The following is a 56,320-nucleotide window of genomic DNA, read 5'->3' on the forward strand; positions in this document are numbered from 1 at the left end:
CCACTGGAGCAGGGCTGGGGCGATCTGTCTCCTGCCGCGACGGCGGTCCTGCTGACGCTGGTCGATCAGGAGAGTGCACTGTGGCTGGATAGCCGAGTGGACAGTGAAACCGTCCGCAGCAATCTGCGTTTTCACACCGGCGTGCCGATTGTTGAAGATCGTCATGCACCGTTTGCCTTAACCCATGCAGCGTCAAATCCGGATCCTGCGCAGTTTGCGCCGGGCGACAATATGTCACCGGAAAAAGCACCACGCTGATCATTGAAGTGCCTTCGCTCAACGGCGGGTTAACGCTGCGTCTGTCCGGTCCTGGCCTGCGTGAATCGCGCGCCATCGCCCCACAGCTGCCGGAAGCGATTTTGACCTATCTGCGCGAGCGTCCACATCCGTTCCCGCTGGGCGTGGATCTGATTTTCACCTGCGGTGAAGCGATGATGGCCTTGCCTCGCACCACCGACGTGGAGGTGTGCTGATGTACGTTGCGGTTAAAGGGGGCGAGAAGGCGATAGCCAGCGCCCATGAGCTACAGGCTGATTTGCGCCGTGGCGACCGCGATGTCGCAGAACTCGGTTGCGATCAGGTTGCGCAACAGTTGGGTTTGGCGGTGGATCGCGTGATGACCGAAGGCGGCATCTACGACCCGCAGCTCGCGGCACTCGCCATTAAACAGGCCAGCGGCGACCTGGTGGAAGCGATCTTCCTGCTGCGCGCCTATCGCACCACGCTTCCCCGTCTGGCCGACAGCCTGGCGCTGGATACCGATGAAATGCGCATCGAACGTCGTATCTCGGCGGTTTATAAAGATCTACCGGGCGGCCAGGTTCTGGGTCCCACCTACGATTACAGCCATCGCCTGCTGGATTTCACCCTGCTGGCCAATGGCGAAACGCCGGCGGCACCGCGTGACGACCAGGCGTTGCCCGAGCGCTGTCCGCACGTGTTCAGCATGATGACCAAAGAAGGTCTGGCGGCACGCGAAGAGGATGATGGCAGCGAGCCGTGCGATATCACCCGCGAGCCGCCGGGATATCCCGCGACGCGCGCTGCCCGCCTGCAACAGCTGGTGCGCGGTGATGAAGGTTTTCTGCTGGCACTGGGTTATTCCACGCAGCGTGGTTACGGTCGCAACCATCCGTTTGCTGGCGAGATCCGCACCGGCTATCTCAGCGTGTCAATTTGCCCGGAAGAACTGGGATTTGAGATTGAGATCGGCGAGATCCTGCTGACCGAATGTGAAATGGTCAACGGTTTCACCACGCAAACCGAGGGCGCACCGCACTTTACTCGCGGTTACGGGCTGGTGTTTGGTCGCACGGAGCGTAAAGCGATGGCGATGGCGCTGGTGGATCGTGCCCTGCAAGCCCCGGACTACGATGAACGAATTGCCGGTCCGGCGCAGGACGAAGAGTTTGTGCTGTCGCATGCCGACAACGTGGAAGCGGCGGGCTTTGTTTCGCATCTGAAACTGCCGCACTACGTCGATTTCCAGGCGGAGCTGGAGTTGCTGAAACGCCTGCGTGAACAGGTTCAGGAGCAAAACGATGAGTGAGTTAACCGGCTATAACAACGGCTATCTGGATGAGCAGACCAAGCGCACCATTCGCCGCGCGATCCTTAAAGCGGTCGCGATTCTAGGTTATCAGGTGCCGTTTGCCGGACGTGAAATGCCGATGCCTTATGGCTGGGGCACCGGCGGCATTCAGATCACTGCCAGCATCATTGGTGACAGCGATGTGCTGAAGGTGATTGACCAGGGCGCGGATGACACCACTAACGCGGTATCCATCCGTCGCTTCTTCCAGCGTGTCAGCGGGGCGGCGACCACTGAAGCCACCAAAGACGCCACGCTGATCCAGACGCGCCACCGCATTCCAGAAACGCCATTGCAGGAAGATCAGGTGCTGATTTTCCAGGTGCCGATTCCTGAACCGCTGCGCTTTATCGAGCCGCGTGAAACCGAAACCCGCACCATGCACGCGCTGGAAGAGTACGGCATCATGCAGGTGAAGCTGTATGAAGATATTGCCCGCTACGGCCATATCGCCACCACCTATGCCTATCCGGTGAAGGTCAACGATCGCTATGTGATGGATCCGTCGCCGATTCCAAAGTTCGACAACCCGAAAATGCACATGATGCCCGCGCTACAGCTATTTGGTGCCGGGCGTGAAAAACGCATCTATGCGCTGCCGCCGTATACCAAAGTCGAAAGCCTCGACTTCGACGATCACCCGTTCACCGTTCAGAGCTGGGATGAGCCCTGTGCACTGTGCGGTTCGCGCCACAGCTACCTCGATGAGGTGGTGATGGATGATGCCGGTACGCGCATGTTTGTTTGCTCCGATACCGATTTTTGCCACCAGCAGCAGGAACAACAGCATGCACAGTGAACAGCCGCTGCTTGCGGTCAACAATCTGACGCACCTTTATGCGCCAGGCAAAGGTTTTGAAGATGTTAGTTTTGAACTCTATCCGGGTGAAGTGCTGGGCATTGTTGGTGAATCGGGTTCCGGTAAAACCACTTTGCTGCGCAGCCTGTCGGCGCGTTTGGCACCGCAGCAGGGCAACATTCTTTATCGCGCTCAGGACCTTTATCAGCTGAGTGAAAGCGACCGCCGCCGTTTGCTGCGTACCGAGTGGGGCGTGGTGCATCAGCACCCGCTGGATGGATTACGTCCGCAGGTGACGGCGGGCGGCAATATCGGCGAGCGTTTGATGGCCGTCGGGCAGCGTCATTACGGTGACATCCGTAAAGAAGCGATGCGCTGGTTGCAGGATGTCGAAATCCCCGCCAATCGCATCGACGATTTTCCCACCACCTTCTCCGGCGGCATGCAGCAGCGTTTGCAGATTGCGCGCAACCTGGTGACGCAACCGACGCTGGTGTTTATGGATGAGCCGACCGGCGGTCTGGATGTGTCGGTGCAGGCGCGACTGCTGGATCTGCTGCGCACGCTGGTGCGTGAACTCAATCTGGCGGTGGTGATCGTCACCCACGATCTCGGCGTGGCGCGCTTGCTGGCGCACCGTCTGCTGGTGATGAAGCAGGGCCGAGTGGTGGAGAGCGGTCTGACCGACCGGGTGCTGGACGATCCGCACCATCCATACACGCAGCTGCTGGTTTCATCGGTGCTGGCTTAATTTCATCAGGACATCAACATGCAACCTTTATTGCGCGTAGAGAAACTCAGTAAAACTTTCGTGCTGCACAACCAGAGCAGCGCCGAGCTGCCGGTACTGCAGGATGCCAAACTTGAAGTGTGCGCCGGTGAGTGCGTGGTGCTGCATGGCCGTTCCGGCAGTGGCAAATCCACCCTGTTGCGTGCGCTGTACGGCAACTACCAGGCCAACAGCGGCCATATCTGGCTGCAACATCAGGGCGCATGGATCGACATGGCGCAGGCCCCTGCGCGACAGATCCTGGCGATTCGCCGCGAAACCGTCGGCTGGGTGAGCCAGTTTCTGCGGGTGATCCCCCGCGTGCCAACGCTGGAAATCGTCATGCAGCCGCTGCTGGAACGCGGCGTGGATCGTGCTTTTTGCGAGAAGCGCGCCAAAGATCTGCTAACACGGCTGAATGTGCCGGAGCGTTTATGGTCACTCGCGCCATCCACTTTCTCCGGCGGAGAACAGCAGCGCGTCAACATCGCGCGCGGCTTTATCGCCGACTACCCGGTGCTGCTGCTGGATGAACCTACCGCTTCCCTCGACAGCGCCAACAGCGCAGCGGTGGTCGAATTGATTGAACAGGCACGCACTCGAGGTGCCGCCATTGTCGGTATTTTCCATGACGAAGCGGTGCGCGAGCGCGTGGCCGATCGCCTGCACGTCATGCAGCCGGTTAAAACAGGAGCAGAAGCATGATCGTCAATAACGTCCGTTTGGTGCTGGAACATGAGGTTGTCACCGGTTCGCTGGAGATTCGTGAGGGTCGCATTGCCAGCTTCAGTGACAGTACCAGTCAATTAGCGGGCGCACTGGATGGCGAAAACGCCTTCCTGCTGCCTGGGTTGGTCGAGCTGCATACCGACAACCTCGACAAGTTCTTCACGCCGCGTCCGAAAGTGGATTGGCCCGCGCATTCGGCAATGAGCAGCCACGATGCGTTGATGGTCGCCAGCGGCATTACCACGGTGCTGGATGCGATTGGTGTCGGCGATGTGCGCGACGGTGGTCATCGCATCGAGAACCTGAGCAAGATGATCAACGCCATTCAGGACAGTAACCGCAAAGGCATCAACCGTGTCGATCACCATCTGCACCTGCGCTGTGAGTTGCCCCATAACACCACGCTGCCGCTGTTTGAAAAGCTGATGAGTACGCCGGAGCTGTCGCTGGTATCCCTGATGGATCATTCACCTGGCCAGCGTCAATACGCCTCGCTGGAGATGTATCGCACCTACTATCAGGGCAAATATTCGCTGAATGATGAGCAGATGGATCTGTTTGAGCGTGAGCAACTGGCGCTGGCCGCTGAGTTCTCAACGCCCAACCGTAATGCCATCTCCAGCTTGTGCCGTTCGCGCGGTATTCCCATTGCCAGCCACGATGATGCCACGGCGGGCCATGTCGCGGAATCGCATGAGGTGGGCAGCACCATTGCTGAGTTCCCTACCACGCTGGAGGCGGCACGCGCCTCGCGCGAGTGCGGCATGCAGGTGTTGATGGGCGCGCCGAATATTGTGCGTGGCGGTTCGCATTCCGGCAACGTGGCCGCCTGGGAGCTGGCCAGCCATGGCCTGCTGGACATTCTGTCATCGGATTACTATCCGGCGAGCCTGCTTGATGCGGTGTTCCGCTTAGTGGCGGATGAACGCAACAGCCTGACGTTGCCACAAGCTGCCGCGCTGGTGACCCGTAATCCGGCTCGCGCTATCGGCTTGCACGATCGCGGGGTGATTGGCGAAGGCATGCGTGCCGATCTGGTGCTGGCGCATACCGAGCATGGACATCCACACATTCGCCACGTCTGGTCGCAGGGCAGGCTGGTGTTCTGATGGCGCGCCTGATCTGGCTAACCGGGCCTTCGGGCTCGGGTAAAGACAGTCTGCTGAATGCGCTGCGCGAAGCCCCGCCGGATAACCTGGTGATCGCCCATCGCTACATTACGCGCCCGGCCGATGCCGGAGGTGAAAACCATGTGGCACTGAGCGAGGCCGAATTTCGGCGGCGCCAGACACTGGGATTGTTTTCCATCAGCTGGCAGGCACACGGCCTGTATTACGGGCTGGGCGAAGAGATCGATCACTGGCTGGCGCGCGGGTTGAATGTGCTGGTCAACGGTTCACGTCTGCATCTGCCGATTGTTGAGCAACATTACGGCGCGCAACTGTTGCCGCTGGTGCTGCAAGTCTCGCCTGCGGTGCTGGAGGCGCGCTTACGGCAGCGTGGACGTGAAAGTGAAGCAGAGATCGGTAAACGGCTGGCGCGGGCGGCAGAACCTCTGCCAGCGCATTGTCATCCGCTCAATAACGATGGCGCACTCAGCGATACGCTTAACGGGTTGCGCCAACTGCTGGAGCATCCGCCATGAAACTCACTTTTCTCGGGACCGGCGGCGTGCAGTCTGCGCCGCTGTTTGGTTGTGACTGCCACGCCTGTGAACGTGCACGGCGTGAACCGCGCTACGCTCGGGCCGCAACCAGCGCCCTGATTGATACCGGCAGCGAACGTATTCTTTTGGATGCCGGACGCCACGACCTGCATCAGCGCTTCCGCCCTGGCGAGCTGAGCCGCATTTTGCTCACCCATTTTCATATGGACCATGTGGCAGGACTCTTCAGTTTACGTTGGGGATTGGGTGAACCGATTCCAGTGTGGGCGCCACCGGATGAGAAGGGCTGCGACGATCTGTTTAAGCATCCTGGCATACTGGATTTCCGTTCCGCCCTCACGCCTTTCGTCCCGCACAGCTTCGGCGCGTTGCAGGTGACACCTTTGCCGCTACAGCACTCAAAAATCACGTACGGTTACTTGTTCGACTGGCAAGGCACGCGGCTCGCCTGGCTGTGCGATACCTGCGGATTACCCCCGGAAACAGCAGATTTTCTTGACGGTCAACCGCTGGATCAGCTGGTGATTGACTGCAACGATCCCCCGCGAGAAAGCGTGCGCAATCATAACGATGTGACGCGCGCATTGCAGATTATTGAACAGCTGGCACCGCGCCAGGCGTGGCTTATTCACCTCAGTCATGAGATGGACGGCTGGTTACTCCATAATCGCTTACCTGACAATGTGCTGGCGGCCACTGACGGCCAGACCATCACGGTCGGTTCCTCACACGCTGTCACTGTTTAATCATTTTACTGTCATCAAGTCTTCATCGGATTTGCCCGTAATAACGGGCAATCAAGACCTCAGAGAGATGGAGTGCAACATGGCACAGGCATTACTGAAAACCGTTATCGACAATCCTTACGTTCCGCACGCCGGGCAAGGCAACAAGGTGTTGTCGGTACAGGGACTGTGCAAGGCGTACGGCGAAAACCGCGTACTGGATAATGTCAGCTTCGATCTGCATGCGGGCGAGCTGGTGGCCGTGATTGGTCGCTCAGGCGCAGGCAAATCGACACTGTTACATATGCTGAACGGCACCATCAGCGCTTCACAGGGCGCGATTCTTAGCAACCGTGCGGGTGAAGCGGATCGCGATGTGGTGACGCTTAACAGCCGCCAGATGCGCGAGTGGCGCAGCGAATGCGGCATGATTTTCCAGGACTTCTGCCTGGTACCGCGTCTCGATGTGCTGACCAACGTACTGCTGGGTCGTTTGAGCCAAACCTCGACGCTGAAATCCTTCTTCAAAGTGTTCTCCGAAGTGGACCGCGCACGTGCCATTGAGCTGCTGCAGTGGATGAACATGCTGCCGCAGGCGCTGCAGCGTGCGGAGAACCTGTCAGGCGGACAGATGCAGCGCGTGGCGATTTGCCGTGCGTTGATGCAAAACCCGCGCATTCTGCTGGCGGACGAGCCAGTGGCTTCACTCGATCCTAAAAACACCAAGCGCATCATGGATGTGCTGCGTCAGGTCAGCGAGCAGGGCATTAGCGTGATGGTGAACCTGCACTCGATTGAACTGGTGAAACAGTACTGCACCCGCGTGATCGGCATTCAGCGCGGCAAAGTGCTGTTTGACGGAAATCCTTCTCAGTTGACCGACGGCCTGCTGCACGAGCTGTATGGCGACGAAATTAACCAGCTCCACTAACTCCCACGGCAAGAGAAAAACGACGAATGAAACTGACCTCTTTAGCTTTATTGACTGTTGCAATGACTTTTGGCGTTAACGCAGCGGATGCACCAAAAGAATTGAATCTGGGGATTTTGGGTGGACAGAACGCCACTCAGCAGATCGGCGATAACCAGTGCGTAAAAGATTTCTTCGACAAAGAACTGAATGTCGATACCAAAATGCGTAACTCGTCTGACTACTCAGGCGTAATTCAGGGCCTGCTGGGTAACAAAATTGATATGGTGCTGAGCATGTCTCCAGCATCTTACGCTTCCGTCTATCTGCAGAACCCGAAAGCGGTTGATGTGGTCGGCATCGTGGTGGATGACAAAGACGGTTCGCAGGGCTACCACTCTGTGGTGATCGTGAAAGCCGACAGCCCGTACAAAAAGCTGGAAGACCTGAAAGGCAAATCCTTCGGTATGGCCGATCCAGATTCAACTTCTGGCTTCCTGATGCCAAACCAGGCGTTCAAGAAAGAGTTCGGCGGCACGGTTGACGACAAGTACAACAACACCTTCTCCAGCGTGACCTTCTCAGGCGGCCACGAGCAGGACGTCCTTGGCGTGCTGAACGGTCAGTTTGAAGGTGCAGTCACCTGGACCTCAATGATCGGTGATTACGACAAGGGTTACACCTCTGGCGCGTTCACCCGCATGATGCGTATGGACCAGCCTGATCTGATGAAGAAAATTCGTATCATCTGGCAGTCTCCGCTGATCCCTAACGGCCCGATTCTGGTGAGCAACAACCTGCCCGCTGACTTCAAACAGAAGCTGATGGCCGCGATCAAGAAACTGGATAAAGAAGACCACAGCTGCTTTGTTAAAGCGGTGGGCGGTGCCCAGCACATCGGTCCGGCAACCGTGGCTGATTATCAGAACATCATCGATATGAAACGCGATCTGATGAAAGGTTCACGCGGTTAATTTAACCTGCGAGGCAGGTGTGCTGGAAAAGCGTACCTGCCTGATGAACTTGCAGAAAACTGTAGCGGCGCGATTCATCGCGCGATTTTGACCAGCAGATGAGCGGGTATTAGTGCGCGATGAATCGCGCCGCTACAGAGTTGTGCCACGCAATATTGCCTCCAAAACAGGACATCCCCCTTGACCGATTTCGAACACTACTACCAACGCATCCGCCGCCAGCAAAAGCGCGACACTGTGCTGTGGTCGCTGCTGTTGGTGGCGCTCTATCTCGCTGCGGGCAAGATGGCGGAATTCAACCTGCTCACCGTTTGGCAATCGCTGCCACACTTTTTCGACTACATCGGCGAAACCATGCCGGTGTTGCATCTGTCGGTGCTGTTTTCCGATGTGAAAACCGAAGGCTCGCTGGCTTACTGGGGCTATCGTTTGCACTTCCAGTTGCCGTTGATCTGGGAAACGCTGCAGCTGGCGCTGTCATCCACCATTGTGGCGGTGATGGTAGCCGGCGTGCTGGCGTTCTTCGCCGCCGACAATACTCAAACGCCGCGCAGCCTGCGACTCGCCATCCGCGCCTTTGTGGCTTTCCTGCGTACCATGCCAGAACTGGCGTGGGCGGTAATGTTTGTGATGGCATTCGGGCATTGGGGCGATTCCCGGTTTTCTGGCGCTGGCGCTGCACACCGTGGGCAGCCTGACCAAACTGTTTTATGAATCGATTGAGAGTGCATCGGACAAACCGGTGCGCGGTCTGGCGGCCTGTGGAGCCAGCAAGCTGCAGCGCATGCGCTTTGCCTTCTGGCCGCAGGTCAAACCGACGTTTCTCTCTTACAGCTTTATGCGCCTTGAAGTGAACTTCCGCTCTTCCACCATTCTCGGTCTGGTGGGGGCAGGTGGCATTGGCCAGGAGCTAATGACCAATATCAAACTGGATCGCTATGATCAGGTCAGCATGACGCTGTTGTTGATTATCGTGGTGGTGTCGCTGCTGGATACGCTCTCCGGCTGGTTGCGTCGTCACGTGGTGGAAGGGGAAATGAAATGATCGCATTAGCACCGGATGTGGCGAAACTGAAGCAGGAACATCCTGCACTCTTCTCCGCACAAAACCGTTATCTGCGCCGGGTGGCTATAGTGGCGCTCGCCGTGGTGCTCTATTACCTGTTCTTCTTTGAATTTTTTGGCATTGAGTGGAGCCGTTTTCTCATTGGCTGCCAGCAACTCGGTCGTTACTTCCTGCGCATGTTTGTCTGGCAGGACTTTATGAATTGGCCGTTTGCTTACTACTTCTCTCAGATCGGTATCACGCTGGCGATTGTCTTCGTCGGCACCCTGACGGCCTCAGCCATCGCGCTGCCGGTGTCATTTCTTGCTGCACGTAACGTCATGCACGATCCGATTGCACGCCCGATTTCCCTGGTGGTGCGTCGGCTGCTTGATGTTATGCGCGGGGTTGATATGGCGATTTGGGGGCTGATCTTTGTGCGTGCAGTGGGCATGGGACCGCTGGCCGGGGTGCTGGCTATTGTTGTGCAGGACGTCGGTTTGCTCGGCAAACTGTATGCGGAAGGACACGAGGCGGTCGAACGTTCACCGAGCCGTGGCTTGAGTGCGGTAGGCGCGAACAGTCTGCAGAAACACCGTTACGGCATCTTTACGCAATCGTTCCCGACGTTCCTGGCGCTGAGCTTGTATCAGATTGAGTCCAACACCCGCTCTGCAGCGGTGCTCGGTTTCGTGGGTGCGGGCGGTGTTGGTTTGGTTTACGCCGAAAATATGCGCCTGTGGAACTGGGATGTCGTGATGTTCCTGACCATTATTCTGGTGGGCGTGGTGATGATCATGGACGTTATCTCTAGCAAGCTGCGCAAACGCTACATCACGGGGAAACCGTTGCCGCTGTGGCAGCCTGCCGTGCGCGACTGAGCCGTTCGCTGCGTTGCCAGGCGCGCTCCAGCGCCTGGGCTAACTGTAATGGCTGCCAGGCTTTGCCAACCGTTCACACAGCGGCAAAGTGACCTGGCTTTGCCGCAAATCCTGCCCGCTGATCAGCAGCGTGGCCAGTGCAGGCCACTGCTGTTGCGCCTGACGAATCACATCGGCTCCATTGAGGGGACCGGGCAGCATCAAATCACAAATCAGCAGTTCAATATCGGGCGTTGCCTGAGTAACGCCAGGGCGGATTCACCATCGCCGCATTCCAGCGTTAAATAACCGAGTTGATGCAGATGTTCACACAACGTCTGGCGCACGGCCGGTTCATCATCCAGTACCAGCACTAAACGATCGCTGACGATTCCCGGTACGCGCGCGGGCACAACAGGCGCAGGCTGAACCACCTCCGCGGCACGAGGCAGCAACAGACGCACGGTGGTGCCCTGACCGGGCGCGGTTTCCACTTCTATCTGCCCGCCGGATTGCCGCACAAAACCATAAACCATCGACAGACCCAGTCCACTGCCGCTGCCAATCGCTTTGGTGGTAAAAAACGGCTCGAACAACTGTTCACGTACCTCAGCGGACATGCCGCTGCCGTGATCAATCACTTCAATGGTGACGGAATCGCGTTTGCCGTCGGCGGTCTGGGATCGCTGATTCCAGATGCGCAGACGGATTTCACCACTTTGCTTTTCCATCGCATCGCGCGCGTTGACCACCAGGTTCATCAGGGCATTTTCCAGCTGCCCGGCATCAATCCATGCTGGCCAACCTGGGCGCTGCGCGTCCACTACCAGCTGTTGGCCGGGCAGGAGCGAATGCTGCAGCAGCGAATGCAGATTATCCACCAGTTCGACCACCGCAACCGCACGCGGGTAAAGTGCCTGTTTACGCGAGAACGCCAGCAGTCGCTGAGTGAGTTGTGCCGCACGATCGGCAGCCAGCCGCGCGCGTTCAATCCGGCTGGCGAGCGTGCCGGGCGGTAACTGATCCACGGTTAACGCCAGACTGCCGATGATCACCGCTAACAGGTTGTTGAAGTCATGGGCGATGCCGCCAGTCAACTGTCCCACCGCCTTCATCTTTTGGCTGTGCAGCAGCGCCTCTTCCAGCGCCTTACGCGTGGTGCGTTCCAGCACCGTGTTCACCATGCCACGGCGTGGTACCGGGCTAAAGCGCAGTTCCAGCGTGCGACCGTCAGGCAGGCGGATTTCCTGCGCATCGTGCAGGCTGGTGAGCTGCACATCCAGCCGCGCCAGCAAACGTTGATAGTGCAAACCACGATGCAGCTCGCGCGGCGGAATGCCCAATAACTCGGCATATTGGGCATTCCACACCACCAGTTGGCCGCTGTTATCAAACAGCGCAAAACCATCGCGCATCGCCAGGAAGGTCGATTCCAGCTGATTGCTTTTCTCTTTCAGCAGCCGAGAAGTGTGCGCCAGCGAGGCGGTATTGCGTGCAAAGACGTTAAACGCGCGCGCCAAATCACCCAGCTCATCCCGTCTTGCCAGGCCCGGCACGTTAACGCTGTTTTCTCCCTGTGCCAGCCGTGTCATGGCATGGGCAATAGCGGTGAGGCTGGAGCCGAGATTGCGATAAATGTAATAGCCGGCGTAACCGGTGATCAGCAGTGCCAGCAACATAAACAAGCCGATAAAACCGATAATCGAATCCAGTTCCTGATGTGTCGCCGCGCTGCGTGCATCGCTCTGCAGCGCCACCAGTTGCACATAGTGCGTAATGTCGCCATTCAGCATCGCCACCAGCGCTTTGATGCGATAGGTGGCGTAAGCGATCGCGATATCACTCTGCTCCAGCTGTTCTGCCACGGGTTGTAAGCTGCGTGTGGTCTCCACTAGCCGATCGCGCTGCATTGCCAGCGCATCCTGCAAGGGTAAAGCGGACCAGATCGGCAACACCTGTTGCAGTTGCTGTTCGGCGGTTTGCGGGGCGGTGGACTGAATCGCCACTTTTAACAGGGCATCGGTTTGCTGGCGCAGCGGCAGAAAAGAGGTGTCGGTAGCGAGGGTGTTGATGCGATCGAGTAACAGCTGTGCTTGCCACAGGCCGCTCAGCATCACGTTACGCTGTAAATGGCGCTGATGGCCTTCTCGTAACAGCTGATTGATGCTCTGTTCCAGCATCTGGCTGCGTTCACGAATGCGCCCCAGCAATGCCGGTTGCTGCGCGGCCAACGGTGCATGCGCTAACAGTGATAACGATTGCTGTAACGCCTGCTGCGTTTGTTGCAAACGTACTGATTCGCTCTGGTATTCCAGCGCGCCAACCACCTGCGCCAGACGTACCGCAGCGGTGGCCACGTTAGCGGTATCGCGCGCCAGCGCCAGGCTGCCGTTCATATCGGCCAGTGTCTGTGCCTGCGCCTGTTCCTGAATGTGACCGGCGTGGCGAAATCCAAAAATAGCCACCAGGCTCACCGCCAGCGTGACGCTGACCACCAGCAGGTTAAACAGCAGCAGGCGACCTCGTGCGCCGGCGTGCCAGTGCAGACTCTGACTCATTACGGCCACTCCTTACCCCTCAACTCACGGCGAGTATAGAAGCGCGGCTCAGGCGCAATATGACAAATATGAACGGCTGCTGACATTTTCCATTTATCTGGCGTTGCAAAACTCGGCGACAACCTCTGGCAGCAGGAGCCCGGCGATGGCGGCGACACCCCTATTAGAAATGCGCGAAATCACCCGCCGCTTCGGCAGTTTTTACGCGTTGAAAGGCGTTGATCTTACCGTGTGGCCCGGCGAGGTACATGCGCTGATGGGCGAAAACGGTGCGGGAAAAAGTACGCTGATGAAGATTCTGGCCGGTGCCTACACCGCCAGCAGCGGGGAAATTCTTATCGATGGTCAACCCTATGCCATTAAGGGCCCAAAAGAGGCGCTGGCGGCGGGGATCACCCTGATTTATCAGGAAATCAATCTGGCACCGAATCTCACCGTGGCGGAGAACATTTTCCTTGGCAGTGAGATTACGCGTGGCGGGCTGGTGAGACGCCGGCAGATGGCGGAAGAAGCACAGCAGGTGATCAACCGCCTCGGCGCACAGTTCAGCGCCACCGATTTAGTCAGTCGGCTCAGCATTGCCGAACAGCAGCAGGTGGAAATCGCCCGCGCGCTACACCGCAACAGCCGCATATTAGTGATGGATGAACCCACCGCCGCGCTTTCCAACCGCGAAACCGAACAGCTGTTTGCGCTGATTAAACGGCTGCGCAGCGAAGGCATGGCGATCATTTACATCAGCCATCGCATGGCGGAAGTGTATGAGCTTTCCGATCGCGTCAGCGTACTGCGCGATGGGCAGTATGTCGGCAGCCTGACGCGAGACCAGCTCAATGCCAGTGAACTGGTGCGCATGATGGTCGGGCGTCCGCTCAGCGATTTGTTCAATAAAGACCGCAACATCCCGCTTGGCGAGATCCGCCTCGCGGTGAATCACCTGACGGATAACCGCAAGGTGCATCCCAGCAGTCTGGCCGTGCGTGCCGGTGAGATTGTTGGATTAGCCGGATTGGTGGGTGCCGGACGCAGTGAACTGGCGCAGCTGATTTTTGGCGTGCATCAACCCAAAGGCGGGGAGATCTGGATCGACGGCGAAAAGGTGAAGATTCACTCCCCGCGTGATGCCATTGCGCGTGGCATTGGCTTCCTCACCGAGAACCGTAAAGAGCAGGGACTGTTTCTTGAGATGGCGGCACAAGAAAACATTGTGATGGCGACGCTGGAGCGTGACGCCAGCTACGGCCTGCTCAATCGACGTAAAGGACAGAAGATTGCCGGCGATGCCATCGAATCCCTCAACATCCGCGTGCCGCGTGCCCAGGTGCGAGCGGGCGGCTTGTCAGGGGGAAATCAACAGAAGCTGTTGATCTCACGTTGGGTGGCGATTGCACCGCGCATTCTGCTGCTGGACGAACCGACGCGCGGCGTCGACGTCGGTGCCAAGAGCGAAATCTACCGCATGATGCAACAGATGGCACAGCAGGGCGTGGCGATCTTAATGATCTCCAGCGAGTTGCCTGAAGTGGTCGGCATGAGCGATCGCGTTTACGTGATGCGCGAGGGCAGCATTGCCGGTGAGTTAAGCGGTGAACACATTAGCCAGGAAAACATTATGACACTGGCCACCGGCGCACAGCCGGTTCAGGCCTAAGGAGACCGACATGACCAGTGAAAGCGCTCGCACTAAAAGCCCTACGCTCAAACGCGCCTTAATGAGCGATCTGCTGCAAACGGTCGGTATTCTGCCGATTTTAATCCTTATCGTGGCGGTGTTTGGCTTTGTTGCCCCGAACTTCTTTACCGAAGGAAATCTACTGAATATCACGCGTCAGGCATCAATCAACATTGTACTGGCAGCGGGTATGACCTTCGTGATCCTCACCGGCGGGATCGATCTGTCAGTGGGATCGATGTTGGGTACCACGGCGGTGGTGGCGATGGTGGTGTCGCTAGACCCGGCCTTTGCCAGCTTAACCATTCCGGCGGCGCTGGGTGCGGGTCTGATCATGGGGCTGTTCAACGGCATTCTGGTGGCCGGGGCAGGATTGCCACCGTTCATCGTCACGCTAGGGACCTATACCGCACTGCGCGGTGCAGCGTATCTGCTGGCAGATGGCACCACGGTGATTAATTCCGATATCAATTTTGAGTGGATCGGCAATGGCTATCTCGGGTCGGTGCCTTGGTTGATCATCATTGCGTTTGCGGTGATTGCTTTGTGCTGGTTCATTCTGCGCCGCACCACCCTGGGTGTGCACATTTATGCCGTAGGCGGCAACGTGCAGGCAGCACGTCTCACCGGGATCAAGGTCGGTATGGTGCTGGTGTTTGTCTATGGCATGAGCGGCATGTTGTCGGGGTTAGGGGGACTGATGAGCGCCTCACGCCTGTACAGCGCCAACGGCAACCTCGGGGTCGGCTATGAACTGGATGCGATTGCGGCGGTGATATTGGGCGGTACCAGTTTTGTCGGTGGTATAGGCACCATTACCGGCACGCTGATCGGTGCACTGATTATCGCCACACTGAACAACGGCATGACGCTGATGGGCGTTTCCTATTTCTGGCAACTGGTGATTAAAGGCGGGGTGATCATTATCGCCGTGCTGATCGATAAGTACCGTACGCGTCATCACGTGGGTTAAGGGGCTATTTTACTTGCCATTTTACCCCCGGGCAGTGCGCGCAATCCTCACGTACTTCAGTACGCTCCGGTTGCTGTGCGCTGGCCGTCGGCAAACTGGCTGCGACAATAACGCCCCTCAACTCGGTTAATTGAGAACAGGCTGTCACACAACGGCGATCTGCTGGATCGCCAACATAACCAAAAAGCAGGAGAACATCGACTATGCGTTTTAATCCGATTCTGACCGGACTGCTGGCGGCGACGTTGTTGAGTGCGCCACTGGTGCAGGCAAAAGAACTCAAATCCATTGGTGTCACCGTCGGCGATCTTGCCAACCCGTTCTTTGTGCAAATCACCAAAGGTGCGGAGCTTAAGGCGCGTGAACTGGCGGGCGACAAAGTCAACGTGACGCTGGTGTCCAGCGGCTACGATCTGGGTCAGCAGGTGGCGCAGATTGATAACTTTATCGCCGCCAAAGTGGACATGATCATCCTTAATGCCGCGGACTCCAAAGGCATCGCGCCTGCGGTGAAACGTGCGCGTGATGCAGGGATCGTGGTGGTCGCGGTTGACGTGGCGGCCGATGGCGCCAACGCCACCATAACGTCCGATAACACCGCTGCCGGTGCCATGGCTTGTAAATACATTGCCGATCGTCTGAAAGAGAAAGGCAACGTGGTGATCATCAATGGACCGCCCGTTTCGGCAGTACAAAACCGGGTGGAAGGCTGCATGACTGAACTGAAATCCCATCCGGATATCAAGCTGCTCTCCTATAACCAGAACGCGAAAGGCAGTCGTGATGGAGGTCTGGAAGTGATGACCGGTCTGCTGTCAGCCAATCCAAAAATTGATGCGGTGTTTGCGATTAACGATCCGACGGCGATCGGTGCCGATTTGGCCGCCAAGCAAGCTCAGCGCAGCGAGTTCTTTATTGTCGGCGTCGATGGATCGCCAGACGGTGAAGAAGCGCTGAAGCGTAAAGGTTCTCTGTTTGTTGCCACCCCAGCGCAAGACCCGCAGGTGATGGCGGCGAAAGCCGTGGAGATTGGCTATGACATTCTGCAGGGCAAACCGGCACCGGATAAACCGGTGCTGATCCCGGTCACGATGATCGATCGTAATACCGTCAGCAGCTACAAGGGTTGGACGGTGAAATAACGCGCCGTGGGGGCGGCCTCAAGGCCGCTCGTCAAACCGGGCACGCCAATGTTCGCCCTGACAGGTAGAGGGAATCATGCATCGATCCGAAGTGAACGCCATCCTGCAACTGACTCGCGAATTTTTTATGCGTCAGGATGTGCACCTGCCGCCCTGGGCCGACTACGGTCTCAACCAGTGGCGCGCGCTGGACAAAAGCCGCGCCAACGAATTGCTGGCGCTGCATCTGGGCTGGGATGTCACCAGCTTTGGCGCGGAGGATTTTCAGCAAACCGGATTAACGCTGTTTACCCTGCGCAACGGTTCGCGCGGCGGTCAGCCGTGGGGCAAGCCCTACGCCGAAAAAATCATGCACGTGCGCGATGGGCAGGTCACGCCTATGCACTATCACCCGCAGAAGATGGAGGACATCATCAATCGCGGCGGCGGTAATCTGATCGTGACGCTGCATAACCGTGAAGGCAATCAGCTCGGTGATGCGCCGGTGAACGTGACGCTGGATGGCATCCAGCAAACGCACGCGGCGGGATCGCAGTTGCGCCTTTCACCCGGCGAAAGCGTCACCTTATCGCCAGGCATCTGGCACAGCTTTTGGGGCGAAGAGGGCTATGGCGATGTGCTGGTGGGTGAAGTCTCCATGCCCAACGACGACGAGCATGACAACGTGTTTCTCACCCCGCTGGCGCGCTTCAATCCGATTGATGAGGATGAAGAGCCGCGCTGGCTGTTGTGTAACGAATATCACCGCTGGCTGGCATAACAGGAGTTCACTATGGCACTGATTTCTCTGGCGCAGGGTTTGGCCCACGCGCAGCAGCACCAATATGCACTGGGCGCATTCAACGTGCTGGATACCCACTTTCTGCGCGCCCTGTTTCAGGCAGCAGAACAACAGCGCTCACCGTTTATCATCAATATCGCCGAGGTGCATTTTAAGTATGTCAGCCTCGACCATCTCATTGCGGCCGTGCGCACCGAAGCGGCGCTGCATGATATTCCGGTCGTGCTGAATCTCGATCACGGTCTGCATTTTGATGCGGTGATGCAGGCGATCCGCCTGGGTTTCACCTCCGTGATGTTTGATGGCTCCACGCTAAGCTACGACGAAAATGTGCGTCAGACGCGTGAAGTGGTGAAGATGTGCCACGCGATTGGCGTATCGGTGGAAGCTGAGCTTGGCGCGGTGGGCGGCGATGAAGGTGGGGCGCTGTTTGGTGAAGCAGATAGCAACAAGTTCACCGATCCAGTGCTGGCGGCCGAATTTGTCCAATCCACCGGCATTGATTGCCTGGCGGTTGCTATTGGCAACGCGCACGGCAAATATAAAGGTGAACCTAAACTCGACTTCGAACGACTGGCGGCGATCCGTGCGGCAACCGGCATTCCCTTAGTACTGCATGGCGGTTCCGGTATTAGCGATGCGGATTTTCGTCACGCCATCAGTCTCGGCATTCATAAAATCAATTTTTACACCGGCATGTCGCAGGCGGCGTTGGGCGCCATCGAAACGCAGATTACCCAGCGCGATGCCCGTTATGACTCTTTCGCAGACTGCTAATGGCGGTGGAGCACGATATCGCCAATGTGGTCGCGCAGCAGATGCAGGTCTTTGGCAGCGCCGGGAGGGCCTGAAATGGCGCAACGCAGCGGCATTCTCGGCGCGGGCAGCATGTTAGTGGACCACGTGCAGCGTATTAGCCACTGGCCGGAGCAGGGCTGGCTGGCAGAGATTACTCACAGCGAAAAATGCAGCGGTGGCGCGGCGCTGAACGTGCTGTTCACGCTGGCGCGCATGCGGGTGAATCTGCCACTGGCTGGCGTGGGGATGATTGGTGAAGACAGCGACGGTGACTACATTCTGCAACTGCTGGACGATCACCAGATTGACCGCCAATCCGTACAACGCACGCGCAGCGTGACCACGGCGATGACGCAGGTGATGACCACGCCAGATGGGCAGCGCACCTTCTTTCATGCGCGTGGCGCTAATGCCCAGCTTGATTTGCCGCATTTTGCTGAGGTTGCCACCGAACACCGTATTTTTCATCTCGGCTATTTGCTGCTGCTGGACAGCCTGGACCTGCCTGACAAGGCATACGGCACGCGCAGTGCTCGCTTGCTGGCTGAGATGCAGCAGCGTGGCTACCTCACGTCGCTGGATTTGGTGTCTCGTGCGGGCGAGTATCGTCCGCTGGTGATGCCGGCTTTACGCTGGCTCGACTATTTGGTGATAAACGAGTTGGAAGCGCAGTCGCTCACCGGGGTGACCTTGCGCAGCGAGTCTGGACTGGCGGCACCCGCCGCGTTTGCGCAAGCCGCCGCGTGGTTAATGGCGCAGGGAGTTCGCCAGCGCGTGGTGATTCACGCGCCAGAAGGGGCGTGGGGGCAAGAGCGTGCGGACGAAGGGCACTGGCAACCTGCTTGGTGTTTGGCACCGGAGGAAATTGTCGGCAGCGTAGGAGCGGGTGATGCATTTTGTGCTGGGGTGTTATATGCCAGCCATGAAGGCTGGTCGCTGTTGGATACGCTGAAGCTGGCACATACCTGCGCCTGTTTTAATCTGCATGCGGCCAATGCGCTGGACGGCACGCGGCCGTTAGCCGAGATGCAGCGCTGGATGGATCAGGCAATCTGCGTTTCACGAGCTGCTGAAGCGGGGCGCATCACATCCGCAGAAAAAACATAACCGAGGCCGCGGATGGTACGGATCAGGCTTGGCTGATGTGGATTGGTTTCGATTTTCCGTCGCAGACGCATAATCAGCACATCAATGGTGCGATCAAAAACTTCCAGGCTTTCACTGTGCGTCAGTTCCAGCAGTTGATCGCGCGTCAGCACTTTGCGCGCATGGCCCACCAAAGCCCGCAAGAGTGTGTATTCGCCTTGCGTTAACGGAACGCTTTCGCGCTGCGGATTAAACAGCTGGCAACGCGCATCATCCAATCGCCAGCCATTGAATTGCCAGCCGTCGTCCTGGTAAAGCTCAGGCTGGGCCAGACGGCCACAGCGACGCAGTGCCGCTCGCGCTCGCGCCACCACCACGCGTGGGTTGAACGGTTTCGCGATGTAATCATCGGCACCCATTTCCAATCCCACCACCATATCCGCTTCAGAACCCATGCCCGTGAGCATAATCACCAACAGGTCAGGACGCTGTCTCTGCATCTGTTGCAGCACCATCAGGCCGTTGGTGTCCGGCAACATCATATCCAGCATCACCAGTGAGATTTCAGGATGCTGGCAGAGCAGCGCGAGGGCATCTTTCCCCTGGTGACAGCTGTAAACGGTAAACACGTGTTCACTTAATACATCGTGCAGCAATTCACACACGGCACGATCATCATCAACGACTAAAATCGCGGGCTTCATTGCGCTGTCTCTTAGGTTACGGAAGGGTTAAAAAGCAGTGTAACCCGATGTTTTTAAGCTGCTGCCTGAAGCAGCAGAAACGTGAGCGCCATCGCCAGTCAGAGTGTGAAACCGTGCGGTGCCGCAATATTTTCAGCCGTCACGTCGATGTAGGGAAAACGATTGCGCAACGATGGTGCAATGCACCATAATCGCGCCTCGTTCTGGTTCAGAATTATCTTAATCATCAGCGCAAACGTAAACGTAAACGATTGCGTACGGTGATGGCATAGCTATTGCTATATGGACAGGGGAAAGCGGAAGGCGCTCTTGCCTTACGTCCGGCTGTAATCGCTTTCATCAAAAAAATAAATAGTGTTTCAACCACATTGGCAAGAGAGAACGCGCATCCGTGCCGTCTCCGCTCATGAGAGATGATGATGTTAGAAAAACTCTTCAAACTGAAAGCGCACAATACAACCGTGCGCACGGAAATCATTGCAGGTATCACCACCTTCCTGGCGATGGCCTACATCCTGTTTGTTAACCCGAGTATTCTCGGCGCAACCGGTATGGATAAAGGCGCGGTGTTTGTCGCGACCTGTCTGGCGGCGGCTATCGGCTGTGTGCTGATGGGCCTGATCGCCAACTACCCGATCGCGCTGGCGCCGGGTATGGGTCTGAACGCCTTCTTTACTTATACCGTGGTGCTGCACATGGGTTACACCTGGCAGATTGCACTCGGTGCGGTGTTCCTCTCTGCGGTGATTTTCTTTGCGCTGTCGATTTTCAAAATTCGTGAATGGATTATTGCCAGTATTCCGCTGCCGCTGCGCGCGGGCATCGCGGCCGGTATTGGCCTGTTCCTCGCATTGATCGCCCTGGAAGGCGCGGGCATCGTGGTCGATAATCCTGCCACGCTGGTTGGCCTGGGCGATCTCACCAAGCCGGGTCCACTGCTGGCGCTGCTGGGCTTCTTCATTATCGTGGCGCTGGAAGCGCGTCGTGTCACCGGTGCGGTGCTGATCGGCATCCTGATTGTCACCTTTATCTCGATGGGGATTGGTCTGACGCCATTTGGTGGTGTGTTCTCCGCACCACCTTCCATTGCACCGACCTTTATGCAACTGGATATCGCGGGCGCCTTCAACGTGGGTCTGGTGAGTGTGATTTTCGCCTTCCTGTTTGTGGATGTGTTCGATAACACCGGCACGCTGCTGGGTGTGACCAAGCGTGCAGGCCTGGCGGATGAGCAGGGTAACGTGCCGAAAATGGGCCGTGCGCTGATTGCTGACAGTGCAGCTGCGCTGTTTGGTTCACTGCTGGGGACGTCAACCACCACCAGTTATGTTGAATCTGCTGCAGGTGTGAGTGCTGGCGGCCGTACTGGCTTGACGGCGATTGTCGTGGCAGTGCTGTTCCTGCTGAGCCTGTTCTTCGCGCCGTTGGCGGGTAGCGTTCCGATCTACGCCACCGCACCGGCGTTGCTATTTGTGGCGGTGCTGATGGCCTCTGGTTTGGCTGAAATCGACTGGAAAGACATCACCACGGCTGCGCCAGTGACCGTGACGGCGCTGACCATGCCTTTGACTTACTCCATTGCCAACGGTATCGCTTTCGGTTTCATTACCTGGACCGTGGTAAAACTGCTGAGTGGTCGCACCAAAGAGATCAACGCTGCGTTGGTGATCCTCTCGATTCTGTTTGTCATCAAACTGGGCTGGCTGAGCGCTTAAGTTCTGGTTTACGGAAGCCCGCTCGGGCTTCCGTGTTTTCTGTTTCATCCCCCGCAAATATTTTCTGAGCGATGCCTCCCAATCCTTCACGAAGGCTCCTTCTGTTATTTCTCTGCCAGTTTTAGCCTGTGCGGCGTATCGATGCCTACCTGATCTTTTTTGCCGTCAATGGCGGGTTCGTGGAATGTTTAATCGGCTCGAATCTGTTTCACTAAGCGGCAAGGTGAAGAGATAGCCGGGACTATCTGGAGGTTTGTAATGGAATACGCCATGCGTACTGCCCCGTTTCTTCCACCCACTATCTACGTCGTCAGGAATATCGGAGATTCAAAAATGGAAGAGTTAACTCAACGAGTTGGGTTGTTGGAAAAAACCACGCATCAAATTCAACAGGATGTTGCCGTCCTAACCGCGCGATCGGAGAATTTTGCTACCAAGGCCGATATCGGCACTCTGCGTACCGAATTGCTGGGGGAGATGGGGCAGTCGGAAAAGCGTACCGATGGCAAGTTCGAAAAGATGGCGCTGCACTTTGACGATAAATTAGGGAAAATGGCGCTGCATTTTGATGAAAAACTGGGAAAAATGACGCTGCATTTCGATGATAAATTGGGAAAAGTGGCGCTGCATTTCGATGATAAATTGGGAAAAATGGCACTGCACTTTGACGATAAGCTGGACAAAATGGAACTGCGCATCGACGACAAGCTGGAAAAGTTGGAGGTGCGCATCGATGATAAGTTGGACAAAATGGAACTGCGCATCGACGACAAGCTGGACAAAATGGAACAACGCATCGATGTGAAGTTTGAACGCATGGATGAAAAATTCGATAAAAAGTTTGTCAGGATTGATGAGAAGTTTGAAAAGCTCAATGTGAAATTTGAAAAGCTCAATGATCGACTAACCTGGTCCATTATGGTGCCCGCCATATTGGCTGTGCTGGCTTGGTTTGTGAAAGATCTGTTGGTTAAAGTTTGACCTGAAATCCAATGTCATTCCGGCCCCATTGGGACCGGAATGAAGCATTTATCTAAACGGCGGCTCATTAAAGGTGCGCAATTTCCTGGAGTGCAGCTTATCGCCTTCAGCCCGCAGCAGTTCAACCGCGCAGATACCAATCTGCAGATGCTCAGAAATCGCCCCTTCATAGAAGCGATTCGCCTGGCCCGGCAGCTTGATTTCACCGTGCAGAGGTTTATCTGATACGCACAGCAAGGTGCCGTAAGGCACTCGGAAGCGATATCCCTGCGCCGCAATGGTGGCGCTCTCCATATCCACCGCCACTGCGCGGCTCAGATTGAAGCGCAATGCAGAAGCGGAATAACGCAGTTCCCAGTTACGATCATCGGTGGTGACCACCGTACCGGTGCGCAGGCGTTGTTTCACCTCTTCACCCGGCATGCCGCTGACGGCCTTAGTGGCGTCATACAGCGCACGCTGAACTTCGGCAATACTTGGGATAGGGATATCCGGTGGCAGTACGCTATCCAGCACATGATCGTCACGCAGATAAGCATGCGCCAGCACATAATCGCCGATGGTTTGGCTTTCACGCAGGCCGCCGCAGTGGCCAATCATCAACCAGGCGTGGGGGCGAATCACTGCCAGATGGTCGCAGATGGTTTTGGCATTGGAAGGACCTACACCAATATTCACCAGGGTGATGCCACGACGGTTGGGCGAGGTCAAATGCCAGGCAGGCATTTGATGTTTCTTCCACGCAAGGTCGGACATCATGGCTGTAGGATCTTGAGTGTCAGCGGTGATCACCACATCACCGGCACAGGCCAGACTGTCATAAGGCGTAGAGGGATCTTGCACCTGCTCAATCGCCCAGCGCACAAACTCGTCAACGTAACGGGTGTAGTTGGTGAACAACACAAACGGCTGAAAGTGTTCCACAGCGGTGCCAGTGTAGTGGCGAAGGCGCGCGAGCGAAAAATCGGTGCGCAGCGCATCAAAGTGTGAGAGCGGGAAGAGGGCATTGGCATGGAACAGGCCATCTGCGGTTTCATCACCAATCTGCGACAGTTCAGTGGTCGGGAAATGCCGTGCGATGCTGGCGCTCATTGAACGATCCAGCGACAAACCATCAATCACATACGGATAAGGAATCTCTTGCTGCGACGGGCCCACTTCGATCAGCACGTCATACTCTTTTTCCAGCATTTGCAGCTGTTCACTCAGGTAGTGGCGCAACAAGGCCGGGCGCGTAATCGTGGTGCTGTAGCTTCCGGTGTGGGTAAAACGTCCCCATGCCCGGGTGCGGTTTTGCTGTGGCCCTTCGCCCAGCCAGGTGATGCGCAATTCCGGGTACACAAACAGGCCATGTTGCCGCGCGGCTTCGTCTGGCAACGTGCCCTGTGTAGTGAAATCGCGGATTGCATTGCGCATGGCCTCCACTGCGTTGTCAAACAAGCGCTCCAGTTCATCCAATGCCTGCTGGCTGCTCAATCCGTTCCGTTGCGTATTCATAGGTTCTCCTTCAGGAAACGTGGACCGATTTGACCTGAGCATAGCGGATAAACTTCCCCGCACGATGAAGAATCTGTGATCGACCGCATTCTGCACCATCACGGTGCTGGTGCGCGGCGCAACTCTGGCTATGTTTATGATTAGCAGGGATGTCACTTCGCGCCTCATCTGCCCTGGCGCGATGCCACTGCAAAAAGCTGCCACCGACCGTCTTCTTTGGCGAGTTTCTTGCTTGATTCTTAACCGTGGCCCTGCTGGCCACACGCAATGCGCTGCAAAATTTTCAGAAATTGATTTCTCCCAGGCCGTGGTATGGCTCCGTTCCTGACCCGTTGAGGATAGAAAGCATGTCTTTGAAATTCATGAAACACCCAGTGAAGGTGGTACTTGCAGGTTGCCTGAGTGTGGCGTTTTACGCCCAGGCAGATATCAAGATTGGTGTGGCGGGTCCGTTCTCCGGCCCGAATGCGACCTATGGGGCGCAATACTGGAAGGGCGCAAGCCAGGCGGCAGAGGACATCAATGCTGCTGGCGGGATTAACGGTGAAAAAATAGTGCTGGTTCAGGGTGATGATGCCTGTGAACCCAAACAGGCGGTGTCGGTGGCTAACCGCTTGGTCGATCAGGACAAAGTGATGGCTGTGGTCGGTCACTTCTGTTCCTCTTCCACCATGCCCGCCTCGGAAGTGTATGACGAAGCCGGTGTGCTGGCGATTACCCCCGGTTCCACCAATCCGCAAATCACCGAGCGCGGCATGAAAACCATGTTCCGCATGTGTGGCCGTGACGATCAGCAGGGCGCGATTGCTGCCGACTTCATTATCGACAAATTGAAAGCGAAAAAAGTGGCGGTGATCCATGACAAAGACACTTACGGTCAGGGTCTTGCCGATGCGACCAAAGCGGCCCTGGAGAAACGCGGGGTGAAAGAAGTGCTGTATGAAGGGCTGTCTCGCGGTGAGAAAGACTTCAACGCGCTGGTGACCAAAATTGGTGCAGTCAAACCTGACGTGGTTTATTTCGGTGGCTGTCACCCGGAAGCCGGTCCGCTGGTGCGTCAAATGCGTGAGCAGGGCGTGAATGCAGCCTTCTTCTCCGGTGACTGCATCGTGACCGAAGAGATGGTCACGGCAGCGGGTGGTCCTCAGTACACCAAAGGCGTTTACATGACCTTCGGTAATGATCCCCGAAATATTGCTGATGGCAAAGCGGTGATTGAGAAGTTCCGCGCCAGCGGATTCGAACCAGAGGGTTACACCCTCTACGCATACGCATCGGTTCAGGCGATTGCCGCCGCTTACAAAGCTGCAGGCAAAGACAACGCCAAAGCCAGTGACTGGCTGAAAGCTAATAGCGTAGATACCGTAATGGGCAAAAAAGCCTGGGATGGCAAAGGCGATCTGAAAGTCTCGGATTACGTCGTGTATCAGTGGGATGACAAAGGCAAATATCACCAGCTGTAGTTCGACACGCGGCCCCGCACAGCGGGGCCATTCGCGATTGGGCGCGAAGTATGCGCTCCCTTTACGTGCGAGACTGATCTATGGACGCCTTCTTCTTACAGCAACTGATCAACGGCCTGACACTGGGCGCGGTATATGGGTTGATCGCCATTGGCTACACCATGGTTTACGGCATCATCGGCATGATCAACTTCGCCCACGGCGAGGTGTATATGATATCCGCCTATCTGTGCGCGATTGGCTTATCACTGCTGAGCTTCTTCGGTATTCACTCCTTCCCACTGCTGATTTTCGGCACCTTGCTGTTCACCATTATTGTCACTGCCGCATATGGTTGGGCAATCGAACGCATCGCCTATCGTCCCCTGCGTAATTCGACACGTCTGGCACCGTTAATTTCGGCGATTGGCATGTCGCTGATCCTGCAAAACTACGTGCAGCTCAGTCAGGGGCCCAACCAACAGGGGATCCCAACGTTGCTGACCGGCGTGCTGCGCATGGAGATTGATGGCGGTATCGTTCAGATCACCTGGACGAAGGTGTTCATCTTGATTGCCGCATTCTGTGGTATGGCGCTGCTGACCTGGATTATTCAGTACACCAAACTGGGACGCATCTGCCGTGCCGTTCAGCAGGACCGTCGCATGGCATCGATTCTCGGCATCAACACCGATCGTGTGATTTCGCTGGTATTTGTGATCGGCGCTGCAATGGCTGGGCTGGCGGGGGTGCTGGTGACCATGAACTACGGCACCTTTGATTTCTATGCTGGCTTTATCATCGGTATCAAAGCTTTTACCGCAGCGGTGTTAGGTGGCATTGGCTCGCTGCCGGGCGCAATGCTGGGTGGGCTGCTGCTCGGGGTGGCTGAAGCCCAGTTCGCCGGATTGGTGAACTCTGACTACAAAGATGTGTTCTCGTTTTCACTGCTGGTGGTGATTTTAATTTTCCGTCCGCAGGGGCTGCTGGGACGTCCGCTGGTTGCGAAAGTGTGAGGAAGCCACGATGAATGCAATGACGCAAAAAGCGGGCGTGCGAGAGGCATTGCTCGACACGCTGCTGGCCGGGGTGATCGCGCTGGTGGTGTTTGGCCCGATTGTGGGCGTAGTACTGGATGGTTACAGCTTCAAAATTTCGCCGCAGCGTGTCGCCCTGCTAGTGGGGTTGGTGATGGTGGGTCGGCTGCTGATAAGCCTGTTTCTGCATTCAGCATGGGGCCAACGTTATAAACGCAAATTTGAAGGGCAGGATGAAGGAGTTTATGTACGCGAACCTGACTACCGTTCGCGGTTACGCTGGATTCTGCCACTGCTGTTAATCGTCGCGTTCGCCTTTCCCTTTATCTCCAGTAAATACCTTTTAACCGTTGCCATTCTTGGGCTGATTTATGTGCTGCTCGGGTTGGGTCTCAACATTGTGGTGGGGCTGGCAGGGTTGCTTGATCTAGGGTACGTGGCATTTTACGCAATTGGTGCTTACGGGCTGGCGTTGGGCTATGAATACCTTGGCCTGGGTTTCTGGAGCATGTTGCCTATCGCTGCCCTGTTAGCGGCGTTTGCCGGCGCGCTGCTGGGATTTCCGGTGCTGCGCATGCACGGCGATTATCTGGCGATTGTCACGCTGGGCTTTGGTGAAATCATCCGTCTGGTGCTAACCAACTGGGTGTCATTCACCGGTGGACCCAATGGGGTCTCGATACCTTCACCGACTTTTTTTGGCCTTGAATTTGCCCGGCGAGCCAAAGACGGCGGTGTGCCTTACCACGAGTTTTTCCACCTCGATTACAACCCCAACATGAAGTTTATCTTCATCTATGTGGTGCTGGTGTTGGTGGTGTTACTGGTGCTGTTTATCAAACATCGTCTGACGCGTATGCCAATCGGCCGCGCCTGGGAAGCCTTGCGTGAGGATGAAATTGCCTGCCGTGCAATGGGGCTGAATCACGTGTTGGTGAAACTGTCGGCCTTTATGTTGGGCGCTTCGACCGCCGGTATAGCCGGGGTGTTTTTCGCCAGTTATCAAGGCTTTGTCAATCCCACATCCTTCACTTTCTTTGAATCGGCATTGATTCTGGCGATTGTGGTACTCGGCGGAATGGGTTCGACGCTGGGCGTGGTATTAGCGGCTTTTGTGCTGACGGTCGCGCCAGAACTGCTGCGCAGCTTTGCGGAGTATCGTGTATTGCTGTTTGGCATGCTGATGGTGTTGATGATGATCTGGCGGCCGCGTGGATTAGTGCGAACGGCTCGCGTGGGCGTACCGTTGCGAAAAGGAGTGCGCCATGAGTGATGCCATTCTGCAAGTGAATAACCTGATGATGCGCTTTGGCGGTATTAAGGCGCTCAATGATGTCACGCTTTCAGTGGAACGCGGTTCGGTGACCTCGCTGATCGGCCCAAACGGGGCAGGTAAAACCACGGTATTTAACTGCCTGACCGGATTTTATCGCGCAACGGGCGGACGCATTATGCTGAACGCCCATCAGCGCAGCACCGATGTGATTCAGGTGCTGGGGCAGAAAATCCATCCACAGGATTGGCTCAATCCCACGCGATTGGGGTCACGCATTTGGTACAAAATGTTCGGCGGCGCGCATCTGGTGAACCGTGCCGGGCTGGCGCGCACCTTTCAAAATATCCGCTTGTTTCGCGAGATGTCGGTGGTGGAGAACCTGCTGGTGGCTCAGCATATGCAGGTCAATCGCCAATTGCTGGCTGGGGTAATGAATACGCGCGGTTATCGTGAAGCTGAAAACCGGGCACTGGATCGCGCGTTTTACTGGCTGGAGAGCGTGGATTTAGTCTCCAGCGCCAATCGCCTGGCCGGCACGCTCTCTTACGGCCAGCAGCGACGGCTGGAGATTGCACGCGCCATGTGTACGCGACCAGAACTGATCTGTCTTGATGAGCCTGCCGCTGGGCTCAACCCGGTCGAAACCGATGCGCTCAGTCAGATTTTGCATCGATTGCGCGCCGACCACCGTATCAGCGTGCTGCTGATTGAACACGACATGCCGATGGTGATGCGCATCTCCGATCACATCGTGGTGCTGGATCACGGCGATGTGATTGCGCAAGGCACGCCGCAGCAAATCCGGCACGATCCCAAAGTGATTGCCGCCTATCTGGGTGCTGATGAGGAGAGCGACCATGGCTGAACCCATGCTGAGCTTTGAACAGGTGGACGTGTTTTACGGCCCGGTGCAGGCATTAAAACAGGTGTCACTGACGGTCAATCAGGGTGAGACCGTCGCGCTGATTGGTGCCAACGGGGCAGGAAAATCAACGCTGCTGATGTCGATTTTCGGCCAGCCGCGCATTGCCAGCGGTGACATTCTGCTGCGTGGCGAATCGATCAGTCAGCGCAGCACCCATTTTATCGCTGCCAGCGGTATCGCGCAGGCGCCAGAGGGACGGCGCATCTTTCCCGATATGACCGTCGAAGAGAATCTGCTGATGGGCACCATCGCCGTGGGAGAACGTCATGTCAAAGAGGATAAGGAGCGGATGTACCAGCTGTTTCCACGCCTGCTGGAACGACGCAAACAGCGGGCGATGACCCTTTCCGGCGGTGAGCAGCAGATGCTGGCGATTGCGCGTGCGCTGATGAGCCGTCCAAAGCTGCTGTTGCTCGACGAACCCAGCCTCGGGCTTGCACCGATTGTGGTGAAGCAGATTTTTAATATTCTGCGCGAACTGACTCAGCAAGGCATGACGCTGTTTCTGGTGGAACAAAATGCGCGGCATGCGCTGAAGTTAGCCGATCGGGGTTATGTGATGGTGAATGGTGAAATCAAGCTCAGCGGCAGCGGGGCAGAACTCCTAAATAATGAGGAAGTGCGAAGTGCCTATCTCGGTGGTGCAGCGGATCCTGCGGTGGTGGCGACAAAAAGTTTGTAATAATGATTAAATGGTGATGGGAAACACTTTGCATATTTCTCAGTGGCCTATCATCATTATTACTCTTCTTCCTCTCCAAAGTGATTTGGTACTCCCTTGCAAAATCCTGGCGTAGCAGTGATGCGTGCGGTCAGAAATACGGCGTGGTATCCGAAACGCCGCTCTTATCGCACGCTGTTGTGGCGTGAAATTACCCCACTGGCCGTGCCCATCTTTGTCGAAAACCTGTGTGTGATGCTGATGGGCGTCCTCAGTACTTTCCTTGTCAGCTGGCTGGGCAAAGAAGCGATGGCGGGCGTCGGTCTTGCCGACAGCTTCAACATGGTGATTATCTCCTTCTTTGCGGCGATTGATCTCGGTACCACGGTGGTGGTGGCCTTTAGCCTCGCCAAGCGCAACGGCAAACGTGCCCGCGCCGCGACACGACAATCGTTGGGATTGATGACGGTGCTGGCGTTTGTGCTGGTGATCGTGATTGAGATTTGGGGGCATCTGATCATTGATGTCATTGCCGGTAGCGCCGATCCCAAAGTGAAAGAGCTGGCGCTCAGCTATCTGCAAACCTCGGCGTGGAGTTATCCGGCAGCGGCGATAGCATTGATCGGCAGTGGCTCATTGCGTGGTGCGGGAAATACCAAAATTCCCATGCTGATCAACGGTGGCATGAACATCCTCAATATCGTGATCAGTAGCGTACTGATTTATGGCGCGATGGGCTGGGAAGGGATGGGGTTTGTGGGCGCGGGGCTGGGTTTAACCATCTCACGCTATATCGGTGCAGCAGCGGCCATTTATGTGCTCTATCGTGGCATCACTCCGGCTCTAAAAATCACCATCGCCAGTTATTTCCGCCGCTGGGATCGCAACATTCTGATGGAAGTGTTGGGGATTGGCGTGCCCGCCAGTATTGAATCGGTGCTGTTTAACGGCGGTAAATTGCTCACGCAGATTTTCGTTGCCGGTATGGGCACGAATGAAATTGCCGGTAACTTTATCGCTTTCTCAATCGCCACGCTGATAAATCTGCCGGGCAACGCCCTGGGCTCAGCATCGACGATTATTACCGGTAAGCGGCTGGGGAAAAATCAGGTGATGCAGGCGGAGCGGCAGATAAAACATGTGTTCTGGCTGGCGATGATTGGGTTATGTACGCTGGCCTTTATCACGGTGCCGCTGGCCGGCACGCTGGCAAAATTCTACACCCGCGATCCTGAAGTGATTGAAGTGACAAAACATCTTATCTGGCTCAATGCGGCCTTTATGCCAATCTGGACCGCTTCCTGGGTGCTGCCTGCCGGGCTCAAGGGCGCACGTGATGCGCGCTACACCATGTATGTTTCGATGTTCAGCATGTGGGGCGCACGCGTCGTGGCCGGTTATGTTCTCGGTATTATGTTAGGCATGGGAGTCGTGGGCGTGTGGCTCGGCATGTTCCTCGACTGGACAGTGCGCGGTGTGTGCTTCTGGTGGCGTTTAAACAGCGGAACATGGCTTAACAATTATCGCCGGATGATGGCGAAGATTCGGACCTAGCGGATGATATTTGATGCCGGGGCGCGCCGTTCAGGGCGCGTTCCCCAGCGAACATCCATATATGCATTAATTGGGATTCCATCGCACATCTAATCGTTTTGGTTATATAGCAAGGTGCGCTTTACTGTCAGGGTCAACAATTACTGGAGAGCCTGACAATGAAAACGATGCTGTCACAATGGTTCACTCGCTTACTCAGCGCCGAATCCACGCCCGCTGAAGAGCGTGAATTTGATTTGAGTAACCACATTGATCTACTGATCCCCATCAGCCAACTTTATGGCATCGAGTTTCATCCGTCGGTGTACCGCTACTATGAGAGATGAACGCCTTCATCACGCTATTCGGTACAGCTACTGGAATGAGCTGTGCACGCTTCGATAAAAACCCGCTGCCATGTCCAGCGGGTTTTTTTGCCTGAAATTCGCCCACCTCTTACGCGATCTTAAGTCAAACCTTACAAAAACTTCTCTCTGGTGCTGATTGTATTAATTATGTAAGGGCACCGTAAAGAAATGTATTTCCAAGCCGCTCCGCTCATGCAAGAATAAAAAGTAAATGATAACCATTGGCGTTATCATTTGGGTGTTGCATCCACAGGCTGTGGTGATCATGGATTTAAATGCTTTGATTCTGCCGGATGCGATGAGCGCATTAACAACGATAAGAAAACTCCCCCCTTTAAAATGGATAAAAATCGCAACTTGCCGTTTGGCAGCTTTCAATCGCTGACCTTGTTTACCGGGCTCTGTATGGCTATTTCTCCGGCTGCTGCATTGGCCGCTGACAATGCCACCAAAAAATCAGACGATACTTTAGTGGTCAATGCGCAGTCACCTTCGCTGTATGCGCCCAATGCCTCCGCCGATCCCAAATTCAGCCGTCCGCTAGTGGATACTACTCGTACTATGACGGTGATTCCCGACCAGGTCATTAAAGATCAGGGCGTCAATAATCTGACCGATGCGTTGAAAAACGTGCCAGGCGTCGGGGCGTTTTATGCCGGGGAAAATGGCAGTTCCTCCACGGGTGACGCCGTATATATGCGCGGGATGGATACTTCTAACAGTATTTATGTCGATGGTATCCGTGACATCGGCAGCGTGACGCGCGACACCTTTAATACCCAGCAGGTTGAAGTGATCAAAGGGCCATCCGGCACCGATTATGGTCGCAGCGCGCCGTCGGGTTCGATCAACATGATCAGTAAACAGCCGCGACTGGATACGGGCCTGGATGCGTCGGTGAGTGTGGGCAGTGCGTGGATGCGACGTGGCACGCTGGATTATAACCAGGCTATCAATGATAACAGTGCATTCCGCCTCAATCTGATGGGGGAGAAAACCCACGATGCAGCGCGTGATAATGTGCAAAATGAACGCTACGGTATCGCACCCGCGCTCGCTTTCGGCCTTGATACCTCAACGCGCTTGTATCTGAATTATTTGCACGTGCATCAAAATAATACGCCAGATGGTGGCATCCCGACCATTGGCCTGCCTGGATATTCATCACCGACACCGGCGACCGCTGCGCTCAACAATGCCGGAAAAGTCGCCACCAGCAATTACTACGGCACCGATTCGGATTTTGACAAGTCCACCACCGAAAGCGGCACGATTCGCTTCGAACACGATCTCAACGACAGCACTACGATTCGCAACACCACGCGCTGGTCGCGTGTTAAGCAGGAGTATTTGCTGACGGCGGTGATGGGCAGCACCATTACCACCCCAAATCCTGATGATGTCGGCACCTGGACCTGGACGCGTAATGCGAACCTGAAGGATGTTAGTAACCGCATCCTGACTAACCAAACCAACATCACCTCTAAGTTCTATACCGGTTCAGTCGGGCACGATATCAGCGCTGGCGTCGAGTTCACGCGTGAGAATCAGACCAACTATGGTGTCAATGCGCTAACCGCCCCGGCGGTGAACATCTACCATCCTATCAGCAGTATTTCGGTCGGCGGGCTGGATCGTAATGGCGCGAATGCCAATGGCCAAACGGATACCACCGGTATTTATGCTTTCGATACTCTGGCGATCACCCAAAACTTTGAGCTAAATGGCGGCATTCGTCTCGACAGTTATCATACCGAATATGACAGCGCCACAGCCTGTGGTGGCACCGGACGCGGCGCGCTGGCATGCCCTGCGGGCGTTGCTCCGGGTACGCCGCTGACGACAGTCGATACGGCGAAATCGGGCAATTTGGTTAACTGGAAAGCGGGTGCGCTATATCGACTAACCGAGCAGGGCAACGTTTACATCAACTATGCGATTTCCCAGCAGCCGCCGGGTGGCAGCAGCTTTGCGCTGGCAGCGGGGGGGAGCGGAAACAGTGCTAACCGTACTGATTTCAAACCGCAGAAAGCCAAGTCGAGCGAAGTCGGCACCAAATGGCAGGTGCTGGATAAGCGCCTGTTGTTGAATGCCGCACTGTTCCGTACTGATATCGAAAATGAAGTGGATGCCAACGATGATGGCACCTACTCGCAAACCGGAAAAAAAACGTGTTGAAGGCTATGAGCTTTCCGCTACTGGCAACATCACGCCAGATTGGGAAGTGATAGCGGGTTACACCCAGCAGCACGCTTCAGTCAAAGAAGGAGCGGCGGTGGCTCAGGATGGTTCATCCGCCATTGCTTACACACCAAAGCACGCCTTCACCTTGTGGACGCAGTATCAGGCCACCGACGCAATTTCCGTGGGCGGTGGGGCGCGTTACGTTGGCAGCCTGCGTCGCGGCAGCGATGGCGCGGTGGGTACGCCGGACCATACTGAAGGATATTGGGTAGCGGACGCGAAACTGGGCTACAAAGTAAACAATAATCTCGATCTTCAGATGAACGTGTACAACATTTTCGATACCCACTATGTTGCTTCGATCAACAAAAGTGGTTACCGCTATCATCCGGGTGAGCCACGTACTTTCCTGCTGACGGCAAACGTGCATTTCTAAGAATTAACGTGGGGCGTACGCGCCCCACATTTTTGAGAGAACAACGCGATGATGTATCACATTCCTGCGGTGCTGGCTCCAGAAGAGGTGGCGAACTTTAGTGCGCTACTGCAACAGGCTGAATGGATTGACGGGCGAGCGACGGTAGGCAGTCAGGGCGCTACGGTCAAAAATAATCAGCAGATCGATACGAGATCGCCGCTGTATGACCAGTTGCAAGCGGCAGTGATGCAGGCTTTGAACAACAACCCGCTGTTCTTTTCTGCGGCACTGCCACGTTCCATTTCAACACCGCTGTTCAACCGCTATGAGCAGGGTGAAACCTACGGTTTTCACGTGGACGGCGCAGTCCGGCATAACGGCGCTGCTGGCTGGATGCGTACTGACCTCTCCGCCACGCTGTTTCTGTGCGAACCCGAGAGTTATGACGGTGGCGAACTGGTCATTGAAGACACCTATGGCCAGCATCAGGTCAAATTGCCTGCTGGCCATTTGGTGCTGTATCCCTCCAGCAGCTTGCATTGTGTAACACCGGTTACGCGTGGCGGCCGAGTTGCGTCGTTCTTCTGGATCCAGTCGATGGTGCGTGATGATAAGCAGCGTGCAATGTTGTTTGAACTGGACCGCAACATCCAAAGCCTCAAGGCGCGTCACGGTGATAGTGAGGAGCTGCTTTCATTGCTGAATATGTATCACAACCTGCTGCGCGGCTGGACTGAAGTGTAATCTGCTCACCGCGCGATGCGCGGTTTTTCATCTCCTTACAAACCTCACCAACCCTCTGGGGCTAATCCCTTGAAGAAAGGATGCAGATCCTCACTTAGGTAAGGTTCTGGCCTAACCGGCATGCTTAGCGAGAGGGCACGGCCGTTATAATTCAACCGATAATAAAAAGCGAAGCCCGCTGGATCCTCGCTCAAGGTCCCTATGGGTTGATTGTAAAGCCAGACACTTATCTTTCGAGCCATACTTTCATTCCCAGCTCTTTGAGCAATGCATGAAGGTTGATGGCTTTAGCAGCAGAGGGTCTCGCCATCATTCGTTTGAAGGTTGAGATTGAGACGCCTATTTGCATCGCCATCTCTTCATAAGTGATGTTTTGTTGTTTGAGTTTACTCGCCAAAATGTGTGGCAGGGCTGAGAACGCTAACATGCTCATAACCGGTTCCCCTTGAGACTCGGGTTCGCGAATAGCCCCAGCCCCACTTCGCGCATTTAACATCCACTGTTGCACCATTTTCTGTTTGTCAGTCTCAGGAAGATTTTCAAAGAGAATTTTTAAGTTCATCAAGGTTCATTTTTGAACCTTTAGGATGTTATTAGGGCTGCATGCTGCCATCGGCTAGCCAAGAAATGCCAGAAAGGTTCAAAAATGAACCTTTGATCCAATTTCATAACGCATATTCTCGATAGCGTGACGATAGATGTGGCGAGGATATATCAGACTAAATTTTTTGGCGGGGCGCAGTATTTGAAAAGCAAAAAGCCCGCTCAGGTTTCCCTGAGCGGGCTTCTCTAAATATGGCTCCTCTGACTGGACTCGAACCAGTGACATACGGATTAACAGTCCGCCGTTCTACCGACTGAACTACAGAGGAATCGTGTGAACGAGGCGAATATTAATGGCGCTCCCCGAATGTGTCAACAGCTTAAAATACATTTGTATTCAACTGGCTAGCAATAGTACAAAGCGATCGCGAATTAAGCAGATTCCGCAGTCAGACGCGCCATCGGGTCCTGACGATAAAATTGCTGTAAATGGCGATACATCGCTGGGAAGCGCTGCGCCAGTAAATCAGGAGCACTGAAAAAGTACTCCGATAACACCGCAAAACATTCGGCGGGATCGCTGGCGGCATAAGGATCGAGGGTTGCCGCTTGTTCTCCTACCAGTTCAACCTCAGCCTCAATCTCTTCCATCGCCTGTAATAGGTCTTTCTCCCACAGCGCGACATCACGCAATGGAATGGCGGGAATGCCGCTGGTGTAGCCGCTCCCGCGTGCATCGAGTTTGTGCGTGACTTCATGGATGACGAGGTTATAGCCGGAGAGATCGTAGGAGTCCTGAATATCCAGAGCATTTAACACCACGGGGCCTTGCATCCAGCTCTGTCCGGCATGCACTGCGGGCGCATGGTGCACTAATCCGTTGCTATCCTCCCAGCGGTCGTCAACATCGAACGGCTCGGGGTAAATAATGACTTCATGAAAACCATCCAGCCATTCAAGCCCAAGCTTTAAAACAGGCAGGCAAAACAGTAAGGCCAGCCGTGCCAGTTGCAGTTCGTTGAGTTGTAATCCCAGCAGCGGAGAGATTTTTTTCTGTTGCAGGAAGCGCTGGGCGAGCGCGGTAAGGTCGCTGTGCTCTTCAGGCGTTAGCAGCGAAAAGATCGGCTGCGCCAGCGCCTGTTGCCAGGGGAGCGCCGTGACGGTTGCATCTACCTGCGCATTCCATGGCCATTTGAACATCGCGCGACTCACTCTGCAGGGCGGAAGGGATTATCCTGACGCGGCAAGGAGAAAATTACCAGCGCGGAATCAAAGCCGACTATTCAAGCAGTTACTGTAGGGTTTTTCTGTGATTTAGATGGCAAAGCAGGAAAATCACCCTCGCACCGAATGGGCGAGGGTGGAGGATATTATCCTTCGCGTTCGACGCGCTGGAAGGCGATCACCCATACCCATGGGTTCACTTCCCAACTGGTGGCGCCATACTGCTTTTGCCATGCTTTGCGATAGGCTTCTTTCGGCGATTCGGCATTCATGTTCATGGTGAAGAAATTATTCAGGAAGTGCGTATCGGTCTGCACGCCTTCAGCCATGATGTCATCTTCGCTGATGTCCTGAATCTTTTCAGCGTGTACCGACGTGATGGCCAAATCGATACGACTGGCCCAGCGCGGCATATGAATGGCGGTTTGCCAGCCGAACTGCTCGGCGTGCTGCACATCTTCATCCAGCTGACCCAATTCGTTGCTGTCAGCACGATACTGACAAAATGCCGGGCTGCGGAAAGGCAGAGGATCGCGTTCATATTCGGCGAGTTGCTCTTCTGGCACAATCGGGCCGCGCCAGGTTTCACGCACCCACAATCGGTCGCCTGCTTGTCCAAAAGGACAGTGAGAGCTGACATCTGCCATCGACATTAATTTATAGCCGTGCAAATGGTTGGCGCTAACGTCGAACGCATGCACACCTTCGTGATGATCCTGACCCGGACCAAAGGCCTGAGTTTTCATAATGCGCCGGGTTTGCGTTTGCTGGCCAACGAGCAGGGCGCGGACCCGCTGTTCGGAAAAAAGAATCGGCCGTTCTTTCATTACGTACCTCATGTAGTGTTACTCACCCGGAAAACTTCGACGAAACACCCGCATCAGCAGATGAGAGAATTAGCATAATGGGTTTGAATCAATTTGCTTAATAATTTGTCGCCTCAGTATCAGGCTATTGCTGCATATTCCGGTTTTAAAAATGGCTCTTAAGCAAAATGCATGCTGGAAATGCCTTCACAGGCGGTGGAGAGCCAGAAATATCCCCTATACAGTACGTTATAACGGCCAGGATGGGAATCTTTTCAGATTTTCCTGTGGGTGTTTATCGCTTTTACATTCCATTAGTCAGCATTTTTAACTGGAATCATTCAATAGCGTGAATACTGTTGATGGTTAAAATAGATTACGCCTGTTTAACAGAGTTATTTAACTGAAATGACGCTAAGGAAATACCTAAAACGTGATCTCTGCTGGGAAAGCGCCATTAACAGCGCTATAACAAGATCGGGATCGCATTTTCACGCTTTGCACATCCAGGATGGATGTAAAAAAGTGTCACGACCAGGCCGCATGATATCCCCAGGAGCAGCACCCTGATTTGGCGGTGCTTTTATAACAGCAATAAGGAGAAGCACGATGTCACTCACCCGCTGGCAACAACGCTACGAGAACTGGCTGCAGCAGAACTGGCTGCACGATGATAAAGCCCATGATATCGCGCATCTGCGCCGCGTCTGGATGAGCGCGACGCGCATTATGCAGCACACTTCAGCCGATCCGATGGTGGTCCTCACCGCCTGTTACTTCCATGACGTGGTTAACCTGCCCAAAAACCACCCAGAGCGCCATCTGGCCTCCACGTATGCCGCTGAGGAAACGCGTCGTATTCTGCAGCAGGACTTCCCCGATTTCCCGCCAGAGCTGCTGGATGGCGTCGCCCATGCAGTGCAGGCGCACAGCTTCAGCGCGCGCATCACCCCGCTGACGCTGGAAGCAAAAATTGTACAGGATGCCGATCGCCTGGAGTCTTTAGGTGCTATCGGCCTCGCACGCGTTTTCTACACGGCAGGTGCCTTGGGACGGCCGCTGTTTGACAGCGAAGATCCATTAGGAAAAGAACGCGAATTAGACGATGTGAAATGGACGCTGGACCATTTCCAGAAGAAGCTTTTACGCTTGCCGGAAACCATGCAAACCGAAGCGGGGCGCCTGCTAGCGGAACATAATGCGGATTTCCTCGTGCATTATATGGGCAAGTTATGCGCGGAATTGCAGGGTAATTTAACCAGCATTGATGAGTCCGTTTTAAGGGATTTCAGCCCTATACACTCGTAATATTAAATTTTTATGACAGTCTGTTAACTTTCATCTTCTTCCGCTACGTTGTTGTAAATCAAAAGGGAGTATGAAGATGACTGAGACCGTTAACTTAACTATTAAAATTGACCCGGCACTGAAAGAGCACATCAAACAGTTGGCCGCCGATAACCAAATCTCCATGAGTCAGGAGATCGTTAACCGCCTGCAGGCCAGTTTACATGCTGTTGAGCAACCGGCCGTAGACAGTCTGAATACTGAAGAAGCGGTGGCAGAACAGCTTTCCGTGACAGAACTGAAGCAGGTACGTGCGCTGCTGAAGAAAGGCAAAAAGAAGAAGTAAGCGAATAGCAAAAACCCGTCAAAATTGACGGGTTTTTTATTTCAGCAATCTAAGCGGCGTTGACGCGGAATTGCTGCGCCCGTTGTGCGAGCCGATCGGACAGTTCGCGTAATTGGCTGGCGGAATTGACCTGATGGGCATTCAGCGTTTCGTTTTGCTGCAGTTGATGGCTCATCTCTACCACTTCATGCGCAATTTTGCTGACGCGATGGCTTTGTGCGGTGGTGTTTTGCTGCAATTCATCCAACTGTGTCACCACGCCCGACACCGCCCCGCTGATCTGCGTGAACAACACTTCCAGAGCCTTCACTTTGTCAAAGCCATCATTCACATGCTGCTGAGTGTGCTGAATCAAACCATCAATCTGGCGCGTTGATTCACCACTTTTTTGCGAGAGCAGTCCCATCTCTTTTGCCACGACTGAGAAACTGCGGCCGTAAGATCCGGCGTGAGCCGATTCAATCGCGGCATTAAGCGAAAGTAAACGCGTCTGCATTGACAGGCTATCGAGCATTCCCACAATTCCGGCGATGTCGCCCGAAGCGGCAACGATCTGCTGCATTTTGAGCTCCATGCTATCGACTTCCACGGCGCAGTTTCGCATCAGAACATCGGCTGACTGGGCTTCCTGCGTGGCCTGCTGGGAGAACTGTGCCCCGATTTCCACCTCTTCAGAAACACGATGCAATCGCTGTGACAGGTGATGGAAGCTGGCATTTTGCGCCTGGTGCTGCTGCATAACCTGTTCATTATGCTGTTGCATATCTTCTGCACCGGCCGCAACGCTCACGGCGACGGTATTAATGTCACTGACAATCTGTTGCAGACCGAAGCGCATCGATTCGATCGATTGAAACAACTGGCGCGTCTCTAAACACTGGCGGCGCGGCGTATCATGACTTGGGACTAAGTCACCCGTTGCAATCTGTTCCAGCTGGCGGTTGGCACGGCGCAGCGGCAGCAGCACACCGCGCATTAGCAGGCTGGAGGCCAACACCAGCAGCGCCATCAGAATGGCACTGACAATCAATGACATATTGCGGCTCTGTTTCAGCGTGCTGAGCGTATTCTGATTCACGCTGCTCAACTGATGGTTGGCTTGTTCAATCTCGCTAAACCAGGCGTCATTAAACTGCTGCTGAAAGGCCTGCATCGGCACCATAAAGAAAGCATTAATGTCATTGGACGCTAACCCTTTCAGCTGCTCTTGCAAACCTTCCGCTAACATCGCAAAGCCCTGAGCCAGCGGGCTATCGGCCCTGGCATGATAGGCCGTGAACAGCGTCTGCGCTTTCTTGAGCGAGTCATCGGAGGCGGCGGCCAGGCTTTTCCAGCTGTCGACTGAACCACTTTGCTGATCCTGCATTAAATAGATACCGGCGCGGTGGCTATTATCGCTGGCGGTCAGCAATTCGATACGTGCTTTATCCAGCAGGGCCAATCTTTCTCGCAGTTGGTTAGCTTGCTGCAGCGAGGTTTGCGTCTGATTGACATGATTGCTAAGCAGCAGCACCCCGGCAAATTGCAGCAGGCAGAACAGCACGATAAACAGCAAAAACTGGTTGCGCAGACTGGTCAGCCATAGCGGCATACGCCAGCGAAATCGCGGGCGTAAGCGCAGTGGCAAGGAGATTACAGAAAGGAGTGACATCTAACAGCCCCCAAAAATAAAAAGGAGTATTGGGAGCGGGCATGACAGTTTGGTGACAGTGGACGCGATTCAGCGCAAAACAGCATAAAGCGCGTCCCTAAAGGAAATTGCGGACCTGTGACGCTAGGTGTTTTGGCTAAGATGCTGTTCGATAAGCGGCAAAAGTAACTGCGCGACAGCAGCAAAAACCGGTACCACCACTGAATTTCCAAACTGTTTATAAGCCTGAGTATCAGAGACCGGAATACGGAATGTGGTTTGACCCGGTGCCTCAAATCCCATTAAACGGGCGCACTCACGCGGGGTTAAACGTCGCGGTCGCTGCGCCATATTGCTGGCGTGCTGGAAATCCGCTTCACCCTGCGCCTGATCCCAGCCGCGATCGATGAGAATCTCCGAACCGTCTTTGTAATAGCGCGCCGATAGCGTGCGCACGCACACGTTGGGATTACGCGGATCGTTGAGGCCAAAGCCGAAACCGTTGCCTTTGGCTTTGTGCTTTTTGGCGTACTGATACAGGTAATTCCACAATGTCGGCGACAGGATATACTTCGGCTCGGGAGCCGGCTCCAGCAGACTTTGCAGTGTGGGCACTTGTTGCGGATAGAGTTGAGAGAGCGCGCGCAGTGAAAACCGTTGCTGAGCCCACAGTCACGACGAATGCCCACCAGCACAATACGTTCGCGATGCTGTGGCAGGAAGTGACGCGCATCCACCACTTTTGCATCCGGCGTCGCGCTATCGGCAGCATCGGCGACATCGTATCCCAATTCATCCAGCGTCGCCATGATGATGGCGAACGTGCGGCCTTTATCGTGGCTCTTGAGATTTTTGACGTTCTCCAGCACAAAAAACGGCGGCTTTTTCGCAGCAAGAATGCGAGCGACATCGAAGAACAGCGTGCCCTGTGCTTCACACTCAAAACCGTGCGCACGGCCGAGGGCGTTTTTCTTACTCACCCCCGCCAGTGAAAAGGGCTGACAGGGAAAACCGGCCAGCAGCACCTGGTGATCGGGAATGGTCTGATCGATGTGTTGATAAATCGCCTGTTCGTCAGACAGTCCTGCGGGCTGGGTCACCAATCGAATATCACTGTTGAACTGATGCTGCTGCGGATCGCTATAGTGATTGGCTTTATAGGTGCGTACCGCTTCTTTATTCCATTCACTGGTGAACACGCACTGGCCGCCAATCTGCTCAAAGCCACGACGAATACCGCCGATACCGGCAAACAGATCGACAAACTGGAATTTTGGTGTGGCGTAGTGCGCGGGGCGCGAAGGCAGCAACGCTTGCAGACCAGCGACTTCATCACTGGAAAGCGCGGGCGCAACGCTCTTGCCCTGGCGAATGCGATTCAGGCGCGGCACGCTCCAGTCGCGTCCACCGGCGTCGGTTAAGGTCTGCACCACATCGCGTGCGGCATAAATATCGAGAACCTGCAGTAACAGCGATGTCGTGTCATCCGGAGTAGCAGTAAACGGGGAGGGCGAGACGGTCGCGGCGGGATCGATAGCAAGCATGCGTTTTTCCTTAACAGTGAAGCCGCTATGCTAACACTCCTCGCGCCTTCACACACTTGTTGCGCGTGCCTTTCGCTTTCGCGCCAAACCGCTAAAGTTGAAGGAGCCCCAATAAAAAGGAGACGCCATGGCAGACGTCCACTCGCAAGATATCCGCAGCAAAAATATGCGCGCCATTCGTAGTCAGGACACGGCGATCGAGCAGCGTATTGCGATGATTTTGAAAGATCGCGGCTTTAATTATCGTGTACAGGACAAAGCGCTGCCGGGCCGGCCTGACTTTGTGTTGCCACAGGAGAAGGCGATTATCTTTGTCCACGGCTGTTTCTGGCATCGCCATCACTGTTACTTGTTCAAAATGCCCGCCACGCGCACCGAATTCTGGAACGGTAAAATCAACAGTAACGTTGAGCGTGACCGCCGTTACATCCAGCAATTGCAAGAAAGTGGGTGGAAGGTGCTGATAGTTTGGGAATGCGCGCTACGCGGTAAATTGCGGCTGGAGGATGTGGCGCTGATAGAACGGCTGGAAGAGTGGCTGTTGGCAGCCATGCACAGTGGCGAAATGGATCATCAAGGCTTGCATCACTATCGCGTTGAATAGCGCGTGATTGTTGCTTTTAGCCGCCATAACGGTTTAGATCACCTCTTTCTCTGGGACGCGGAATCGAGCCATGAGCAGTATCAAACTGACGGTCAAACGCCTGTATCAACTTCGCGATGAGCGGATGGTGAACACCCACGCGACGGCACGTATTTACCTTGGCGAGCAGTTGGTGGCCACTGAAGAGATCAGTGGGATGACGGAAAGTCCGGTGAGCAAATATGTGCACGCCGGGGATCTTGCTGGGCAGACACTTCGCGTCGAATGGGACTGTGCGGGCATCGCCGATATGTCAGTGACGGCAGTTGAGCGTTGCCCCTGTTGTCAGGATCACGAACCGGAATAAGGATAAATATTTTGGCAGGAACCAGCTTACTTACGCTTCTGGATGACATTGCGACGCTGCTTGATGATATTTCAGTGATGGGCAAGGTCGCGGCAAAGAAGACCGCGGGCGTATTGGGTGACGATCTTTCACTCAATGCGCAGCAGGTAACCGGCGTAAAAGCCAACCGTGAATTACCCGTGGTCTGGAGCGTTGCAAAAGGCTCTTTTCTCAATAAATTGATACTGGTGCCGCTGGCGCTGATTATTTCGGCGTTCGCGCCCTGGCTGATCACACCGTTACTGATGTTGGGCGGCGCTTACCTGTGCTACGAGGGCGTGGAGAAGGTGTTACATAGCCTGAATCACGATAAAGCGGAAGACAGCCCGGAGGCGCGACAGCAGCGTCTTGATAAGCTGGCACAGCAGGATGCGCGCCAGTTTGAGAAAGATAAAGTCAAAGGCGCAGTACGCACCGACTTTATTCTTTCCGCCGAAATTGTCGCCATTACGCTGGGCATCGTCTCCGAGGCACCGCTGCTGAATCAGGTATTGATTCTGGCGGGGATCGCGATTCTGGTGACCATTGGCGTTTACGGTATTGTGGCGATGATCGTGAAAATCGACGATCTCGGTTACTGGCTGCGTGAGAAATCTTCAACGTTAGCGCAAGCCACCGGCGGCGCGTTGCTGGCGCTGGCGCCGTGGCTGATGAAGGTGTTGTCAGTGGTCGGCACCATTGCGATGTTCCTGGTGGGCGGCGGCATCATTGTGCACGGTATTGCGCCGTTGCATCACGCGATCAGCGAATACAGCAGCGGCTTCCATGGCGTGGTCTCGGCCTTTTTGAGCAACGGCGCCAATCTGGTACTTGGCTTTATCATTGGGTCGATCGTGCTGTTGGCGGTAAATCTGGTTGCGAAGGCACGCGGTAAATCGGTATAAAGCGCAGGAAATTTATTAATCACGGGTCAGGAGAACGATGATGAACGACGATATGTTTGAATTTGATATCGATGCGCAGCTGGAGCAGGCTGAAGCCAAAGCCGCTGAGAAAGCCAATGAAGTACCGGCAGAGATCAGCGATGAAGCGGACTGCGAAGGCTGCAAAATCTGATTTCCCACCCGGGAAACGTTTCAAAGCCGATAATAAATTTTATCGGCTTTTTTTATAAACAACATTTTACACTGCTTATTCCGATTTCGTCACAGTAATAGCATTATCCTATAGGCGTAAAAGCTGCCCAGCTGCTATAACTTTATCCGTTCATTCAACGGAAAAAGGGAGGGCGCGGTATGACCTTTGCGATCAGTGACGAAGTTCAGCATAAAGAGGGCGGACCCACGATGGTGGTGACCGGCTATGCCAGCGGAATGGTAGAGTGTCGTTGGTATGATGGCTATAGCGTGCGCTGTGAGGCGTTCCGCAGTGACGAACTGAGTCACTTGTCCGGAGCGCGCCAACTGGCCAGCTAACGCCTGCGGGACGGTTTCCACCGTCCCGTTGCTTTTTTACCTATCTGATTTTCCTTTGATCCTTGCCTGTACGCTTTTTCTTCCGCTGACTACACTTTTCGCATTCACCCCTTACCGATAACCGGTTGCCAATGCCCACTTCGCTTTTGCCGCCACGCGCAGGTAATCCGTTTCTGCCGGTGCATCTCTGCTTTCTGGCGGTCTTTCTGTTTTCTGCCTTTCTCACCGTGCACGAAGCGGTTGAACTGAAGAATAACTATGAAGAGCGTCAACGGGCGCAGCTGGCTGAAATCCAGAAAACCTCGACAGCCAGTTTCAGGAAAGCATTGATGAGCTGATGTTTTACGAGAAAATGCTCAACTATGCGTTGATGCATCCACTGGATTCGAGTCACACGCGCGAAGTGATTGCCCGCTTTCAGCAGCAGCGGCAGCAAACGACCTGGCAATTAACATTGGCCAGCCTGCGCAGTATGCCGCTGAATGGCGTCAGTGACAGTTGGCTAGCGCGCGATCCGCTGTTGGTGCGTAATAACGATCAAATCAACGAGGAATTGCGTGCCGCGCTGGAGTTAAGTTTTATCATGCAGTTTGGCGATCCGGCTCAGGATTTCCACTCACGCTTTTGGTATATCTCGCGCGCCGGTTTTTTATCAGCTCAAGGCCACCGCAAAGTCCGCAGGAGCTGGAAGAAAGTTATGGCACCATGACGCAGCGTCCCTATTTTCGCGAGCAGGACCCGAATAATCCGCTGCACGGTCGGCTGCGCTGGAGCGAAGCCTATCAGGGCGAATTCAACGAAGGGCTAATGATGACGGTGAGCACACCGATCGTCAGTAATGGCTATTGGTATGGTGTGCTGTCGATGGATTTTACCCAGTCGCGAATACAGGCATTGATGACCGAAGCTCGACACAGCTTGCTACAAGGCAAGTTGCTGATAGTGGACCGCTCGATGCATGAAATCACCCGCTTGCATGCGCCTGACGATAAACCGCTGACGCCGGAACAGCAGGATCGGCTGGAGAGCCGTATGCGGCAGTTGCCTGGCGGTGTGATGCGCCTTGGCACCCAGTTTGCCAGCTGGAGCAAGCTGAAAAATGTCGATGCCTATATCGTCAACATCCAGAGCCTGAAGCAGGGTATGTCGCAGGAGTTGGGCCGCGTGTCGCTATTTTTACTGGCTATGTGGCTGCTGTTTGTTTTACTGCTGCTGGTGGCGCATCAGGTGATCATCCGCCTGGTGCGGCGCATGGATGATCTCTCAGCCAAACTCACCTGGCGCGCCAATTATGATGGCATGACGCGGCTGCTCAATCGTAATGCGTTCTTTGAGCAGTTTGTCCTGCTGGCGGCGCGCAGTCAGCAACAGCAGACGCCAATTGCGGTGATTCAGTTGGACGTCGACTACTTCAAAAAGGTCAATGATACCTGGGGACATGCGGCGGGCGATCAGGCATTAATCCGGGTGGCGGGCGTGATTAGCCACACGCTGCGCAAATATGACGTGGCGGGACGTATTGGTGGTGAAGAGTTCTGCATCGTGCTGCCCGAAACCACCCTGGCCGATGCCCGCGCGGTGGCAGAGCGCATCCGTGCGCGGCTGGCGGCGAAAACTATCCTGGTTAACGCCAGCACCACCTTCAGTATTACTTTATCGGCGGGTGTCACCGGCAGCGAAGAGCAGGGCGATTACCATGCCGAAAGCCTGCAAGCCAGTGCCGATCGACGTCTCTATCTGGCGAAAACCGGCGGCCGTAATCGGGTATGTGCGGAAGGTTAAACTTTGCCGTCGTTATCTTCTTCCACCGCCTGATAAATACGCTGCAGGATGTCCGGGAAGGCGGATTGCACGCGGCTCCAGCTGGGAATAAACGGCTTCTCATTCGGCCGTTCAATAAACGCCTGTCCGGCATCCAGTATCGCCTGGGTGAACATTTCGACGGCCGCTTCCTCAATGTGTTGATCGAACTTTAGGCCGTTCATGGTCGCTTCGTGATTGTAGATCTCCATCATATCCAGCGCATTGCGATAATAAGTGGCTTTAAGCACGCGGAACGAGTCACTGGTGAGCGGCACGCCCATGGTCGCCAGCTTACGCAGCAGCGACTGCACGATATCATTGCTCATGCGTTTCAGGCCGCCGGTGCCATCTTCTTCCGCCAGCGGTTGGTGCTTGTGATCGTAGTTATCAGCGATCTCCACCTGACAGGTCTGTCGCGTGGTGTAGTTGCGGTAAATCTCCGAGAGCACGCCAATCTCCAGTCCCCAGTCGCCGGGAATTTTAATGCCGTTCAGCACATGGGTGCGCATGGCGAATTCGCCGGAAAGCGGATAACGGAAGCTGGTGAGGTAATCGAGGTATTCGGAATGACCATACACCTTCTGCAGCGAGCGCAGTAACGGCCCCACCAACAAACGACCCACGCGACCATTCAGCTTGCCGTCCGCCACGCGGGCGTAGAACCCTTTGCAGAACTCATATTGAAACGCGGGGTTGGCGAGCGGATAAAGCAAGCGCGCCAGCATGCTGCGCTCGTAGGTGACGATGTCGCAATCATGCAGCGCCACACACTGGGTGCGGTCCGAGGCCAGCGTATAACCGGTACAGAACCACACGTTGCGCCCTTTGCCCGGCTGGCTCGGCGACAAACCCTCTTTATCCAGTTCAGCATCCAGCGCTTTTAAACGCGGACCATCATTCCACAGGATGCGATGTCGTTGTGGCAGACGGGAAAAGAATTCGCGGGCAAACAGAAACTGATCGCGATCGGCGCGATCGAGACCAATAACGATTTCGTCAAGATAGGGCACTTTTGCCAGTTCGTTGACGATGTTGTCCAGCGCCGGACCTTCCAGCTCGGAAAATAGCGAAGGCAAGATCAGCCCCATTTTGCGTTTACGCGCGAAACGCACCATCTCTTTTTCCAGCGATTCAACGCTACGATGGGTGAGATTATGAAAATTAGTTATTACGCCATTCTGGTAAAAATCACTCATCTTCTCATCCTTTGGTCAGGCGATTAGTCGGGTTGCGCCAGAAAATAGTCCAGCCCTTCACGCCAGCCCAGCGGGCCAACATGTGCAGTGTGATAGATGTTTTGTTGATCGCTACGGGTCAGGACCACCGGAGATTTACTGAAGCCTTTGATCACCACCGCATAATCGACGTGCTCCAGCATCGGCGCATCGTTGGGGCCATCCCCAAGGCCAATGGTGATGCGCTTGCTGCCTTCACGCTGTGCAAGATGCTGCTGCACCTGTTGCAGAGCGACACCCTTGCCACAGCCTGCGGGCATCACATGCCAGAAGCGGCCGCCCTGCGTCAGCGCCAGATGTTGTTCTGCCAGCGCCTCGCGGAATGCATCCAGTTTATCGGCATCATCACGCCACAACACCACTTCAGAGGCATCGCGTCGGCGGCTCTGGCTGGCTTCCGCCAGCGTTAGACCGGTGAAGCGCGCCACTTCTGCGTCACTGAAATCATGAAAGCCGCTAAAGCGGAAGTGGGATTGCAGTGCTTTTAGCGAATGACACAGCGCGAGGTAGTCTTCCCCGGGTTCATCAGCCACGCTGAGTTCACCCTCTAACGCGATGCGGGCACCGTTTTCGGCGATAAACGGTGAGCCGCTGATGCCAAGGCGTTTTTGTAGCGGCACAATTTCTGCCGCCGTTTTGCTGGAACAAATGACAAGCGGAATGGCATGCTGTTTCAGGCGTGCTAACCACTCTGTTGCCGCATCCCAGTTGTAGTCATGATGATCCAGCAGCGAACCATCCAGGTCGGTGATTATCATCAGCGACGAATTCAGTCTGAGCATCTTCACACTCCTTACGCTGGGCGCATCCGTAAAGCAAAGAGATATCAGTATAATAGGGTTATCGCGATCACACTTTTTCGAGGTTTATCTGCCAGCTAATCCAGGATAAATCTTAAATAGAAACGGTCACAAAGTGGGGCATGCGTATTTTGTGCACAGGGAAACATAGCAGGTGCGCGGTGTTTTCGGTAACAAATGGGGAAGGTCATGCATATTTGTTCGTTTTACACGCAAGATTGGGACTTGTCTTGTGTTGACTAAAGCGTAGTCTGACTCAGGTGTTAAGAATTTCCTGGTGTAACGAATTTACTGATTTATTTTACCCGGCCATCCAGCCGGGTATTTTTTTATGTAATCGATTTCATCGGTTCACTTCACTGATCGAGAAGTCACGAATATCGAGTTCAAACGCTTCTGCCAGTTCAGTATACGAATCGTATGCTTCACCGTTCACTTTGACGCGATGGGCGTGCTCCGCCTCCATAAACTCTTTCACCTCGCCGGACGTTTTCTTTTGAATGGCTTCCAGCAATGCATCCACATCGATATTCACTTCGCGCTGCACGTTGTCACTGTACTCTTTGGCGGTGGTCATAGTGGGCCTCCCAGAGGCAATGAGATTCATCATCAGTATAGACAATGCGGGAGTGTGAGCGGAAAGGGCGGATTTCAGACAAAAAAAGCCCGCGCTGCGCGGGCAAAAATCCTTGTTACTTTTAGGTTGACTGCGCCTTTGGGGTTGGTGCAGTACGGAGAAGTGTACGAGTTGCCCGCGTCAGAAGTCTCTCTGTGTAACGTTAAGAAAGTGAAAAGCTCTGATTTGACAGAACTTTACCCGCCTGTCATCACATTTATCAAAACAGCGGCTATGCTTACAGATTAATGATAAATAAGTGATATCAGGGAGTTAGTATGGATTTTATTCGAATTGTGATTGCGATTTTGTTGCCTCCGGTCGGTGTGTTTCTGCAGGTGGGCTTTGGCGGCGCTTTCTGGCTCAACATTCTGTTGACGCTGTGCGGCTATATTCCGGGCATTGTGCACGCCGTGTGGGTAATCGCTCGACGCTGATCCCGATCAGGCAGCCATGATTTTCTTCCGTTACACTGTGTTCAGGACAATTTCTGGAGAGTGATCAATGCAGGTCAATGATCGTGTAACGGTAAAAACTGACGGTGGACCGCGTCGCGTGGGAACCGTGCTGGCGGTGGAAGGGTTTAATGAAGGCACCATGTATCTGGTGGCGCTGGAGGATTATCCGTTGGGAATTTGGTTCTTCAATGAAAGCGATCACGCAGAAGGGGTGTTTGTCGAGCCGTACGTTGAAGTCTAGTTAGCACGTCATTCAGGTGCGCATAACTGCGCACCTGTTGATATCCCAATTTGTCGCTATTTATGGCGACTCAGCCGAATCAGAAGGTTTCCCAGTTATCATTATTGCCCGGTGCAGCCAAAGCTGGACGCGGGGCTAACGTGGGGGATTTCAATGCCGTTGTTGCGGACGTCACCAAACGCGAAGCTGGCGAATCGTTTAATTTAAACGCTGCCACGGCCTGAGTCAGACGGCCCGCCTGATCTTCCAGTGAAGCCGCAGCGGATGAGGCCTCTTCAACCAATGAGGCATTTTGCTGCGTGACGTTGTCCATCTCCGTAACCGCCAGGCTCACCTGCTGAATACCCCGGCTCTGCTCATCAGAAGCGGCGGCAATTTCAGACATGATATCGGTCACACGACGCACGGCCTCGACAATTTCGCCCATGGTTGTACCGGCTTCACCCACCTGATGCGAACCGTTGGTGATCAACGCCACCGACTCCGCAATCAGTGATTCAATCTCTTTCGCCGCCTGAGCACTGCGCTGCGCCAGATTACGCACTTCACTCGCCACCACGGCAAAACCACGTCCTTGCTCACCGGCACGCGCCGCTTCTACCGCCGCGTTCAGCGCCAGAATATTGGTCTGGAAAGCGATGCTGTTAATCACGTTAGTGATCTCGGCAATTTTCTTCGAGCTGCCGGAGATATTATTCATGGTTTTCACCACGCCGTGCACCAGTTCGCCGCCGCTGCGCGCCTTACCGGAGGCATCTGCTGCCAGCTGGCTGGCATGATGGGCGTTCTCAGCATTCTGTTTCACGGTGGCGGTTAGCTGCTCCATGCTGGCGGCGGTCTGCTCCAGCGCCGAAGCCTGCTCTTCCGTACGCGAGGACAAATCGGTGTTGCCGGCAGATATCTCACTGGAACCCTGATAGATCGCCACGGCACCTTCTCGCACCGTGCCAACCGTGCGCACCAGTGCGGCCTGCATCAGCTGTAAGTTATGCAGCAGGCTGCCGATCTCGCTGCGGCCATAGGCCTGTTCAGGTGCCGTCAGGTCGCCCTGAGCAATTCGTTCAATGCGTTCAACCGACAGACGTAAAGGCGTGATCACCACGCGACGCAGGAAGATAAAGGTCAGCAAGACCAATACCAAAGCAGCAGCAAAAGCCGCGGCCATGGCAATAAAGCCCACGCGAGACTGATGGGCGGCAGCGGCATTAATGGCATCCGCGCGGTCGGTACGGATCTTGATCGCTTTCAATAATACCGCGTTATACGCATCATCCAACTTACGCGTCACGTCAGTTTCCTGTGCCACGATGCCTTCAAAGCTGCCCTGTTTAGCCGATTCAATCATCGGCTTTAAGCCTTTATCAATATAGTCATTGAAGGCTGCGGTGAGCGGGGTATCCAGCGCGATATCTTCTGGCGTTTTTGCTTCGCGATCCATATAGATTTTGAAACCGTCTCGCGCCTGCTTAATGCGTGTTTCGGTGCGAGCCAGATCGGCGCGATAGCCATCCATCTCACCGATACGCGCGGCCGCACCTGATTGCAGCACATTGAGGCGAGCAGTGCGTAAATGGTTTGAACTGTTCGAAATGCCCATGCGAATTTGAATTTCATCCGTGGCATCGTTCAGGGAATTATTACTCTGAATTAAGAAGTAACTGGCGAGGCCAATACACAGGGCAAAAAGCAGCAGAATGCCACCAAAGATCATGCTGAAAAGAGGCATCAGGCGCAGGTTCTGCCAGATGCTGAGCTTATATTGCCCATCAATCGATGCTGTTTTCATATCCTTGCTCTCATTTTAGGTAGGTGTTCTGAGAACAACCATCGGCAAAAGGCGGCAAAGGATTAGGCGACGAAGTGAGATCTGGCTCGCAAAACGCACTAAAACGGCAAAGGGCCAATCAGCGAATTGGCCCTTTGCCGGCTACGGCTATTTACTCAGTCGGTTTACCAGAGGGATTATCGCACGTTGACATAGATCCCTGAGGTTACATTATCGGTAAGGCGCACCACATGATAAATAACCTGTTTATTATGTGTCTTAATTTTTCGTTTAATATTACCTTTGTGTGACGATACCGTTTTTGCTTTAATTTGCATCTTGTCTGAAATTTGAATGGTGTCATGTCCTGACATCCACATTTTCAGCATATTTGATTCAGTCTGACTTAATGTCAGTGGGTGAATATCCAGTCCAGCGGAAATACGTGGAGAGGCATTGAGTTTCTTTTGCAGATAGGTGCCTAACAGTGAATCCAGAGTCGAGGTTTTTACCGATTTTGATGTAATAATCAGGTTCTTACGAACGTAGAGATATTCCTCAAAATGGATATTCGAGATCGCCATGAAGATAAAGAATAGCGTATCTGGATGCTGCATAATAATGGCACGAATACGATCGCTGGAATCGGATTCATGAATGAAGCACTCTTCATTAATAAAACGACACCGGGTTTAAGCTGTTCACATCTTTGCTGCAATTGTTCAATATCAGAGACCGGAGTAATATTTTTCTTTTTAACTCCTTTGGCCGACATATAGTCTGATAATCCCAGGCGTGTGTAGTTACATGAATCCATAATAATCGTTGGCATTATAGCGACCCTCACCAATTTGTTATCCGTTTAAATCAACGATGAATACGCGTTTGCGGTACGAGAGAGATTTCCAAAGACACTTTTTTATTCTGCTCGGCAGACTGGCGAATGATATCCGTGCGCCATCATGACTCTTCCCTGAACCCTGCTGCGAAGTTTTTTTGTGTTACTTCCACGTCACTCTTGTCCCCGCGATAGTGGGAATCGCCGGGAGTTTGCATTAAGTGTGTAAATCGCTCTGTTTTTGAGAGCCCTGTCACTATCGCGCAAGTCACAGACAAATCTGATAGGACAATTCTTAAAAACATTTGATTCGCGAAAGTGTGACGTTTCAGCGAGTGTTGACAATGCCGGAAAAAAGGGATTTAGACAAGAAAAATCGCTGTAATATTTTTTTGTTTAAAAACAGCCCTTTGAGCATTTTTTCAACCAATTCTCAAGGTTTACCACCTTAGGAATCGTCTGACTAAAATACGCGAAGCGCCGTTTAATAAGAATAATTTTCACCTGAAATGCGCATTTATCAGAATAACCTCAGTTGATTTCTGAGAAATATGGTTCGAAAAATGCACAGATTGATTTTGAATACTTAACTATTGCATAAGAATCACTGCAGAATGGTTAATTAGCTGGCGCGGGAGAGTTCTGACACAAACTGCGCGAGTAAATCAAAGACTTCGCCGAAGAGATGTTCGCAGAAGGGGGCAAGTAACGGCATCATCATACCCAGGCTAAGGATCCCTACCGTTAAGGTAATTGGGAAGCCAATGGCGAAAACCGACAGCTGAGGTGAAACACGGTTTAACAAACCTAGTGCCATGTTTAGCGTGAGCAACAGAACTATTAAGGGCAGCGCTAACATCATGCCATTAAGGAAAATTAATCCGGCGGATTTCACCAGCGCCATAAAAGCATTGGCGTTGAGAGGTTGATCGTTAATCGGCAGGGTATGAAAACTGTCCACCAGCAGCGAAATTAACCACAGATGTCCATTGAAGGTGAGAAACAGCAGCATTGCCAGCATGTCGAGAAAACGAGCCAGCACCGGCATGTTAAGACGACTGCCCGGATCAAAGAAGGTCGCGAAGGATAATCCCATCTGTAAACCCACCACTTCACCGGCCATACGTACGGCGGCGAACGCCAACTGCATGGTCAGGCCAATGCCAACACCAATCAACAATTGCTGTAGCAGGATCCAGAAACCAGCGGGGGTAAATAGTGTGACTTCCACCGGCGGTAGCACCGGAATCACAATCCATGTGGTCAGCACGGCAAGGCCGACTTTCACACGCTTGGGGATGGATTTTTCGCTCAGCACCGGGGCGCTGGCGAATAGCGCCAACAGTCGCACCATCGGCCAGAAAAACTGTGCGACCCAATGAATCAGCTGGCTGCTATCGAGATTAATCATTAACCGATGATATAAGGCAGGTTGGTAAACAGATTACGCATGTAATCCAGCACCAGGTTTAGCATCCACGGACCGGCAATCACCGCAGTGGCGGCAACCGCGAGAATTTTCGGGATAAAGGAGAGCGTCTGTTCGTTTACCTGCGTTGCCGCTTGCAACAAACTGATGATTAAACCGCTGACCAGCGCCGCCAGCAATAGCGGGGCGGCGAGCATCAGGGCGATACGCATCGCTTCCTGGCCAATGACCATGACGGATTCGGGGGTCATGCTGCGCTCCTGTGACAAAAAAGGTGAGGGCGTGAGCCACTCAGGAGTAGAAACTCTGTGCCAGTGAACCCACCAGCAGCTGCCAGCCATCCACTAATACAAACAGCATCAGCTTGAACGGCAGGGAAATGGTCGCGGGCGGCACCATCATCATCCCCAGCGCCATCAACACACTGGCGACCACCAGGTCGATGATCAGGAACGGGATGAACACGGTGAAACCAATCTGGAAAGCGGTTTTCAATTCGCTGGTGACGTAAGCCGGCAGCAGAATGCGCATTGGAACGGCTTCCGGACCGGCAATCGGCGCGGTGTTAGCGAGACGTGCAAACAATGCTAAGTCCGCTTCGCGCGTCTGGCGCAGCATAAATTCACGTAGCGGCTGTGCACCTTTCTCAATTGCCACGTCCATGCTGATTTTGTCCTGGCTGAACGGCAAATAGGCGTCGCTGTAAATCTTGTCGAAGGTCGCGCCATAATAAAGAAGGTTAAAAACAGCGACAGGCCAAGCAACACCTGATTGGGCGGCGCAGAAGGCGTGCCCAGGGCGTTACGCAGCAGACCAAAAACTATAATGATGCGCGTGAAGCTGGTCATCATCAGCAACACTGCCGGAATAAAGGTCAGCGCGGTGATAAACACCAGCGTCTGCACTGGCAGTGACCAACTCTGGCCGCCGTTGGCCAGCGGTTGACTCACCAGACCGGGTAATTGCGCATGGGCAACCGGTGCCAGTAAAAGCAGCGGCAGAAGGGGAAGCAATCGACGCATCATTGGGGTTTTCCGGGACGTTTAACCAGATTTTGCAACAGCTGACGAAAATCCTGCGGCGCAACGTTTTTGCTCACCCACTCTTCCGGTGGCACCGGCGGCAGTGAGTGCAGATGCGTAATTTGCTGTGCGGTCACGCCCAGCACTAAACGCGCATCGGCGGTATCGACAATCACTACACGTTCCTGGCGGCCGACCTGCACACTGGCGCTGATCTTCAACGCCTGAGTGTTGACGGTTTTCGGGGCAAACCCGAGGCGTTTTGCCAGCCAGCCACAGGCAAGGATCAACAGAACAATCACCGCCAGCACGCTGCTGACTTGTCCAATCACTGAGCCGGTAGACACCACCGGCTGGCTATGTACCGGTTGACCAATTTGCGCGTTCTTTAACATGCTTAACGGCTCAGACGACGCATACGTTCAGATGGCGTAATAATGTCGGTGATGCGCACGCCATATTTGTCGTTGACCACGACCACTTCGCCCTGGGCAATCAGGTAGCCGTTGATCAGGATATCCAGCGGCTCACCGGCCAGCCCATCCAATGCCACCACGGAACCCTGCGTCAGGCGCAGCAGTTCTTTGATGGTCATCTTCGTGCGGCCCAGTTCCACCGTGAGTTTGACCGGAATATCCATGATCAAATCGATATCCTGCAGCGCGCCAGTGGCACCATTGCTATCGAAAGATTTGAACACGTTCTCGGTCGGATCCGGCGTGCTGGTGGTTGTCTGCTCGTTCATTGCCTCAGCCCACAGGTCGTCCGCGGAAATGTCATCGGACGGTTTTTTGCTGTCACTCATCGGGCTGTTCCTCGTTCAGCGAATTCAAAATCGGGTTAATCAAATGTTCTACACGCAGCGCATACTGGCCATTAATGGTGCCGTATTGGCTGGTCAAGACCGGTACGCCATCGACATGAGCAATGATGCGGTCCGGCTTATCAATGGGCAGGACGTCACCCGGTTTAAGCTGCAAAATACGTGACAGGCGCATCGATGTTTCCGCGAAGTGGGCAATCAGCTCCAGCTCCGAGTGCTGCACCTGTTTCACCAGATTGTCGCGCCAGTGGGTATCTTCCTGACGGGAGTTTTCCAGCGGTGGATTGACCAGCAGCTCGCGCAGCGGCTCAATCATTGAAAACGGAATACAGATATTAAATTCACCGACCAGGTTACCAATCTCCACCTGGAACGGGGTATTCACCACGATATCGTTCGGTGAGGTGGTGATATTGGTGAACTTCACCTGCATTTCAGAACGAACGTATTCCACATCCAGCGGATAAATCGCTTTCCATGCGTCGCTGTAACCATCCAGCGCCAGCTTGAGCATGCGACGGATCACGCGCTGTTCAGTATGGGTAAATTCGCGGCCTTCCACTTTCGTCGGGAAACGGCCATCACCGCCAAACAGGTTATCCACGGCGATAAACACCAGACTCGGTGAAAACACCACCAGCGCGGTACCGCGCAGCGGTTTCAAATGGATCAGGTTCAGGTTGGTTGGCACCGGCAGGTTGCGTGCGAACTCGTGGTACGGCTGAATCTTGATCGCACCGACGCTGATATCCGGGCTACGGCGCAGCAGGTTAAACAGCGCCATACGAAAATGACGGGCAAAACGCTCGTTAATGATCTCCAGCGCTTGCAGGCGCTCACGCACCACACGACGCTGGGTATTGGGATCATAAGGACGGATATCGCCATCGGTCCCTTTGGAACTGTTCTCTACTTCCGCACTGTCACTGTCGCCATTAAGCAG

56 protein-coding genes, 1 tRNA gene and 7 pseudogenes (2 of these 64 only partly in view) are annotated in these 56,320 nt (G+C 54.6%); 42 read left to right on the plus strand and 22 right to left on the minus strand.

Annotated elements, in window-relative coordinates:
- The 12 genes and pseudogenes from phnH to phnE (HA45_RS24735) all read left to right on the plus strand — a co-directional run.
- Window positions 1-473 (plus strand): annotated as a pseudogene (phnH, locus tag HA45_RS24680) (phosphonate C-P lyase system protein PhnH); it begins 30 nt to the left of the window's first position.
- A complete protein-coding gene (locus HA45_RS24685; protein ID WP_100700889.1) occupies window positions 473-1,549 on the plus strand; it encodes a carbon-phosphorus lyase complex subunit in 1,077 nt (358 codons plus the stop codon). The pseudogene phnH and the gene HA45_RS24685 overlap by 1 nt, the downstream one beginning before the upstream one ends.
- Window positions 1,542-2,390 carry an alpha-D-ribose 1-methylphosphonate 5-phosphate C-P-lyase PhnJ gene (locus tag HA45_RS24690; protein WP_100700888.1) on the plus strand — a complete coding sequence of 283 codons (849 nt, stop codon included), beginning with the start codon at window positions 1,542-1,544 and terminating at the stop codon, window positions 2,388-2,390. The genes HA45_RS24685 and HA45_RS24690 overlap by 8 nt, the downstream gene beginning before the upstream one ends.
- Window positions 2,380-3,141, plus strand: coding sequence for a phosphonate C-P lyase system protein PhnK (gene phnK, locus HA45_RS24695; protein WP_100700887.1), 762 nt, complete (start codon window positions 2,380-2,382; stop codon window positions 3,139-3,141). The genes HA45_RS24690 and phnK overlap by 11 nt, the downstream gene beginning before the upstream one ends.
- Before the next feature lie 18 nt (window positions 3,142-3,159).
- The gene (gene phnL, locus HA45_RS24700; protein ID WP_100700886.1) at window positions 3,160-3,864 is read left to right on the plus strand and encodes a phosphonate C-P lyase system protein PhnL; all 705 of its coding nucleotides are present in this window, start codon (window positions 3,160-3,162) and stop codon (window positions 3,862-3,864) included.
- Window positions 3,861-4,997: an alpha-D-ribose 1-methylphosphonate 5-triphosphate diphosphatase gene (gene phnM, locus HA45_RS24705; protein WP_100700885.1), complete on the plus strand. Its 1,137-nt coding sequence runs from the start codon at window positions 3,861-3,863 to the stop codon at window positions 4,995-4,997. Before phnL ends, phnM begins: the two co-directional genes overlap by 4 nt.
- Window positions 4,997-5,533: a ribose 1,5-bisphosphokinase gene (gene phnN / locus HA45_RS24710; RefSeq protein ID WP_100700884.1), complete on the plus strand. Its 537-nt coding sequence runs from the start codon at window positions 4,997-4,999 to the stop codon at window positions 5,531-5,533. Before phnM ends, phnN begins: the two co-directional genes overlap by 1 nt.
- Window positions 5,530-6,300, plus strand: coding sequence for a phosphonate metabolism protein PhnP (gene phnP, locus HA45_RS24715; protein ID WP_100700883.1), 771 nt, complete (start codon window positions 5,530-5,532; stop codon window positions 6,298-6,300). Before phnN ends, phnP begins: the two co-directional genes overlap by 4 nt.
- A 79-nt stretch (window positions 6,301-6,379) precedes the next feature.
- Window positions 6,380-7,210, plus strand: coding sequence for a phosphonate ABC transporter ATP-binding protein (phnC, locus tag HA45_RS24720; protein WP_100700882.1), 831 nt, complete (start codon window positions 6,380-6,382; stop codon window positions 7,208-7,210).
- A gap of 26 nt (window positions 7,211-7,236) precedes the next feature.
- Complete coding sequence (gene phnD / locus HA45_RS24725) at window positions 7,237-8,163, plus strand: phosphonate ABC transporter substrate-binding protein (protein WP_100700881.1); 927 nt, start codon at window positions 7,237-7,239, stop codon at window positions 8,161-8,163.
- Between the two features lie 180 nt (window positions 8,164-8,343).
- Window positions 8,344-9,208 (plus strand): annotated as a pseudogene (gene phnE / locus HA45_RS24730) (phosphonate ABC transporter, permease protein PhnE).
- Window positions 9,205-10,089 carry a phosphonate ABC transporter, permease protein PhnE gene (gene phnE / locus HA45_RS24735; RefSeq protein ID WP_100700879.1) on the plus strand — a complete coding sequence of 295 codons (885 nt, stop codon included), beginning with the start codon at window positions 9,205-9,207 and terminating at the stop codon, window positions 10,087-10,089. The pseudogene phnE (HA45_RS24730) and the gene phnE (HA45_RS24735) overlap by 4 nt, the downstream one beginning before the upstream one ends.
- A 39-nt stretch (window positions 10,090-10,128) precedes the next feature.
- Here the strand turns inward: phnE (HA45_RS24735) and HA45_RS29380 are convergent, their stop codons facing one another.
- Window positions 10,129-10,290: a response regulator gene (locus HA45_RS29380; RefSeq protein ID WP_436405015.1), complete on the minus strand. Its 162-nt coding sequence runs from the start codon at window positions 10,288-10,290 to the stop codon at window positions 10,129-10,131.
- Between the two features lie 11 nt (window positions 10,291-10,301).
- Window positions 10,302-12,626 (minus strand): ATP-binding protein, encoded by a 2,325-nt coding sequence (locus tag HA45_RS24740; protein ID WP_436405016.1) that lies wholly within the window; start codon window positions 12,624-12,626, stop codon window positions 10,302-10,304.
- Between the two features lie 145 nt (window positions 12,627-12,771).
- Between HA45_RS24740 and HA45_RS24745 the strand changes: the two genes are divergently transcribed.
- The 6 genes and pseudogenes from HA45_RS24745 to HA45_RS24770 all read left to right on the plus strand — a co-directional run bounded on the left by HA45_RS24745 (window position 12,772) and on the right by HA45_RS24770 (window position 19,099).
- Complete coding sequence (locus HA45_RS24745) at window positions 12,772-14,277, plus strand: sugar ABC transporter ATP-binding protein (RefSeq protein ID WP_100700877.1); 1,506 nt, start codon at window positions 12,772-12,774, stop codon at window positions 14,275-14,277.
- 10 nt (window positions 14,278-14,287) lie between these two features.
- The gene (locus HA45_RS24750) at window positions 14,288-15,271 is read left to right on the plus strand and encodes an ABC transporter permease subunit (RefSeq protein WP_100700876.1); all 984 of its coding nucleotides are present in this window, start codon (window positions 14,288-14,290) and stop codon (window positions 15,269-15,271) included.
- Between the two features lie 203 nt (window positions 15,272-15,474).
- Complete coding sequence (locus tag HA45_RS24755) at window positions 15,475-16,413, plus strand: ABC transporter substrate-binding protein (protein WP_100700875.1); 939 nt, start codon at window positions 15,475-15,477, stop codon at window positions 16,411-16,413.
- 76 nt (window positions 16,414-16,489) lie between these two features.
- Window positions 16,490-17,173: a D-lyxose/D-mannose isomerase gene (locus HA45_RS24760; RefSeq protein ID WP_100700874.1), complete on the plus strand. Its 684-nt coding sequence runs from the start codon at window positions 16,490-16,492 to the stop codon at window positions 17,171-17,173.
- Window positions 17,174-17,185: 12 nt separating this feature from the next.
- Window positions 17,186-18,045 (plus strand): annotated as a pseudogene (locus tag HA45_RS24765) (ketose 1,6-bisphosphate aldolase).
- A 1-nt stretch (window position 18,046) separates the two neighbouring features.
- Window positions 18,047-19,099 (plus strand): carbohydrate kinase family protein, encoded by a 1,053-nt coding sequence (locus tag HA45_RS24770; RefSeq protein WP_100700872.1) that lies wholly within the window; start codon window positions 18,047-18,049, stop codon window positions 19,097-19,099.
- Here HA45_RS24770 and HA45_RS24775 read toward each other — a convergent pair.
- Window positions 19,036-19,782: a response regulator gene (locus HA45_RS24775; protein ID WP_100700871.1), complete on the minus strand. Its 747-nt coding sequence runs from the start codon at window positions 19,780-19,782 to the stop codon at window positions 19,036-19,038. The genes HA45_RS24770 and HA45_RS24775 overlap by 64 nt on opposite strands.
- Window positions 19,783-20,198: 416 nt before the next feature.
- Here HA45_RS24775 and HA45_RS24780 point away from each other — a divergent pair, with 416 nt between their 5' ends.
- Both HA45_RS24780 and HA45_RS24785 read left to right on the plus strand, forming a co-directional pair.
- Window positions 20,199-21,497: an NCS2 family permease gene (locus HA45_RS24780; protein ID WP_240629185.1), complete on the plus strand. Its 1,299-nt coding sequence runs from the start codon at window positions 20,199-20,201 to the stop codon at window positions 21,495-21,497.
- 258 nt (window positions 21,498-21,755) lie between these two features.
- Window positions 21,756-22,478 (plus strand): hypothetical protein, encoded by a 723-nt coding sequence (locus HA45_RS24785; protein ID WP_128599110.1) that lies wholly within the window; start codon window positions 21,756-21,758, stop codon window positions 22,476-22,478.
- Between the two features lie 48 nt (window positions 22,479-22,526).
- Here the strand turns inward: HA45_RS24785 and HA45_RS24790 are convergent, their stop codons facing one another.
- Window positions 22,527-23,975: an AMP nucleosidase gene (locus HA45_RS24790; protein WP_100700869.1), complete on the minus strand. Its 1,449-nt coding sequence runs from the start codon at window positions 23,973-23,975 to the stop codon at window positions 22,527-22,529.
- A gap of 347 nt (window positions 23,976-24,322) precedes the next feature.
- Here HA45_RS24790 and HA45_RS24795 point away from each other — a divergent pair, with 347 nt between their 5' ends.
- From HA45_RS24795 to ybiX, 10 genes and pseudogenes are all read left to right on the plus strand, one after another.
- A complete protein-coding gene (locus tag HA45_RS24795; RefSeq protein WP_100700868.1) occupies window positions 24,323-25,438 on the plus strand; it encodes a branched-chain amino acid ABC transporter substrate-binding protein in 1,116 nt (371 codons plus the stop codon).
- Between the two features lie 80 nt (window positions 25,439-25,518).
- Entirely contained in the window at window positions 25,519-26,433 is a 915-nt protein-coding gene (locus HA45_RS24800; protein ID WP_100700867.1) for an ABC transporter permease subunit, read from the plus strand.
- Between the two features lie 10 nt (window positions 26,434-26,443).
- Window positions 26,444-27,727, plus strand: coding sequence for a high-affinity branched-chain amino acid ABC transporter permease LivM (livM, locus tag HA45_RS24805; RefSeq protein WP_100700866.1), 1,284 nt, complete (start codon window positions 26,444-26,446; stop codon window positions 27,725-27,727).
- Window positions 27,720-28,595: an ABC transporter ATP-binding protein gene (locus HA45_RS24810; protein ID WP_100700865.1), complete on the plus strand. Its 876-nt coding sequence runs from the start codon at window positions 27,720-27,722 to the stop codon at window positions 28,593-28,595. The genes livM and HA45_RS24810 overlap by 8 nt, the downstream gene beginning before the upstream one ends.
- Entirely contained in the window at window positions 28,588-29,337 is a 750-nt protein-coding gene (locus HA45_RS24815; protein WP_100700864.1) for an ABC transporter ATP-binding protein, read from the plus strand. Before HA45_RS24810 ends, HA45_RS24815 begins: the two co-directional genes overlap by 8 nt.
- Window positions 29,338-29,457: 120 nt before the next feature.
- Window positions 29,458-30,870, plus strand: a complete 1,413-nt coding sequence (locus tag HA45_RS24820; RefSeq protein ID WP_100700863.1) for an EmmdR/YeeO family multidrug/toxin efflux MATE transporter — start codon at window positions 29,458-29,460, stop codon at window positions 30,868-30,870.
- Between the two features lie 158 nt (window positions 30,871-31,028).
- Window positions 31,029-31,196: a hypothetical protein gene (locus HA45_RS27555; RefSeq protein WP_167390560.1), complete on the plus strand. Its 168-nt coding sequence runs from the start codon at window positions 31,029-31,031 to the stop codon at window positions 31,194-31,196.
- A 232-nt stretch (window positions 31,197-31,428) separates the two neighbouring features.
- Window positions 31,429-31,602, plus strand: coding sequence for a hypothetical protein (locus HA45_RS27445; RefSeq protein ID WP_162288455.1), 174 nt, complete (start codon window positions 31,429-31,431; stop codon window positions 31,600-31,602).
- A pseudogene (locus HA45_RS24825) lies at window positions 31,557-33,837 on the plus strand (catecholate siderophore receptor Fiu). The gene HA45_RS27445 and the pseudogene HA45_RS24825 overlap by 46 nt, the downstream one beginning before the upstream one ends.
- 48 nt (window positions 33,838-33,885) lie before the next feature.
- Window positions 33,886-34,563 carry a PKHD-type hydroxylase YbiX gene (ybiX, locus tag HA45_RS24830; RefSeq protein WP_100700861.1) on the plus strand — a complete coding sequence of 226 codons (678 nt, stop codon included), beginning with the start codon at window positions 33,886-33,888 and terminating at the stop codon, window positions 34,561-34,563.
- 44 nt (window positions 34,564-34,607) lie between these two features.
- Here ybiX and HA45_RS24835 read toward each other — a convergent pair whose 3' ends face one another.
- The 5 genes from HA45_RS24835 to HA45_RS24855 form a co-directional block, all read right to left on the minus strand.
- The gene (locus HA45_RS24835; protein WP_100700860.1) at window positions 34,608-34,805 is read right to left on the minus strand and encodes a HipA N-terminal domain-containing protein; all 198 of its coding nucleotides are present in this window, start codon (window positions 34,803-34,805) and stop codon (window positions 34,608-34,610) included.
- Window positions 34,790-35,125 (minus strand): XRE family transcriptional regulator, encoded by a 336-nt coding sequence (locus HA45_RS24840; RefSeq protein ID WP_128599111.1) that lies wholly within the window; start codon window positions 35,123-35,125, stop codon window positions 34,790-34,792. The genes HA45_RS24835 and HA45_RS24840 overlap by 16 nt, the downstream gene beginning before the upstream one ends.
- 234 nt (window positions 35,126-35,359) lie before the next feature.
- Window positions 35,360-35,435 (minus strand) — tRNA-Asn (locus HA45_RS24845).
- A 103-nt stretch (window positions 35,436-35,538) separates the two neighbouring features.
- Window positions 35,539-36,306 carry a DgsA anti-repressor MtfA gene (gene mtfA / locus HA45_RS24850; RefSeq protein ID WP_100700858.1) on the minus strand — a complete coding sequence of 256 codons (768 nt, stop codon included), beginning with the start codon at window positions 36,304-36,306 and terminating at the stop codon, window positions 35,539-35,541.
- Between the two features lie 170 nt (window positions 36,307-36,476).
- Window positions 36,477-37,157, minus strand: a complete 681-nt coding sequence (locus tag HA45_RS24855) for a hypothetical protein (protein ID WP_100700857.1) — start codon at window positions 37,155-37,157, stop codon at window positions 36,477-36,479.
- A 588-nt stretch (window positions 37,158-37,745) separates the two neighbouring features.
- On the opposite strand from HA45_RS24855, the gene HA45_RS24860 reads away from it, so the two are divergent.
- Window positions 37,746-38,444, plus strand: a complete 699-nt coding sequence (locus tag HA45_RS24860) for a phosphohydrolase (RefSeq protein ID WP_100700856.1) — start codon at window positions 37,746-37,748, stop codon at window positions 38,442-38,444.
- A 76-nt stretch (window positions 38,445-38,520) separates the two neighbouring features.
- Window positions 38,521-38,769 carry a hypothetical protein gene (locus HA45_RS24865; protein WP_100700855.1) on the plus strand — a complete coding sequence of 83 codons (249 nt, stop codon included), beginning with the start codon at window positions 38,521-38,523 and terminating at the stop codon, window positions 38,767-38,769.
- A gap of 49 nt (window positions 38,770-38,818) precedes the next feature.
- Here the strand turns inward: HA45_RS24865 and HA45_RS24870 are convergent, their stop codons facing one another.
- The gene (locus HA45_RS24870) at window positions 38,819-40,420 is read right to left on the minus strand and encodes a methyl-accepting chemotaxis protein (RefSeq protein WP_100700854.1); all 1,602 of its coding nucleotides are present in this window, start codon (window positions 40,418-40,420) and stop codon (window positions 38,819-38,821) included.
- A gap of 123 nt (window positions 40,421-40,543) precedes the next feature.
- A pseudogene (gene dcm / locus HA45_RS24875) lies at window positions 40,544-41,943 on the minus strand (DNA (cytosine-5-)-methyltransferase).
- Window positions 41,944-42,070: 127 nt separating this feature from the next.
- Here dcm and HA45_RS24880 point away from each other — a divergent pair.
- From HA45_RS24880 to HA45_RS24900, 8 genes are all read left to right on the plus strand, one after another.
- Entirely contained in the window at window positions 42,071-42,547 is a 477-nt protein-coding gene (locus tag HA45_RS24880) for a very short patch repair endonuclease (protein WP_100700852.1), read from the plus strand.
- A gap of 70 nt (window positions 42,548-42,617) precedes the next feature.
- The gene (locus HA45_RS24885; protein WP_034824504.1) at window positions 42,618-42,893 is read left to right on the plus strand and encodes a hypothetical protein; all 276 of its coding nucleotides are present in this window, start codon (window positions 42,618-42,620) and stop codon (window positions 42,891-42,893) included.
- Window positions 42,894-42,904: 11 nt separating this feature from the next.
- On the plus strand, window positions 42,905-43,816 hold the full coding sequence (locus HA45_RS24890) for a DUF808 domain-containing protein (RefSeq protein WP_100700851.1): 912 nt from the start codon (window positions 42,905-42,907) through the stop codon (window positions 43,814-43,816).
- A gap of 37 nt (window positions 43,817-43,853) precedes the next feature.
- Window positions 43,854-43,988, plus strand: a complete 135-nt coding sequence (locus tag HA45_RS28775; RefSeq protein ID WP_255348773.1) for a hypothetical protein — start codon at window positions 43,854-43,856, stop codon at window positions 43,986-43,988.
- 179 nt (window positions 43,989-44,167) lie between these two features.
- Complete coding sequence (locus HA45_RS24895) at window positions 44,168-44,347, plus strand: YodC family protein (protein ID WP_100700850.1); 180 nt, start codon at window positions 44,168-44,170, stop codon at window positions 44,345-44,347.
- A 131-nt stretch (window positions 44,348-44,478) separates the two neighbouring features.
- Complete coding sequence (locus tag HA45_RS28500) at window positions 44,479-44,685, plus strand: hypothetical protein (RefSeq protein WP_244563534.1); 207 nt, start codon at window positions 44,479-44,481, stop codon at window positions 44,683-44,685.
- Window positions 44,685-45,056, plus strand: coding sequence for a hypothetical protein (locus tag HA45_RS28505; RefSeq protein WP_244563535.1), 372 nt, complete (start codon window positions 44,685-44,687; stop codon window positions 45,054-45,056). Before HA45_RS28500 ends, HA45_RS28505 begins: the two co-directional genes overlap by 1 nt.
- Window positions 45,053-46,129 carry a diguanylate cyclase gene (locus HA45_RS24900; RefSeq protein ID WP_244563536.1) on the plus strand — a complete coding sequence of 359 codons (1,077 nt, stop codon included), beginning with the start codon at window positions 45,053-45,055 and terminating at the stop codon, window positions 46,127-46,129. The genes HA45_RS28505 and HA45_RS24900 overlap by 4 nt, the downstream gene beginning before the upstream one ends.
- Here the strand turns inward: HA45_RS24900 and HA45_RS24905 are convergent.
- From HA45_RS24905 to yodD, 3 genes are all read right to left on the minus strand, one after another.
- The gene (locus HA45_RS24905) at window positions 46,126-47,346 is read right to left on the minus strand and encodes a glycosyltransferase family protein (protein ID WP_100700848.1); all 1,221 of its coding nucleotides are present in this window, start codon (window positions 47,344-47,346) and stop codon (window positions 46,126-46,128) included. The two genes, HA45_RS24900 and HA45_RS24905, sit on opposite strands and share 4 nt — an antisense overlap.
- A gap of 23 nt (window positions 47,347-47,369) precedes the next feature.
- On the minus strand, window positions 47,370-48,167 hold the full coding sequence (locus HA45_RS24910; protein WP_100700847.1) for a mannosyl-3-phosphoglycerate phosphatase-related protein: 798 nt from the start codon (window positions 48,165-48,167) through the stop codon (window positions 47,370-47,372).
- Between the two features lie 361 nt (window positions 48,168-48,528).
- Window positions 48,529-48,762 carry a YodD family peroxide/acid resistance protein gene (gene yodD / locus HA45_RS24915; RefSeq protein WP_100700846.1) on the minus strand — a complete coding sequence of 78 codons (234 nt, stop codon included), beginning with the start codon at window positions 48,760-48,762 and terminating at the stop codon, window positions 48,529-48,531.
- Between the two features lie 317 nt (window positions 48,763-49,079).
- On the opposite strand from yodD, the gene HA45_RS24920 reads away from it, so the two are divergent.
- Window positions 49,080-49,238: a YqaE/Pmp3 family membrane protein gene (locus HA45_RS24920; protein ID WP_100700845.1), complete on the plus strand. Its 159-nt coding sequence runs from the start codon at window positions 49,080-49,082 to the stop codon at window positions 49,236-49,238.
- Between the two features lie 67 nt (window positions 49,239-49,305).
- Window positions 49,306-49,500 carry a protein DsrB gene (gene dsrB, locus HA45_RS24925; protein WP_100700844.1) on the plus strand — a complete coding sequence of 65 codons (195 nt, stop codon included), beginning with the start codon at window positions 49,306-49,308 and terminating at the stop codon, window positions 49,498-49,500.
- 79 nt (window positions 49,501-49,579) lie between these two features.
- On the opposite strand, the gene HA45_RS24930 is transcribed toward dsrB, so the two are convergent.
- From HA45_RS24930 to fliM, 8 genes and pseudogenes are all read right to left on the minus strand, one after another.
- Window positions 49,580-51,286 (minus strand): methyl-accepting chemotaxis protein, encoded by a 1,707-nt coding sequence (locus HA45_RS24930; RefSeq protein ID WP_100700843.1) that lies wholly within the window; start codon window positions 51,284-51,286, stop codon window positions 49,580-49,582.
- 176 nt (window positions 51,287-51,462) lie between these two features.
- Window positions 51,463-52,097: pseudogene (gene rcsA / locus HA45_RS24935) on the minus strand (transcriptional regulator RcsA).
- Between the two features lie 628 nt (window positions 52,098-52,725).
- Complete coding sequence (fliR, locus tag HA45_RS24940) at window positions 52,726-53,514, minus strand: flagellar biosynthetic protein FliR (protein WP_100700841.1); 789 nt, start codon at window positions 53,512-53,514, stop codon at window positions 52,726-52,728.
- Window positions 53,514-53,783 (minus strand): flagellar biosynthesis protein FliQ, encoded by a 270-nt coding sequence (gene fliQ, locus HA45_RS24945; protein WP_100700840.1) that lies wholly within the window; start codon window positions 53,781-53,783, stop codon window positions 53,514-53,516. Before fliQ ends, fliR begins: the two co-directional genes overlap by 1 nt.
- A 40-nt stretch (window positions 53,784-53,823) precedes the next feature.
- Window positions 53,824-54,554, minus strand: a pseudogene (fliP, locus tag HA45_RS24950) (flagellar type III secretion system pore protein FliP).
- Window positions 54,554-54,949, minus strand: a complete 396-nt coding sequence (gene fliO / locus HA45_RS24955; protein ID WP_100700839.1) for a flagellar biosynthetic protein FliO — start codon at window positions 54,947-54,949, stop codon at window positions 54,554-54,556. Before fliO ends, fliP begins: the two are co-directional and overlap by 1 nt.
- Before the next feature lie 2 nt (window positions 54,950-54,951).
- The gene (fliN, locus tag HA45_RS24960) at window positions 54,952-55,359 is read right to left on the minus strand and encodes a flagellar motor switch protein FliN (RefSeq protein ID WP_100700838.1); all 408 of its coding nucleotides are present in this window, start codon (window positions 55,357-55,359) and stop codon (window positions 54,952-54,954) included.
- Window positions 55,352-56,320 carry the 3' portion of a flagellar motor switch protein FliM gene (fliM, locus tag HA45_RS24965; protein WP_100700837.1) on the minus strand. The gene runs 39 nt beyond the window's last position, so the window shows 969 of its 1,008 coding nt (coding positions 40-1,008); the start codon falls outside the window, past its right edge — the gene reads right to left on this strand; the stop codon is at window positions 55,352-55,354. Before fliM ends, fliN begins: the two co-directional genes overlap by 8 nt.

The organism is Pantoea rodasii (genome assembly GCF_002095465.1).
GTDB classification, from domain to species: Bacteria; Pseudomonadota; Gammaproteobacteria; order Enterobacterales; family Enterobacteriaceae; genus Pantoea; species Pantoea rodasii.

Bases quoted from the DNA above. Each gene is read 5' to 3' on its own strand.
- dsrB (WP_100700844.1), top strand. From the start codon at position 49,306: ATGCAGGTCAATGATCGTGTAACGGTAAAAACTGACGGTGGACCGCGT.
- phnL (WP_100700886.1), top strand. From the start codon at position 3,160: ATGCAACCTTTATTGCGCGTAGAGAAACTCAGTAAAACTTTCGTGCTG.
- HA45_RS24880 (WP_100700852.1), top strand. From the start codon at position 42,071: ATGGCAGACGTCCACTCGCAAGATATCCGCAGCAAAAATATGCGCGCC.
- phnN (WP_100700884.1), top strand. From the start codon at position 4,997: ATGGCGCGCCTGATCTGGCTAACCGGGCCTTCGGGCTCGGGTAAAGAC.
- HA45_RS24780 (WP_240629185.1), top strand. From the start codon at position 20,199: ATGATGTTAGAAAAACTCTTCAAACTGAAAGCGCACAATACAACCGTG.
- HA45_RS24920 (WP_100700845.1), top strand. From the start codon at position 49,080: ATGGATTTTATTCGAATTGTGATTGCGATTTTGTTGCCTCCGGTCGGT.
- HA45_RS24860 (WP_100700856.1), top strand. From the start codon at position 37,746: ATGTCACTCACCCGCTGGCAACAACGCTACGAGAACTGGCTGCAGCAG.
- phnM (WP_100700885.1), top strand. From the start codon at position 3,861: ATGATCGTCAATAACGTCCGTTTGGTGCTGGAACATGAGGTTGTCACC.
- HA45_RS24745 (WP_100700877.1), top strand. From the start codon at position 12,772: ATGGCGGCGACACCCCTATTAGAAATGCGCGAAATCACCCGCCGCTTC.
- HA45_RS24855 (WP_100700857.1), bottom strand. From the start codon at position 37,157: ATGAAAGAACGGCCGATTCTTTTTTCCGAACAGCGGGTCCGCGCCCTG.
- phnE (WP_100700879.1), top strand. From the start codon at position 9,205: ATGATCGCATTAGCACCGGATGTGGCGAAACTGAAGCAGGAACATCCT.
- HA45_RS24905 (WP_100700848.1), bottom strand. From the start codon at position 47,346: ATGAGTGATTTTTACCAGAATGGCGTAATAACTAATTTTCATAATCTC.
- phnD (WP_100700881.1), top strand. From the start codon at position 7,237: ATGAAACTGACCTCTTTAGCTTTATTGACTGTTGCAATGACTTTTGGC.
- fliO (WP_100700839.1), bottom strand. From the start codon at position 54,949: ATGTTAAAGAACGCGCAAATTGGTCAACCGGTACATAGCCAGCCGGTG.
- HA45_RS24810 (WP_100700865.1), top strand. From the start codon at position 27,720: ATGAGTGATGCCATTCTGCAAGTGAATAACCTGATGATGCGCTTTGGC.
- phnP (WP_100700883.1), top strand. From the start codon at position 5,530: ATGAAACTCACTTTTCTCGGGACCGGCGGCGTGCAGTCTGCGCCGCTG.
- HA45_RS24800 (WP_100700867.1), top strand. From the start codon at position 25,519: ATGGACGCCTTCTTCTTACAGCAACTGATCAACGGCCTGACACTGGGC.
- HA45_RS24760 (WP_100700874.1), top strand. From the start codon at position 16,490: ATGCATCGATCCGAAGTGAACGCCATCCTGCAACTGACTCGCGAATTT.
- HA45_RS24895 (WP_100700850.1), top strand. From the start codon at position 44,168: ATGACCTTTGCGATCAGTGACGAAGTTCAGCATAAAGAGGGCGGACCC.
- HA45_RS24865 (WP_100700855.1), top strand. From the start codon at position 38,521: ATGACTGAGACCGTTAACTTAACTATTAAAATTGACCCGGCACTGAAA.
- HA45_RS24815 (WP_100700864.1), top strand. From the start codon at position 28,588: ATGGCTGAACCCATGCTGAGCTTTGAACAGGTGGACGTGTTTTACGGC.
- HA45_RS28500 (WP_244563534.1), top strand. From the start codon at position 44,479: ATGCCCACTTCGCTTTTGCCGCCACGCGCAGGTAATCCGTTTCTGCCG.
- ybiX (WP_100700861.1), top strand. From the start codon at position 33,886: ATGATGTATCACATTCCTGCGGTGCTGGCTCCAGAAGAGGTGGCGAAC.
- HA45_RS24885 (WP_034824504.1), top strand. From the start codon at position 42,618: ATGAGCAGTATCAAACTGACGGTCAAACGCCTGTATCAACTTCGCGAT.
- phnK (WP_100700887.1), top strand. From the start codon at position 2,380: ATGCACAGTGAACAGCCGCTGCTTGCGGTCAACAATCTGACGCACCTT.
- HA45_RS24785 (WP_128599110.1), top strand. From the start codon at position 21,756: ATGGAATACGCCATGCGTACTGCCCCGTTTCTTCCACCCACTATCTAC.
- HA45_RS27445 (WP_162288455.1), top strand. From the start codon at position 31,429: ATGATAACCATTGGCGTTATCATTTGGGTGTTGCATCCACAGGCTGTG.
- HA45_RS28505 (WP_244563535.1), top strand. From the start codon at position 44,685: ATGTTTTACGAGAAAATGCTCAACTATGCGTTGATGCATCCACTGGAT.
- livM (WP_100700866.1), top strand. From the start codon at position 26,444: ATGAATGCAATGACGCAAAAAGCGGGCGTGCGAGAGGCATTGCTCGAC.
- HA45_RS24835 (WP_100700860.1), bottom strand. From the start codon at position 34,805: ATGGCTCGAAAGATAAGTGTCTGGCTTTACAATCAACCCATAGGGACC.
- HA45_RS24840 (WP_128599111.1), bottom strand. From the start codon at position 35,125: ATGAACTTAAAAATTCTCTTTGAAAATCTTCCTGAGACTGACAAACAG.
- HA45_RS24750 (WP_100700876.1), top strand. From the start codon at position 14,288: ATGACCAGTGAAAGCGCTCGCACTAAAAGCCCTACGCTCAAACGCGCC.
- fliQ (WP_100700840.1), bottom strand. From the start codon at position 53,783: ATGACCCCCGAATCCGTCATGGTCATTGGCCAGGAAGCGATGCGTATC.
- HA45_RS24900 (WP_244563536.1), top strand. From the start codon at position 45,053: ATGACGCAGCGTCCCTATTTTCGCGAGCAGGACCCGAATAATCCGCTG.
- HA45_RS24755 (WP_100700875.1), top strand. From the start codon at position 15,475: ATGCGTTTTAATCCGATTCTGACCGGACTGCTGGCGGCGACGTTGTTG.
- phnC (WP_100700882.1), top strand. From the start codon at position 6,380: ATGGCACAGGCATTACTGAAAACCGTTATCGACAATCCTTACGTTCCG.
- HA45_RS24910 (WP_100700847.1), bottom strand. From the start codon at position 48,167: ATGCTCAGACTGAATTCGTCGCTGATGATAATCACCGACCTGGATGGT.
- HA45_RS28775 (WP_255348773.1), top strand. From the start codon at position 43,854: ATGATGAACGACGATATGTTTGAATTTGATATCGATGCGCAGCTGGAG.
- yodD (WP_100700846.1), bottom strand. From the start codon at position 48,762: ATGACCACCGCCAAAGAGTACAGTGACAACGTGCAGCGCGAAGTGAAT.
- HA45_RS24930 (WP_100700843.1), bottom strand. From the start codon at position 51,286: ATGAAAACAGCATCGATTGATGGGCAATATAAGCTCAGCATCTGGCAG.
- fliR (WP_100700841.1), bottom strand. From the start codon at position 53,514: ATGATTAATCTCGATAGCAGCCAGCTGATTCATTGGGTCGCACAGTTT.
- HA45_RS24740 (WP_436405016.1), bottom strand. From the start codon at position 12,626: ATGAGTCAGAGTCTGCACTGGCACGCCGGCGCACGAGGTCGCCTGCTG.
- HA45_RS29380 (WP_436405015.1), bottom strand. From the start codon at position 10,290: ATGCTGCCCGGTCCCCTCAATGGAGCCGATGTGATTCGTCAGGCGCAA.
- HA45_RS24795 (WP_100700868.1), top strand. From the start codon at position 24,323: ATGTCTTTGAAATTCATGAAACACCCAGTGAAGGTGGTACTTGCAGGT.
- HA45_RS24820 (WP_100700863.1), top strand. From the start codon at position 29,458: ATGCGTGCGGTCAGAAATACGGCGTGGTATCCGAAACGCCGCTCTTAT.
- mtfA (WP_100700858.1), bottom strand. From the start codon at position 36,306: ATGTTCAAATGGCCATGGAATGCGCAGGTAGATGCAACCGTCACGGCG.
- HA45_RS24690 (WP_100700888.1), top strand. From the start codon at position 1,542: ATGAGTGAGTTAACCGGCTATAACAACGGCTATCTGGATGAGCAGACC.
- fliN (WP_100700838.1), bottom strand. From the start codon at position 55,359: ATGAGTGACAGCAAAAAACCGTCCGATGACATTTCCGCGGACGACCTG.
- HA45_RS24790 (WP_100700869.1), bottom strand. From the start codon at position 23,975: ATGAATACGCAACGGAACGGATTGAGCAGCCAGCAGGCATTGGATGAA.
- HA45_RS24775 (WP_100700871.1), bottom strand. From the start codon at position 19,782: ATGAAGCCCGCGATTTTAGTCGTTGATGATGATCGTGCCGTGTGTGAA.
- HA45_RS27555 (WP_167390560.1), top strand. From the start codon at position 31,029: ATGAAAACGATGCTGTCACAATGGTTCACTCGCTTACTCAGCGCCGAA.
- HA45_RS24770 (WP_100700872.1), top strand. From the start codon at position 18,047: ATGGCGCAACGCAGCGGCATTCTCGGCGCGGGCAGCATGTTAGTGGAC.
- HA45_RS24870 (WP_100700854.1), bottom strand. From the start codon at position 40,420: ATGTCACTCCTTTCTGTAATCTCCTTGCCACTGCGCTTACGCCCGCGA.
- HA45_RS24685 (WP_100700889.1), top strand. From the start codon at position 473: ATGTACGTTGCGGTTAAAGGGGGCGAGAAGGCGATAGCCAGCGCCCAT.